The sequence below is a fragment of the Vulcanisaeta sp. genome (assembly GCF_049966235.1).
GTDB classification, from domain to species: domain Archaea; phylum Thermoproteota; class Thermoprotei; order Thermoproteales; family Thermocladiaceae; genus Vulcanisaeta; species Vulcanisaeta moutnovskia.
In genome coordinates this window covers 1-44,199 of the sequence record NZ_JBMFVA010000017.1, presented here as the reverse complement: position 1 = coordinate 44,199, position 44,199 = coordinate 1, and the positions used below count along the sequence as shown (strand labels likewise).

At 43.9% G+C, this 44,199-nt stretch carries 50 protein-coding genes and 2 pseudogenes; 15 read left to right on the top strand and 37 right to left on the bottom strand.

Features of this window, described 5'->3' with window-relative positions:
• The 16 genes from ACP5L5_RS09225 to ACP5L5_RS09150 form a co-directional block, all read right to left on the bottom strand.
• Positions 1-448 (bottom strand): hypothetical protein (locus ACP5L5_RS09225; RefSeq protein WP_428763265.1); only part of this gene is annotated, 448 nt, incomplete at its 3' end.
• Between the two features lie 115 nt (positions 449-563).
• Positions 564-836 (bottom strand): hypothetical protein, encoded by a 273-nt coding sequence (locus tag ACP5L5_RS09220; protein ID WP_428763263.1) that lies wholly within the window; start codon positions 834-836, stop codon positions 564-566.
• 65 nt (positions 837-901) lie between these two features.
• Positions 902-1,126 (bottom strand): ArsR/SmtB family transcription factor, encoded by a 225-nt coding sequence (locus ACP5L5_RS09215; protein ID WP_428763270.1) that lies wholly within the window; start codon positions 1,124-1,126, stop codon positions 902-904.
• Between the two features lie 86 nt (positions 1,127-1,212).
• Entirely contained in the window at positions 1,213-1,953 is a 741-nt protein-coding gene (locus tag ACP5L5_RS09210; protein ID WP_428763262.1) for an ABC transporter permease, read from the bottom strand.
• Complete coding sequence (locus ACP5L5_RS09205) at positions 1,940-2,797, bottom strand: ATP-binding cassette domain-containing protein (protein WP_428763260.1); 858 nt, start codon at positions 2,795-2,797, stop codon at positions 1,940-1,942. The genes ACP5L5_RS09210 and ACP5L5_RS09205 overlap by 14 nt, the downstream gene beginning before the upstream one ends.
• A 170-nt stretch (positions 2,798-2,967) precedes the next feature.
• Complete coding sequence (locus tag ACP5L5_RS09200) at positions 2,968-4,140, bottom strand: argininosuccinate synthase (protein ID WP_428763269.1); 1,173 nt, start codon at positions 4,138-4,140, stop codon at positions 2,968-2,970.
• Between the two features lie 99 nt (positions 4,141-4,239).
• Positions 4,240-5,355, bottom strand: a complete 1,116-nt coding sequence (locus tag ACP5L5_RS09195; RefSeq protein WP_428763258.1) for a M16 family metallopeptidase — start codon at positions 5,353-5,355, stop codon at positions 4,240-4,242.
• Positions 5,355-6,599 (bottom strand): M16 family metallopeptidase, encoded by a 1,245-nt coding sequence (locus ACP5L5_RS09190; RefSeq protein WP_428763256.1) that lies wholly within the window; start codon positions 6,597-6,599, stop codon positions 5,355-5,357. The genes ACP5L5_RS09195 and ACP5L5_RS09190 overlap by 1 nt, the downstream gene beginning before the upstream one ends.
• Positions 6,600-6,901: 302 nt before the next feature.
• Positions 6,902-7,213 (bottom strand): 30S ribosomal protein S10, encoded by a 312-nt coding sequence (gene rpsJ / locus ACP5L5_RS09185; protein WP_013604916.1) that lies wholly within the window; start codon positions 7,211-7,213, stop codon positions 6,902-6,904.
• A 6-nt stretch (positions 7,214-7,219) separates the two neighbouring features.
• Positions 7,220-8,554 carry a translation elongation factor EF-1 subunit alpha gene (gene tuf / locus ACP5L5_RS09180; protein WP_013604917.1) on the bottom strand — a complete coding sequence of 445 codons (1,335 nt, stop codon included), beginning with the start codon at positions 8,552-8,554 and terminating at the stop codon, positions 7,220-7,222.
• 73 nt (positions 8,555-8,627) lie between these two features.
• Entirely contained in the window at positions 8,628-9,074 is a 447-nt protein-coding gene (locus tag ACP5L5_RS09175) for a CoxG family protein (RefSeq protein ID WP_013604918.1), read from the bottom strand.
• A gap of 46 nt (positions 9,075-9,120) precedes the next feature.
• The gene (locus tag ACP5L5_RS09170; RefSeq protein ID WP_428763253.1) at positions 9,121-9,249 is read right to left on the bottom strand and encodes a hypothetical protein; all 129 of its coding nucleotides are present in this window, start codon (positions 9,247-9,249) and stop codon (positions 9,121-9,123) included.
• A gap of 53 nt (positions 9,250-9,302) precedes the next feature.
• Positions 9,303-9,749, bottom strand: coding sequence for a hypothetical protein (locus tag ACP5L5_RS09165; protein ID WP_428763251.1), 447 nt, complete (start codon positions 9,747-9,749; stop codon positions 9,303-9,305).
• The gene (locus ACP5L5_RS09160; RefSeq protein WP_428763249.1) at positions 9,719-10,051 is read right to left on the bottom strand and encodes an MFS transporter; all 333 of its coding nucleotides are present in this window, start codon (positions 10,049-10,051) and stop codon (positions 9,719-9,721) included. The genes ACP5L5_RS09165 and ACP5L5_RS09160 overlap by 31 nt, the downstream gene beginning before the upstream one ends.
• A gap of 52 nt (positions 10,052-10,103) precedes the next feature.
• Positions 10,104-10,469 carry a hypothetical protein gene (locus tag ACP5L5_RS09155; protein ID WP_428763247.1) on the bottom strand — a complete coding sequence of 122 codons (366 nt, stop codon included), beginning with the start codon at positions 10,467-10,469 and terminating at the stop codon, positions 10,104-10,106.
• Between the two features lie 90 nt (positions 10,470-10,559).
• Positions 10,560-11,087 carry a MogA/MoaB family molybdenum cofactor biosynthesis protein gene (locus ACP5L5_RS09150; protein WP_428763245.1) on the bottom strand — a complete coding sequence of 176 codons (528 nt, stop codon included), beginning with the start codon at positions 11,085-11,087 and terminating at the stop codon, positions 10,560-10,562.
• A 108-nt stretch (positions 11,088-11,195) separates the two neighbouring features.
• Here ACP5L5_RS09150 and ACP5L5_RS09145 point away from each other — a divergent pair, with 108 nt between their 5' ends.
• Entirely contained in the window at positions 11,196-12,002 is an 807-nt protein-coding gene (locus tag ACP5L5_RS09145; protein WP_428763244.1) for an XdhC family protein, read from the top strand.
• Positions 12,003-12,010: 8 nt separating this feature from the next.
• Here ACP5L5_RS09145 and cutC read toward each other — a convergent pair whose 3' ends face one another.
• The gene (gene cutC / locus ACP5L5_RS09140; RefSeq protein WP_428763243.1) at positions 12,011-12,529 is read right to left on the bottom strand and encodes a glyceraldehyde dehydrogenase subunit gamma; all 519 of its coding nucleotides are present in this window, start codon (positions 12,527-12,529) and stop codon (positions 12,011-12,013) included.
• Positions 12,529-13,386 (bottom strand): glyceraldehyde dehydrogenase subunit beta, encoded by an 858-nt coding sequence (cutB, locus tag ACP5L5_RS09135; protein WP_428763242.1) that lies wholly within the window; start codon positions 13,384-13,386, stop codon positions 12,529-12,531. The genes cutC and cutB overlap by 1 nt, the downstream gene beginning before the upstream one ends.
• Before the next feature lie 99 nt (positions 13,387-13,485).
• Between cutB and cutA the strand changes: the two genes are divergently transcribed.
• Positions 13,486-15,681, top strand: a complete 2,196-nt coding sequence (cutA, locus tag ACP5L5_RS09130; RefSeq protein WP_428763241.1) for a glyceraldehyde dehydrogenase subunit alpha — start codon at positions 13,486-13,488, stop codon at positions 15,679-15,681.
• Positions 15,682-15,784: 103 nt separating this feature from the next.
• Here cutA and leuS read toward each other — a convergent pair whose 3' ends face one another.
• Together leuS and ACP5L5_RS09120 are read right to left on the bottom strand one after the other, a co-directional pair.
• Positions 15,785-18,826 carry a leucine--tRNA ligase gene (gene leuS, locus ACP5L5_RS09125; protein WP_428763239.1) on the bottom strand — a complete coding sequence of 1,014 codons (3,042 nt, stop codon included), beginning with the start codon at positions 18,824-18,826 and terminating at the stop codon, positions 15,785-15,787.
• Between the two features lie 56 nt (positions 18,827-18,882).
• A complete protein-coding gene (locus ACP5L5_RS09120; protein ID WP_428763238.1) occupies positions 18,883-19,323 on the bottom strand; it encodes a CBS domain-containing protein in 441 nt (146 codons plus the stop codon).
• Positions 19,324-19,448: 125 nt separating this feature from the next.
• Here ACP5L5_RS09120 and ACP5L5_RS09115 point away from each other — a divergent pair, with 125 nt between their 5' ends.
• Positions 19,449-20,339: a hypothetical protein gene (locus ACP5L5_RS09115; RefSeq protein ID WP_428763237.1), complete on the top strand. Its 891-nt coding sequence runs from the start codon at positions 19,449-19,451 to the stop codon at positions 20,337-20,339.
• On the opposite strand, the gene ACP5L5_RS09110 is transcribed toward ACP5L5_RS09115, so the two are convergent.
• Positions 20,332-21,195: a hypothetical protein gene (locus ACP5L5_RS09110; RefSeq protein ID WP_428763235.1), complete on the bottom strand. Its 864-nt coding sequence runs from the start codon at positions 21,193-21,195 to the stop codon at positions 20,332-20,334. The genes ACP5L5_RS09115 and ACP5L5_RS09110 overlap by 8 nt on opposite strands.
• 139 nt (positions 21,196-21,334) lie before the next feature.
• On the opposite strand from ACP5L5_RS09110, the gene pyk reads away from it, so the two are divergent.
• Positions 21,335-22,696, top strand: a complete 1,362-nt coding sequence (gene pyk, locus ACP5L5_RS09105) for a pyruvate kinase (RefSeq protein ID WP_428763233.1) — start codon at positions 21,335-21,337, stop codon at positions 22,694-22,696.
• Between the two features lies 1 nt (position 22,697).
• On the opposite strand, the gene ACP5L5_RS09100 is transcribed toward pyk, so the two are convergent.
• Both ACP5L5_RS09100 and ACP5L5_RS09095 read right to left on the bottom strand, forming a co-directional pair.
• Positions 22,698-23,090 (bottom strand): hypothetical protein, encoded by a 393-nt coding sequence (locus tag ACP5L5_RS09100; RefSeq protein ID WP_428763232.1) that lies wholly within the window; start codon positions 23,088-23,090, stop codon positions 22,698-22,700.
• A complete protein-coding gene (locus ACP5L5_RS09095) occupies positions 23,078-23,608 on the bottom strand; it encodes a hypothetical protein (protein ID WP_013604933.1) in 531 nt (176 codons plus the stop codon). Before ACP5L5_RS09095 ends, ACP5L5_RS09100 begins: the two co-directional genes overlap by 13 nt.
• Before the next feature lie 793 nt (positions 23,609-24,401).
• Here ACP5L5_RS09095 and ACP5L5_RS09090 point away from each other — a divergent pair.
• Together ACP5L5_RS09090 and ACP5L5_RS09085 are read left to right on the top strand one after the other, a co-directional pair.
• Positions 24,402-25,646: a translation initiation factor IF-2 subunit gamma gene (locus tag ACP5L5_RS09090; protein WP_428763229.1), complete on the top strand. Its 1,245-nt coding sequence runs from the start codon at positions 24,402-24,404 to the stop codon at positions 25,644-25,646.
• 6 nt (positions 25,647-25,652) lie between these two features.
• Positions 25,653-26,048 (top strand): PIN domain-containing protein, encoded by a 396-nt coding sequence (locus tag ACP5L5_RS09085; protein ID WP_428763226.1) that lies wholly within the window; start codon positions 25,653-25,655, stop codon positions 26,046-26,048.
• Between the two features lie 5 nt (positions 26,049-26,053).
• Here ACP5L5_RS09085 and ACP5L5_RS09080 read toward each other — a convergent pair whose 3' ends face one another.
• A complete protein-coding gene (locus ACP5L5_RS09080) occupies positions 26,054-27,382 on the bottom strand; it encodes a glutamine synthetase family protein (protein WP_428763224.1) in 1,329 nt (442 codons plus the stop codon).
• A 205-nt stretch (positions 27,383-27,587) separates the two neighbouring features.
• On the opposite strand from ACP5L5_RS09080, the gene ACP5L5_RS09075 reads away from it, so the two are divergent.
• Positions 27,588-28,112 (top strand): hypothetical protein, encoded by a 525-nt coding sequence (locus ACP5L5_RS09075; protein WP_013604937.1) that lies wholly within the window; start codon positions 27,588-27,590, stop codon positions 28,110-28,112.
• Here ACP5L5_RS09075 and ACP5L5_RS09070 read toward each other — a convergent pair.
• Positions 28,109-28,537, bottom strand: a complete 429-nt coding sequence (locus tag ACP5L5_RS09070; protein ID WP_273303027.1) for a thioredoxin domain-containing protein — start codon at positions 28,535-28,537, stop codon at positions 28,109-28,111. The two genes, ACP5L5_RS09075 and ACP5L5_RS09070, sit on opposite strands and share 4 nt — an antisense overlap.
• Before the next feature lie 64 nt (positions 28,538-28,601).
• Complete coding sequence (locus ACP5L5_RS09065; protein ID WP_428763267.1) at positions 28,602-29,468, bottom strand: TatD family hydrolase; 867 nt, start codon at positions 29,466-29,468, stop codon at positions 28,602-28,604.
• A gap of 51 nt (positions 29,469-29,519) precedes the next feature.
• Between ACP5L5_RS09065 and trm10 the strand changes: the two genes are divergently transcribed.
• From trm10 to cmk, 3 genes are read left to right on the top strand one after another with little or no spacing between them, the layout of a single operon-like run.
• Positions 29,520-30,587 (top strand): tRNA (adenine(9)-N1)-methyltransferase Trm10, encoded by a 1,068-nt coding sequence (trm10, locus tag ACP5L5_RS09060; protein ID WP_428763222.1) that lies wholly within the window; start codon positions 29,520-29,522, stop codon positions 30,585-30,587.
• Positions 30,588-30,615: 28 nt separating this feature from the next.
• Positions 30,616-30,882: a 50S ribosomal protein L34e gene (locus ACP5L5_RS09055; protein WP_428763220.1), complete on the top strand. Its 267-nt coding sequence runs from the start codon at positions 30,616-30,618 to the stop codon at positions 30,880-30,882.
• Positions 30,883-30,887: 5 nt separating this feature from the next.
• Positions 30,888-31,433, top strand: coding sequence for a (d)CMP kinase (cmk, locus tag ACP5L5_RS09050; protein ID WP_428763218.1), 546 nt, complete (start codon positions 30,888-30,890; stop codon positions 31,431-31,433).
• Positions 31,434-31,455: 22 nt separating this feature from the next.
• On the opposite strand, the gene ACP5L5_RS09045 is transcribed toward cmk, so the two are convergent.
• The 7 genes from ACP5L5_RS09045 to ACP5L5_RS09015 form a co-directional block, all read right to left on the bottom strand.
• Positions 31,456-31,818 carry a hypothetical protein gene (locus ACP5L5_RS09045; protein WP_428763216.1) on the bottom strand — a complete coding sequence of 121 codons (363 nt, stop codon included), beginning with the start codon at positions 31,816-31,818 and terminating at the stop codon, positions 31,456-31,458.
• A 75-nt stretch (positions 31,819-31,893) separates the two neighbouring features.
• Positions 31,894-32,175 carry a hypothetical protein gene (locus ACP5L5_RS09040; protein ID WP_428763214.1) on the bottom strand — a complete coding sequence of 94 codons (282 nt, stop codon included), beginning with the start codon at positions 32,173-32,175 and terminating at the stop codon, positions 31,894-31,896.
• A gap of 68 nt (positions 32,176-32,243) precedes the next feature.
• Entirely contained in the window at positions 32,244-33,104 is an 861-nt protein-coding gene (amrB, locus tag ACP5L5_RS09035) for an AmmeMemoRadiSam system protein B (RefSeq protein ID WP_048056967.1), read from the bottom strand.
• A gap of 68 nt (positions 33,105-33,172) precedes the next feature.
• Complete coding sequence (gene rpsB / locus ACP5L5_RS09030) at positions 33,173-33,850, bottom strand: 30S ribosomal protein S2 (protein WP_428763212.1); 678 nt, start codon at positions 33,848-33,850, stop codon at positions 33,173-33,175.
• Between the two features lie 70 nt (positions 33,851-33,920).
• Positions 33,921-35,186 (bottom strand): phosphopyruvate hydratase, encoded by a 1,266-nt coding sequence (eno, locus tag ACP5L5_RS09025; protein WP_428763210.1) that lies wholly within the window; start codon positions 35,184-35,186, stop codon positions 33,921-33,923.
• An 80-nt stretch (positions 35,187-35,266) separates the two neighbouring features.
• Entirely contained in the window at positions 35,267-35,884 is a 618-nt protein-coding gene (locus ACP5L5_RS09020) for an HAD family hydrolase (protein ID WP_428763208.1), read from the bottom strand.
• Positions 35,884-36,207 (bottom strand): Hsp20/alpha crystallin family protein, encoded by a 324-nt coding sequence (locus ACP5L5_RS09015; protein WP_013604949.1) that lies wholly within the window; start codon positions 36,205-36,207, stop codon positions 35,884-35,886. Before ACP5L5_RS09015 ends, ACP5L5_RS09020 begins: the two co-directional genes overlap by 1 nt.
• 60 nt (positions 36,208-36,267) lie before the next feature.
• Here ACP5L5_RS09015 and ACP5L5_RS09010 point away from each other — a divergent pair, with 60 nt between their 5' ends.
• The gene (locus tag ACP5L5_RS09010; RefSeq protein ID WP_428763206.1) at positions 36,268-37,878 is read left to right on the top strand and encodes an NAD(P)H-hydrate dehydratase; all 1,611 of its coding nucleotides are present in this window, start codon (positions 36,268-36,270) and stop codon (positions 37,876-37,878) included.
• Between the two features lie 97 nt (positions 37,879-37,975).
• Here ACP5L5_RS09010 and ACP5L5_RS09005 read toward each other — a convergent pair whose 3' ends face one another.
• Entirely contained in the window at positions 37,976-38,251 is a 276-nt protein-coding gene (locus ACP5L5_RS09005) for a hypothetical protein (RefSeq protein ID WP_013604951.1), read from the bottom strand.
• A 163-nt stretch (positions 38,252-38,414) separates the two neighbouring features.
• On the opposite strand from ACP5L5_RS09005, the gene ACP5L5_RS09000 reads away from it, so the two are divergent.
• On the top strand, positions 38,415-39,188 hold the full coding sequence (locus tag ACP5L5_RS09000; protein WP_013604952.1) for a hypothetical protein: 774 nt from the start codon (positions 38,415-38,417) through the stop codon (positions 39,186-39,188).
• Here ACP5L5_RS09000 and ACP5L5_RS08995 read toward each other — a convergent pair whose 3' ends face one another.
• Entirely contained in the window at positions 39,189-40,004 is an 816-nt protein-coding gene (locus ACP5L5_RS08995; RefSeq protein WP_428763204.1) for a hypothetical protein, read from the bottom strand.
• A gap of 123 nt (positions 40,005-40,127) precedes the next feature.
• On the opposite strand from ACP5L5_RS08995, the gene ACP5L5_RS08990 reads away from it, so the two are divergent.
• Positions 40,128-42,008, top strand: coding sequence for a phosphoenolpyruvate carboxykinase (GTP) (locus tag ACP5L5_RS08990; RefSeq protein ID WP_428763202.1), 1,881 nt, complete (start codon positions 40,128-40,130; stop codon positions 42,006-42,008).
• Positions 42,009-42,023: 15 nt separating this feature from the next.
• On the opposite strand, the gene ACP5L5_RS08985 is transcribed toward ACP5L5_RS08990, so the two are convergent.
• Positions 42,024-43,118 carry a DEAD/DEAH box helicase gene (locus ACP5L5_RS08985; protein WP_428763200.1) on the bottom strand — a complete coding sequence of 365 codons (1,095 nt, stop codon included), beginning with the start codon at positions 43,116-43,118 and terminating at the stop codon, positions 42,024-42,026.
• A 180-nt stretch (positions 43,119-43,298) separates the two neighbouring features.
• Between ACP5L5_RS08985 and ACP5L5_RS08980 the strand changes: the two are divergent.
• Positions 43,299-43,433: pseudogene (locus tag ACP5L5_RS08980) on the top strand (HEPN domain-containing protein); the annotation flags it as partial.
• An 82-nt stretch (positions 43,434-43,515) separates the two neighbouring features.
• Here ACP5L5_RS08980 and ACP5L5_RS08975 read toward each other — a convergent pair.
• The gene (locus ACP5L5_RS08975) at positions 43,516-43,662 is read right to left on the bottom strand and encodes a hypothetical protein (protein ID WP_428763198.1); all 147 of its coding nucleotides are present in this window, start codon (positions 43,660-43,662) and stop codon (positions 43,516-43,518) included.
• 77 nt (positions 43,663-43,739) lie between these two features.
• On the opposite strand from ACP5L5_RS08975, the pseudogene ACP5L5_RS08970 reads away from it, so the two are divergent.
• Positions 43,740-44,199 (top strand): annotated as a pseudogene (locus tag ACP5L5_RS08970) (RNA-guided endonuclease TnpB family protein); the annotation flags it as partial.

The window sequence follows — 44,199 nt, the reverse complement described above, 5'->3', positions numbered from 1 at the left end:
GGGTATCTATGTTGGAGTTTACGAACTCACCCCTCGTCACCGTAACCTTAACGGCGTCAGTATTTACGAACTTAGCCTCCTCAGCCTCGACCGACTCCACGTCGCTATTCACTATAGTCACACGTCTACCAACTACCTTCTTAACATTGACATTGGTTAATGTTACTTCATCACCCTCAACCACATCAAGACTACTATTCCTAATACTGACGTGCTTACCCTTAACAACCCTAACACCACTGGGTAAGCCCTCAGCACTTATATTCTCACCCTCCATAATCCCTGAGGTCAGTGACGCCCTGCCCCTACCTCTAATGCTCAATTCTATGGATGAACCACCACCAAGGTTTATCTTTATTATGCCCAGATTAATCGATCTAGCCTTCATTGCAGTCCTCCCTGAGGATTTACTGAAGTATTCATAGTATTTATCGAACTTCTCAGCCATCACCTCACCTTCAGCATATCCCTTATCTCACTCAGTAACTGCTTCGTCTCCTTAATCCTCTCCCTAATCTTCTCCATAACCTCCTCATCACTGGCGCTAGCATACTTCAACTCACTCATCCCTCACTCACCTTCTTTAACTCATCCCTAATCTCCCTAAGTATTCCGTTGACCTCGTCAAGCTCCTCAAGTAGGCTCCTAATAAACGCCCTATACGTGTTTAATTGATCAGCCATAGCCCTGGCCTGCTCATCCACACTGTCAAGCACAGGTACGAAGGCCACTATGGCCATGACTGCACCCCAGAATATGGCTAAGGCACCCAATATCGCCGCAACCACCAGGAACGGCCAGGAACCGGCCTTGAAGGCCATGTAGAAGATTGCCACTGGGACTCCAGCGCCTATTATTAACCCGGATATAAGCATGATCGCTATTGATGAGTAGGGAATCCTTATTTGGAGCGCCTCGCTATTTCCTCCAGTAACTCCCTGTCTATGACTAGTCTGAAATCCCTCACCCTGTAAACCTTCCTTAGGTGTGGCTTCGGCTTCTCCTCCACCACGTACGTACCCTCCACCAACCCAGCCTCCTCCAAAACCTTCAGGTGCATGTGGGCTAGGGCGTAGGGTATATGTAGGCTTTGGGCTATGTCCTGGATAAAGGTGGGTCTCTCCACCAATAGCAGGAGTATTCGCACCCTCAATGGGTTGGCTAAGGCCCTCCCAATCTTCACCAGGTCCTCCAGGGAACTCACTTTTAAAATCAACCATTCACCTCACCCCTAACTATAGCATACCTAACTATTAAGACTGACGCTAAGGAATAAAGCAATATCCCTAGTAAACCCTTGACTAGATAGGTAATGCTGAGATTAAGGGCACCATTCATGGCAAAAGCCATGTAGGTTGTTGGTAGGGCTAGGCTCACATACTTAAGTAATCCAGGTAATACTGCAATTGGGTAATATACAGGCGCCAACAGTAGGAGCGGCCATGGAATTATCTGGGAAACTTGATTAACCACTCTATAGTTTTTAATGCCGATGCCGAGGGCATAACCAAGTAATGCCGATGATAGGGCTATTATTAAGGCCGTCATTGTTGCTACCAACAACTGGGCTAAACCATAATGCATACTCATAATTACCACTGACAGTACGAGTAAAGATACGACTGACGGTATATCATATAAGACTAACTGAATGAAGTAGCCCAACGCAATATCCCAGTGATCAGCACCATTAGAGAATAGGAGCGAGTATATGGTTGAGCCACGCCTGAGGTAGGCAATGTCCTGGGAGGTTCCTATGAATGGTATTAGGAAGCTCGTATTAACCACAGTACCAACAATGAAGTAACTAAAGTACTGGGGATTACCAACAATTTTCAGGAGCGTTAGCCAGAGTATGGGAAATATTAAGGTGAATCCTATGGATACGTATATCCAATTACGGCTACTAAGCACTAAGTACTTAGCCATTGTGATGGTATTACTCAGTCTCATTGTTATCACCGTCAAAGACCTGGATAAAGACATCCTCAAGGGACGGCTCCTTAACCTCAAACCTAACTCTCCTCCTAACTAAGTCATTAATAACCTCAACGGCCTCATCCCAACCAACTTTTATTGAAATTCCTAAATCATCACTTCTTACCTCAACCCAGGGCAGCTTCTTCCTGAGCTCACTGGGCGAGCCCTCCATTAGTATCCTCCTTCTCATTAAGTAAACTCTATTGCTCAACTCCTCAGCTTCATGGATATAGTGCGTGGTTAAGATTATTGATGAACCATCATCCCTAGCCTTCCTAATGGCATCCCATATGTTCCTCCTATTCTGGGCATCAATACCCACTGTAGGCTCATCAAGAATTATTAACTTAGGTTTACACGCTATGGCTGAGGCCACTAGGACTAACCTCTTCATACCACCTGATAAATCATCAATAAGCTTCCCTTCATAACCCCTTAGACCAACCACATCGATAGCATCCTCAGCGCACTCCCCAGCCTTAGCCTTTGGAATACCCCTCAGCCTAATGAGCATCTCCACATGCTCCCTAACCTTAAGTAGGTTGAATGGTAAAGCCTCCTGGGGAACCACGCTCATTAATCCACTCCTCTTAGCCTTGCCGGAGTCCATACCCATTATGGATACCTTACCTCTATCTGGCCTTAACTCACCATAGATTTGCCTTAATAACGTTGTTTTACCTACCCCATTTGGGCCTAGGATCGATACTAACTCACCCTCATTAACGTTAATGTTTATGTCCTCATTAACCAGCAGGTTGCCGAAACTCTTCCATAATCCCTCAACTTTCACTATCGCATTTCCTGGATTCACCATCAGTTAAAATTGATACTGATTTATTTTTAAATTTTACTATCCAAGATGAGCATGATTCATCGATTGATGAGAAATATAGACTAAGTTAATATTATAATATTAAAAGCTTGAAAAATAAAAATATAAACATTGATTTAATTATTTAAGCATATCATAATATAATTAATTCATTACCTATGTCTTACCCTATACGCAGTTAATGAATGTAATACATGCATCTTTATGAAGCCCCTCGCCTCTTCCTCACTTGGGTACCAACCGCCCACGTAGTCGACTAAGTCCTTACTATAACTTGTGTATGGACTTTCCCTGCCAAGTATTGTTAGGCCTCCGAAAATCTTAACCTTAACAATACCACTAACCCACCTGTTCATGGTCCTAATAAGACCATCAAGCTCCTCACGCAGTGGTTCATGCCATAAGCCGCTATAGACCAGGTCAGTCCAGGTCTGATCAATCATCTTCTTAAACCTATACTCAAGTGGTGTATAGACAAGTTTCTCCAAGTCCCTATGAGCCTCAATAAGTGTTAATGCAGCCGGAGCCTCATAGACCTCCCTAGACTTAAAACCAACAACTCTATTCTCAATATGGTCAATTCTGCCAAAACCATGTGCGCCAACCACCTTATTAAGCAGCGATATTAAGCTTACCAGGTCAATTTTCTCGCCATTAACCGCCACGGGCAATCCCTCTCTAAACTCAATCTCAAGTATGAGAGAACCATTGACCTTCTCAGATGGTACTGTCCATTTAAAGGCATCTTCAGGAACTTCGATGTTAGGATCATCTATTTCATGACCCTCTATACTCCTCGACCACAGATTATCATCAATACTAAACCTACTATGTATGTTTGGTATTGGGATACCATGCCTCCTTGCATACTCAATCTCCTCGGCCCTATTCATACTCCAAATCTTCGCTGGCTCAATAATCATGAGATCGGGCGCTAAGGCCATTAATGCCTCGTTAAACCTGACCTGGTCATTGCCTTTAGACGTGGATCCATGCGCAATGGCATCACAGCCCTCCTTCCTGGCCACCTCAACGACCTTCTCAGCAATTAATGGCCTAGCCAATGCCGTACCTAATGGGTACTTATCCTCATAGAGAGCATTAGTCATTATCGCCATTGCCACAGGACCCTCGGCAAATTCCCTCTTAGCATCAATGGTGTAATGCTTAAGGGCACCTGCCTTATATGCTCTCTCCTCAATGTCCCTGAGATCATCATCCTGCCCAACATCCACCGTGACTGTTATAATCTCTGCATCAAACCTCTCCTTAAGCCAGTGAATTGCTACTGTTGTGTCGAGACCTCCTGAGTAGGCGAGTGCGATTTTACTGGGTTTCCTAAGTACCGGTTTAGGGAATTCACGACCACTCTAAACCCTATGTATTAATAAGCCTTACCCTCAATAACCTATATAATTATATAATTAACCAACCACCGCGATGGCGGGTTTCGAGAGATTCCTTAACTCCCTTGACACATCCTCAGGCCTTAACCCACTTATGTAGCTAATGAACTTCTCATAGTAATCAGCTGGTAAGCCATAGGTTGGTATTACCGAATAAAGCATTGCCACACCCTCTGGTGACTCGGCGGTGACCTTAATTCTACCAATCCTATTCTTAATGGCCATATTCAATTCCTCCTCAGAAATCACTTGATTACCTATTGTGCCAAGCATGACATCGATAGTCTCCTTAATGACCTCCCTACGCACACCAGCCATTGCAATAAGTACGCCCGAACTACCCAATGGCCAATACATGGAGTACGCGTAGTAAGCAAGGCCCCTCTTCACCCTAACTTCCCTGTAAAGTCTCGATATTAAGCCCATACCTCCGAGTATGGTATTCATCACTGTAACCCTAAAGGAGCCCTCTAGATTCGAAATGCCGTAGCTTGGGTAGGCAATGGTTATTGTCGCCTGAACCTTACCCTCAAGCCTTACATCGACATTACCACTTCCAAACCTACTTATGGGCACCTTGGCATAGCCTGCATATGGCAGGTTAATATCTACCATATCCTCAGGGGCAACAACAGTCAATGACAAGATCTTCAAAGCGTCAACAGCCCTCTTAATATCATCCTTTGTTATACCATCAAAGCTATAATCATAGGCAATGGGATGCCTAGAGTATGGGTGGTCATTAAATAGCACCTTCAGAGCCTCGGCCACTGACCTGACCGAGGTGTCCTCCCTATTAATGCTTATACTTGTCCTCGCCTCCCTAATGGCATCACTTAACCTATCAATGACCGGGTTTAGGAACATGTCCTCTATCAGCTTCACCGCCTTATTAACGACGGAGAACCTAGCCTTAACCCTAAGCGTGAGCGCGTCAAACCCCTTCTCGAAGGAGAATGAAACACCAATTCTCTCCAACTCCCTGGCATAATTACTCATTCTCCATAGTGGTATTAAAACATTCGCAATGCCAGGATAAGCCTCCTGCAGTGAGCCTAGGTTCAACTTAATGTCAAGTACGGCCACGTCCTTTACAGGCGATCTAATGAATAATTTATTAGCCACCATAGACATCACCTGTAAAGGATTGAAATCGATCTATTTAATAAATTATTCACGAAATCTATATACTCGCTGGTGCCCAATTTCGTCGCGTCCTCAATCACGGATATTAACCTACCTGGATCACCCATGAATAATTGTGATAAGCCGTAAATCTGGGCTAACTTACTTGGCGAGTCCGTGGAGAAGACAAGCCTAGCCATTATCCTCTCCCTGGCAAAGCCCAGCTCATCCTCACTAGGTCTCTCCGCTATTAACTCCTCAACCCTCATAATTGCCCTATCCGGATCCTTGACGTTATATATTATTATTGAGTATAGGTTGTTCATGTAAGTAACCTCGTAATAGCTATAGACTGCATCGCCAAGGCCCTCCTCAACAAGCCTATAAAGCCTTGAGGATCTCGGAACCGCCATGGGTTCCCTACTCGTTAAGCCATAGGTGAATGCCCTATCGCCGGAAATTATGAAGTCCGCTAAAATTGTCTTCCTTAAGCCATCAATGTCGTGCGCTCCAGGGACTTTAAACGCGATTAATAACCTGGGCGTCTCGCCACTCAATGCCTTTAACTCAACCCTAACCCTACCCTGTAATCCATCATCCCAGGGCTTAATAACTCCCGATTCACCACCAGGTTCTATACTGCCGAAGTACTTATTGGCTAACTCAACGGCCTTATCCTCACCTAATCCACCAACCACGACCAGCACGGCATTACCAGGGTTGTAATAACGCCTATAATACCTAAACAACTCATCCCTAGACACCCTGTTTAGGTCACTTCTCAATCCAGCGACTGCGTACCTATATGGGTGTACGTCCCAGGCAATCATCGATGCCCTATACACAAGCCTAAAGTCTGGGTCGTTCTCATTCATGTCAAATTCACTGAGTACAATCTTCCTCTCCAACTCGAATTCGCTTGGGTCAAACACCGCATTGGTCATCCTCTTACTCTCGATCTCAAAGCCCAACTCGGCATATTCCGCGGATAGTACTTCGACGTAGACCGTATAGTCGTAGTTCGTAAATCCATTAAAGTAGCCGCCAACCCCCTCAACGAGTTCGTCCACGCTACCCCTTAACCCTTCGATCTTCCTGAAGAGCATGTGCTCCACTAGGTGTGAGCCTCCGAATATGCCGGGGTACTCGTTCTTGGCGCCTACGTTGTAGAAGACATAGATCGCGGCAACGTCAATAGGCATGTGGTGTACAATTACTGTTAATCCATTGCTCAGCCTTGATAGGCTCACCATCAAAGGGCAATAAGGTAAGTATCAATAAAAGTATTGCGAGTAATGAATATCGAGCCAACAAAACAATGAAGCGTTAATAGGTTTACTTATTCACCCTTGATTCTTTATGAACCAGGGAAAGGCTTTTTACCATATAATAAATGGATGAGTTAGTGACGAGTTTAGAGCCCACTGAATATGTTTCCCTGCGTTAAATGATGAGAGGCTGAGAGCTGAGTTATGAATGGTCTTGCAATAATTGAATGAATATGGTTTGGTCGGGTTTGAATTTGGAGAAGTTAGGTGTTCCTGAGGAGAAAATGCTAATCAACTAGTTCTATCTCTATTTTTATGTTTTCGGGAACCCTCATCCTCATTAATTGCCTAATGGCCCTCTCGTCAGCATCCATATCTATTAATCGCTTGTAAATCCTCATTTCCCAATGATCAAACGTGTGGTATCCCTGACCACTCGGTGCTCTTCTCACAGTTACCAGGAGTCTCTTCCTGGGTAGTGGTATTGGTCCTGAAACCTTAACACCGAGCTTCTTGGCTATGCCGACTATTTCACTGGCTAGGTCATCAACCTGCTTACTGTCTGTTCCCCATATGCGTATTCGCGCCTTTCTCGGCATTAATCATCACACCTTAATTTCAATCTTCTTAGGCTTAATCTCGATTATCTGCCCAGCGGCTATTGTCCTACCCATATCCCTTAGGGCGAACCTACCAAGCCCTGGGAAGTCGCTGAACTTCTCAACAACCACATCCTTAAGTGGTTTTAGCCTAACGATAGCAACATCACCCTGCTTAATGAACTGCGGCTTCTGCTCCACGGTCTGACCAGTCCTTGGATCTAACTTAGCAATTAACTCAATTATTTGTGTCGGCACTGTTGCTGTGTGTACGTGAAGTACCGGTGTGTAGCCAGGGCCTATTGCCGTTGGGTGCCATAGAACAGCTAGTCTCGCCACAATCTCCTCAGCAACCGTTGGTGGGTTAGCTAGGTGACCCATTACGTCGCCCCTCTTCACATCATCCTTCTCAATGCCCCTAACGTTAATACCAACGTTGTCTCCCGGCTGAGCTTGCTCAAGCTTCATGTGGTGCGTCTCAATACTCCTAACATCGCCAACCTTGGCAGGTGGCATTACAACAATCCTATCACCAACCTTCAGCACGCCAGTCTCAATCCTACCAACAACTACCGTACCAGCTCCAGTTATTGTGTATACGTCCTGTATTGGTAACCTGAATGGCTTATCAGTAGGCCTTGGCGGCGGTTGTAACGCATCCAGTGCCTCTATTAGGGTTGGTCCGTTGTACCAAGGCATGTTACTACTCTTCTCCTTTATATTATCACCCCTCAATGCACTGACTGGTATGAAGGGAACCTTTGAGGGATCGTAGCCTAGCAACTTCATGAACTTACCAATCTCGGCCTTGATCTGCTCATACCTCTTCTGGTCATAATTAACAACATCCATCTTGTTAACAGCCACAATTACCTGCCTAATACCCAACGTAGCGGCTAGGAATAGGTGCTCCCTGGTCTGGCCCTGTGGGCCAATGCCTGTCTCGAACTCACCAGGTCTTGCTGATACAACGAGCATGGCAGCATCTGCCTGGCTTGCACCAACTATCATGTTCTTGACGAAGTCCCTGTGGCCTGGCAGGTCTATGATTGTTATGAAGTACTTGGGCGTCTCGAAACCTACGTGCATCGCCTCAATCGTGACACCCCTCTCCCTCTCCTCCCTAAGTCTATCGGTTACCCAGGCATAGACGAAGTCCTCCTTACCCATCTTCTTTGCCTGCTCCTCAAGCTCCTTGAATCCCTTCTCATCAACATAGCCAGTGGCTACCAGCAGGTGGCCTACCAGTGTTGATTTGCCATGGTCCACATGCCCTATAACCGCTAGGTTAAGGTGTGGCTTCTGTAAAGCCGACTCCTTAGGCTTCAGTATTAGGCTCATACCTATCAAGACGGAGCTGTGAAATAAAAATTAATAAGTTTTTGGGTTTCGATCACCGACATGGACAAGGTCATCACGAGAGTCTCTGCCTTAGTTTTTCCACACTGTCTTGGACTATCCTCTGGGCCACTGGGTCTAATACCCTGGCCCCCATTGACCCTATTAAACCGCCTATGCTCCCGTCGAAGTACCAATTAACCTTTGTCTTACCTGGACTTGGCTCCTCAAGCCTAAAGCCTATCTCGAAGTCCATAGTACTCTGCATGCCAGTTCCCCTACCAATGACTTTGGCGCTCTCCGGCGGCCTCTTCTCGGCGAATTTGGCGGTTATATTTATCGTGCCCTTAATGGCCCCAACACCCATGCTAGCCTTGACCTTGAAATTGTCCGGGTCAATAACGTCAACGGACTCGACACCAGGTATTATCGAGGCTATGTTCCTCGGGTCAATGAGAAAGTTATAGACCACATCCCTAGGCTTATCAACCTCGAAGGAACCATCATAGTGAACCCTCGCCATACGAATTAATTCAGTGCAGACTCATTTATAAGTAATTCCAATGTCTCTATATCAACAAGGCCATCATCGAGGCTATGCAGGACATGAAGAGCAGGGCCGGTGTTGCTATAAGCCCTGCCTTAAGGCCATACATTGATATTAAGTAAGTCATTAAACCACCCAATGAACTGGCCACGTGGTACGAGACGCCAGCACCAACATGCTTAATATCGCCTCTAAATAGTGATACTAGGTAAGTGATTGCGGTGTGTATGCTATTGCGTCGGCCATACCGAAGAGTGCGAAGAGTAGTAATGGGTTTATCCTGAACATGAACGCATTTATTAGCGAGAAAATCACATAACTAAGCATCAACACCTTGGTAGGCTTCACCCTGGTCATGACGGCTGACACTATTAATGTGAAGATTAGTAGGGATATCGTGGACGTAATTATTAGGTCGGGAACCTCATGCGCATTGAAGTATATGAGAATTACGGAGGTGTATGCATAGAAGCCTGAACTCTCACCGAACTTAACCCCAATGGCCCTAATGACCTTCTTAACATCCTCAATACGGAAAGCGAACCTCCAATTAATGGGCCTGGCACCCTGAGCAAGCGTTAAGATTACGACCGCCGATAAAAGACTTAATAACGACCCCGTCAATAATGCCAATCGCCATTGAATAACCATAAGGCCCACTCACCGCCAAGAGCTAATCCCTGAGCTATCCTGAGCATTAATAATTCATACGTTGCATACCACGTCTTCTCGATCGTCGATATTAACATTGTTGAGATGCCCATGACGATTAGGGTTAGCGCCAATGATGACTTGCTTGAGTGCTTATCACCGATTAAGCCAAAGACGTAGGCTCCGATGGGTCTTGCAATGAATGCCACGAATATTGATGTAATAACATTATAGGCTAGGAAGTTGAACCAAATTGATACCGTACCCACCACACTAAACAACGCCACCACTAGATTTCTCATGCATCTAATTCCACCTATGCATTTGGATTCTTGAATATTTATGGTTAAGCAATCACGGATTTATTATTAATAATAGGGCGGTCAATAATAAAATAACGTCTGTGGTTAGGCAATACATGCAATAGGCATTGTGGCTTACCTGTAGGTATATGCCGTAAACGCCAATTATTAGCCCAATGATTGATAGGGCCAGTGCAATCATTAATGCGTTCATTATTATTAAGAGTCCTGTTAGGAATAGGGCGATGACGGCCCCGATGGATAGCAATAACCTAGTCCTCCTCGGCACTATGAAATTAAACCTATCGCAATGAAATATGCCAGGTAAGCACGCATTCACGTATTTGACATTCTCATACGTATAATATATCATCAATCCTGAACCCGCCAGTGGCACTATGGCTAGTAACGGTACCATTAATGAGCTAATGCATTAAGGCGTTAAAATTAATGAGAATTGGTGCAAAATATGCATTTTAATTTAATTATAATATAGTGAATGCTCTAATCATGACCGAATTATGTAAAGTATGTGGGGTAGTTCCTGAAGTATTATTTCAAGTCCAGTCCTAACGCCGTCTGGTGAGCCGGGTAGTGCCACTATTAACTTGCCCCTGGTGACCCCAGCCGTAGCCCTCGTCATTATGACCCCGGTACCAATCTTCTGATAACTGACCTGCCTAAATAACTCACCGAATCCCTCAAGCTCCTTCTCAAAGAGTGGCCTAACGGCCTCTATTGTAACGTCACTCCTGGCGAGACCAGTACCACCGGTGAGCACTATCACGTCAACATCATCACGAAGGAGGAGGGAGTCAACGAGTGAACGTATCATGACAAGGTCATCCTTAATCAACTCACTACCAACAACCCTATGCCCAGCCTGCCTAAGCATGGACTCGGCGAGGTTCCCTGACTCATCCGTGTATGGCTGACCACTCACCTTAGCGTTGTATCGTGACGTAGACACAGTTATCACGAAGAAATTAGCCGTCTTAGGACCAGCCTCCCTATGCATTGTCCTTGGCACACTCATTAAGAAGAGTATTTTTGTATTGATATTTAAGGACTTCATTTAGTTTACGTATAATTATTTATTAACCGTGTAAAAACACTTATTTAACCTGGTTAGTTGATAGGCCCAATGTCTTCATGTGAATTCTTTAGGGCTTTAACTAGGATTAGTTCAGAGGGTGGTAAGATCGTCACTGTTAAAATTATTGTTAATGATAATGTACTATCTGATATAATCGTTAATGGAAAGCCCCTACTCGGTATTGCAACTAGTGGGGAAGTTTTGGAGTTAGCCAATAGGGCATTAACTGAGGATAGGGTGATTGAGACAACAATAGGTAATGCCAGGATTGTTCTAGAGCCTATAGAACCAAGACCAACCATCATTGTCGTGGGTTCAGGACTCATAGCCAAGGCCTTGGTTGATGTTAGTAATTCCATCGGTTACTACGTGGCTGTGGTAGGTAATAATGACGTGAATAAGGACCTATTTAGTAATGCTTATTTCGTGAGTAATGACCTTAGGGACCTCGAGAAGCTCATTGACGAGGATTCCATAGTAATAATTGCGAATGAGGGTGGTAAGCCCTATGACTCAGAGGCACTTTACATAGCCCTTAAGCATAATGCCAAGTTTGTTGGTGTGCTCGCGAGTCAGAGGAGGGCTGCGGTGATTATTGCCGACATGGTTAGGAGGGGGTTGAACCTCGATTATGTGTTGGAGAAGCTTCATTCACCTGTTGGGCTTGACATTGGTGCTAAGACTGCTGGTGAGATAGCCCTTAGTATACTCGCTGAGGTAATGATGTTCATGAGAAGCGCAAGCGGTAAACCAATGCATGAAATTAAGGATCCGAGGAAGTTCATTAAGGATGCCCTAGAAGGTAGATTGCAGGAACAATCGTGTTCCTGGAGACCTACTGAATTTAAGATGTGAAAAATCCATTACATAGCCTTCAATTCCTTCAGTTTCTGAATAGCTAATTTAACGGCCTCAATAATATTCTGGTAGCCAGTGCACCTGCACAAATTCCCTGACAGACCCCTCCTAATCTCCTCCTCCGTTGGATTTGGATTCTCGCTTAATAACCAATAGGTCTCCATTACGAAGCCCGGTGTACAATAACCACACTGTAGTGCATGCTTCTCCCAAAAAGCCTCCTGTATTGGGTGTAACTTACCATCCTTAGTCAGGCCCTCAAGCGTCAGTATTTCAGCACCATCAGCCTGAACGGCAAGTACTTGGCAGGACTTAACACTAACGCCATTCATTATAACCGTGCATGCACCACAATGCCCAGTATCACAACCAACATGCACGCTCGTAAGCCCAAGGTCCTCCCTCAGGAAGTGGACAAGCAATTTTCTAGGCTCTACATCCCTCTCATACAAAACACCATTAACCTTAACCCTAATCCTAACCCTCTCCTCAGGCCCAACCTTAAGTGTTGTTGCCATGCCCATCACCTCAACAGGGCATTCTTAATCGCCCTCCTAGTAATTACCTTAACCATCGCCCTCTTATACTCGGCTGAACCCCTAATGTCACTTATTGGACTCGACTCCTTCATAGCCCTCTCAGCGGCTTCTTCAATAACATCATCCGTTAATTTACGCCCAATCAAGGCCTTCTCAGTCTCACGAGCCCTAAACGGCCTAGGGCCTGCAGCCGTAATGCCAATGCTTGCGTCCTCTACGTAATCCTCAGAACTAAGTCTGAGCGTTACTGCGACGCCTACCACTGCGAAATCACCTGCCTTACGCTCAAGCTTCACGTACGACGACTTAATATTACCACTAAACCTCGGTATCACTATTTCACTAATCACCTCGCCTTTACCCAATGCGGTGGTGAATGGACCTGTTATGAAGTCCTCAACAGGAACCTCCCTAGTCCCTGATGGGCCGAGTATCTTTACGGATGCCCTAAGCGCAATTAAAGTTGCTGGCCAATCAGCCGCTGGGTCTGCGTGGGCTAAGGAACCAGCCATTGTGCCGAGATTCCTGATCTGTGGGTCGCCAATCTGCACCGCCGTTTCAAGCAGTGCTGGGTATATCTTCCAAAGATCCCTATTAACCTCCACTTGGTGATGCCTAACCAATGCGCCAATCCGTATTTTATCGCTCTCAATGCTTATATACGATAGGTTAGATACCCTGTTAATATCCACTAAATACGAAGGCCTAACCAACCTGAACTTGAGCATGGGCATGAGACTCTGCCCTCCAGCAAGTATTTTCGCATTTTCGTCAGTCTCAAGGACCTTTACGGCCTCATCCAATGATGCAACCCTTATATAACCGAATTTTGGAGGATACACGAGAGCGTGATTACGGCAATACTAATTAAGCATTACTTTGGCATTCAGTTAAAGTATTAGGAGGATATTGCTTAAAGCAATGATTATTAAGCTGCATTAATGCCATACGTCGGTGCACGTATTAAGAGGATTGAGGATCCTAAGTTCATCACGGGTAGCGCTAGGTATGTTGATGATGTGGTGGTTCCAGGGACACTCTACATGGCGATATTGAGGAGCACCGTCCCCCATGCAAGGCTGTTGAGGATTGATTATGAAGATGCATCAAGAATCCCAGGCGTTGTTGGTGTTATAACGGGGTTGAATATTAAGGTTGAGAATAGGCCGAGGAACTTCCCGATGGCTAAGGATGAGATCCTATATGTTGGTCAACCAATAGCTGCGGTGATTGCTGAGGATAGGTATAAGGCCTATGATGCCCTCGATTACATCCAGGTTGATTATGAGCCATTACCCACCGTTATTGATCCTGAGAAGGCACTAACCGATGATGTTAAGGCTGTCGAGGGAGAAAACAATCTCGGTTATAGGAAGACCTACAGAGCCGGTAATCCCGAGATTGAGTTTTCAAGGAGCGATGTGGTGATAGAGACCAAGCTTGAAATTGGCAGGGTTTACCCAGCGGCGATGGAGCCCAGGGGATTATTGGCTGTGTATCAGGAGGGTAGGTTAACAGTCTATGCATCAACACAGGCGCCGCATTATATGCGTAAGTTCCTCCTTAATGCGTTCAGGGATCATGTTAGCGATATAAGGGTTATACAGGCAGACACAGGTGGTGCCTTTGGCTCAAAGATGTTCCCATACCCTGAGGACTACATAGTTGCCTACGCAAGCATTATTTATAGAAGGCCCGTTAAGTGGGTCGCCACTAGGCGTGAGGACTTACTAAGCACGTACCATAGCAGGGCCCAGATACATAGGATTAAGGCTGGGTTCACAAGGAGTGGTGAGTGGAGGGCATTAATTGATGAATTAATAATAGACCTGGGCGCCGCGACTCATGGTTATTACTTAGCTGATATAACATCCACGTTAATAAGTGGGCCTTACAAGGTTAGGGATATCCTGGTTGAGGTTTATGGCGTTAGGACGAATAAGACCCCACTCGATCAGTATAGGGGTGCAGGTAGGCCTGAGGCTGCCTTTGTGTATGAGCGGATAATGGATATAGCAGCTGATGAACTTAAAATGGACCCAATAGAGATTAGGAGGAGGAATTTAGTGACGGAGTTACCGTACACAAATCCCTTCGGTCATAAGTATGATAGTGGTAATTACCTACATCTACTTAGTATTGCTGAGGGTTATTACAGGGATTTTGAGAGGAGGGTTGAGGAGTTGAGGAAACAAGGTAGGAGGGTTGGTGTTGGCTTATCATTTTACATAGAACAGAACAACTTTGGGCCGTGGGAATCGGCCTCCATTAGAGTTAAGTCTGATGGCAAGATCCTCGTTATAATAGGCGCGGCACCTCATGGACAGGGCGATGCAACAGCAATAGCTCAGATAGTCGCTGATGAACTCGGCATTGACATGAACCAGGTGGAGGTTTCGTGGGGCGACACTGAGTTGATTGGTGAGGGCTTTGGCACGTTTGGTAGTAGGACGCTTACTTTGGCTGGTAATGCCGCGTTGCTTGCCGTGAGGAAGCTTAAGGATAGGTTAAGGAGGGTTGGTGCAGCATTAATGGGCATTAATTATGAGGATGTAATCTACGAAAGCGGCTATGTCAAGGATACCAAGACTGGGAAATCCCTTAGCATTAGAGATATAGCTAATGCGTTGACGGCGAGTGTTGGTGGTACGTGGCCTTACGGAGTTGAACCATCGTTAGAAGACTCGGCATACTTCGGTTTAAGTAATTATACGTATCCATACGGCTCGCACATAGCCCTTGTTGAAGTTACTGAGGAAGGTTTGGTTAAGGTTCTTGATTATGTGGCTATTGATGATATTGGTTTTGTGATTAATCCAATGCTTGCCGAGGGTCAGGTAATTGGTGGGGTTGTTCAGGGCTTTGGTGAGGTCGCTCTCGAGGAGGTTAAGTATGATAATGATGGTAACCCACTAACGCAAACCTTTAGTGAGTACTGGATACCAAGCATAATGGAGTCCTTCAATGCCAAGTGGCATTACCTTGAGGAGGGAAAATCCAATGCACCATTACCCACTAAGGGCATTGCTGAGGGACCGTTAATCGGAGTATTACCAGCATTAACGAGGGCTGTGGAGAATGCCGTGGGCAGGAGAATCACGAAAATACCCATTGATCCATCATTATTGATTAAGTAATCCACAGTCTAGTTTTTAAGTAGTTAACAATGTATTTAATTCAGGGGGCGGATGATGGCGAGCCACCAAGGCGGCTACTCGCCTGACACCCCCTGGTTCTATTTTATCGACCTTCTTCTGCAGTCTCCACATAAATGGCGGGTCTACCTGGCAATGAATTTCTAGCCCTATTGCCAGGGTCGTAGGTTGGGCTTATGGCGTCTTGCATAATGACCTCTGCGCCAATCCTGGACTTAATGTAGTTGCTCAATTCCTTAAAGACCCTTAGTTCCATTTCTCTACTAACTATTTTCCTAGGTATTGTTCCATCAACGACCTTAGAAACAAGGTTAGCTACCCTATCAGCCATACGTCTATACTCAGGCTTATTGACGATTGCCCTTATCGTCTCGCCCATCGTCTTACCCTCATTAATGAGCTTAATAGCCTCATCAACAATTTTGTAATACTCACTTGATGGCCCTACGTAAAGATGCACAGCTTTAGGCGTTATTTTAGTAACCCTGAGTATCTCCTGGATATCCTCTATAGTCCTCTCAACCAGGTCTAAGGCTATGTCCAGTTCATCATTTATCAATTCCTCATTATACTCAGGCCAGGGTTCCAGGGATACGAATGTTTCATTACCCATTCTATGCCAAAGCTCCTCAGCAATATGAGGCATCACTGGCTGTAACAACTTAACCCAGCGCTCAAGGACGTACCACAAGGCCCATCTAACCTCGTCCTTACTGACATTAATAACGCCCGTAATTTCCAGGTACTTCTCAACGGATGAGAGTAGGTCAAAGAATGCCTTAAGAGTGTAACCCCTAATGTTCTCATTATCCATGTCAATCGTTGAATCACGAATCGCCTTATTCACCTTAGAAATTAGCCACTGCGTGATCAATGATGAATTCTTAACATTGACATTACTTAACGATCTTCCCTCCTTAATAATATCATTCGTGAGATCCCAGAACCTAGAGAACCTACTCGCGACGCTGGTCACGTCATCCTCCCTCCAATCAAGTGTTGAATCAAGGTCTGTGGCTGAGGCTAGGTAAAGCCTCGCAAGGTCACTGCTGTACTTCCTTGGTATATAGGGTAACGGAAGTACGTTACCTAATGACCTACTCATCTTCATGCCTTCCCTAATCACGTACTCATTAAAGGTTATTGACCTTGGCCAATACTTCTCTGGGAATATGGCAACATGATGAAACACGAAGAAGCTCAGGTGACTACTTATTAAATCAGGACCACTATGTCTCTCATCCACTGGGTACCAGTAATCAAACTCATTTCTCATGTCCTCAATTAACTCCTTACTAACATCAAACACCTCAGCAACACGACTTGGATCGCCCTCACCTAGGAATATGTAATTAAAGAAGGCCATTATTGCGTTTAGGGCCTCCTTATCATTACCCTTACTGCTTATGACCCTTTTAGCAAATTCCCCAAGCTTTTTGTCAAGACCACTTGACCTTATTTTATGGGCAATTGTGTAGTAAGCCATGTATATTGTTGAGTCACTTAGGGACTCTATTATCCAGTCGGGATCCCAGGGCAGTCTCGTACCGAGCCCCCTCTTCCTCGCGCACGGTCTCATGGATAACCAATTAAATACGTCCTCAAAGTTCTTCCTGTACTTCTCGGGTATTATCCTCATGGAGTTAAGGCACTTAAACGCTTTCGCCTTCCACTCTGGGTTTCCATAATTAAGGAACCACTGATCCTTAATCACGGCCGCAATGACCGGGTTACCACTCCTCGTATATACGTTCCTAGGCTCTAACTCATACATCCTACCCCACGCCCCCTGCTCGCTCAGTGCCTTTATCGTCCTCTCCCTAGCCTCATTAACACTAAGCCCAGGGAATAATGTGTTCTCCTTCATAACACCATTGTAAAACTCCTCCCTATACACAATCCTCGTTGCCTCATCAAGTCTCTCCCTATCGCTCTGACCCTTAACACCGAGCTTCTCAACCACGTCCTTGGCGGGGTACTTACCATAATTGGGCAGTTTAATGATGCTTATGGGCTCTATTGACTCTACGATTTCCTTAATGCCGTACTCACTCAATGTCTTCTCATCCTTCTTAAGGTCCATTAGGGCTACATAGTCGTAGGGCGCGTGGGCGGGTACACTATAGACAACCCCCGTGCCTGTGTTCTCATCAACAAAGTTTGCAGGTAATACTGGAACCTTTCTATTAATGAGCGGCGTAATTACGTATTTACCTATCAACTCCTCACCACGTATTGAACCGACCAACTTAACATCATAACCCTGATAACTTAATTTCCATGCCGCTGGCTTTGAAATTATCCACCTCTCACCATTAACCTCAGCAATCACATACCCAACACTTGGATGAATCCACACGTTTGTGATCCCATAAATTGTTTCAGGCCTTAACGTAGCCGCGACTAGGTACTCATTGGAATTCTCCAGTCTAAACTTCACGAGGTTGAACTCGAGTATGTCTATGGTCATTTCATCCCCACCCTTAATGTCATGCTCACCCACCGCCTGATTCTCATCAGGTGAGTAGAGCACTATATGGCTGCCCTGTGTTATGTAACCAGTCTCCCTCAACCTGTAGTACTGCCAAATAATGAACGCATTATAGTCTGGATCACCAGTCGTGAACTGCCTCCTGAAATCCATTGAGTATCCCATTGACATGAAGTCCCTAATGTAGACCGAGGCAAAGAACTGGGCTATGTTCCAGGGATTAGTAAATGTGCCTAGTACCTCCTTAACTTTACTTGGATCATCTACGTATAGGCTCACGTACCAGGAATACAGCCTTATATCATCCGGGTCACCCTTCATTATTCTGTCAGCCACTGACTGTATTGGTGTACCCGTTATGTGCCATGCTATTGGGAATAATACATTGAAGCCCCTGGCTCTCTTATACCTGGCTATTATGTCGCCTATCGTGTATGTTCTACTGTGACCAATGTGCGGTGAACCTGATACGTATGGGTATGGCACCGTTATGAAGTACTTGGGTTTACCTGGCTTTGGATCAGCATTGAACATTCCTTTATCATACCACTCCCTCTGCCATTTTCGCTCAATTTCCCTAATCTCCCTCAAAAAATCGCTATACAGCTCTTCAACCTTTGATTTAAACGATTCCATTTCACTTCCTGAGAAAATCCATCGTTTTTAATAATTACTACCCATATTTAAGCTTTTTAATCAGCACCGCTAACTTCGGCTTCAGAGGACCTGGCTTCGGCGAGTTCGGCTAGTCTCGAAACAACCCTCTCCTCACTAATTATGTCCCTAATTGAGATGACACCGCGTAATTTATCGCCATCCATAACCACTAGGTGCCTTATCTTATGGTCATTCATTAGCAGGGCAGCCTTGTAAATGCTGTCCTTGGGACCCACTGTTATTAAATTCCCTATAGTACCGATCTCAGTTACCTTAGCATTAAGGTCCTTACCATGAGCCAACGCCTTCATTATGTCTCTCTCGGAAATAACACCAATTGGCTTACCTGCATTATTAACAATTACTAATATACCCACATTCTCCCTACTCATTATGTTAACTGCATCCTTAACCCTAGCATTCTCATTTATTACGAGAGGTTCTCTCTTTATTATTTTGTCAACGGTAAAGCTCATCGACAAATGCCGCATATGATCATTTATAAACTTTACGCGTTATTTAAAATGATAAACCATTATAAATAAGAGCTAAAGGAATATGATAAAATAATTTAAAAAGAGAATGCGATCATTATTAAGTAATGGCATATTTAATAAACCAATTCACAATTGGAATCATGATCTTCATAATATTACTCATTATTTCAATAATAGGATTGAGAATTAAGACTGTGATTATTCATGAACTAACAAGGCACTCCCGCACTGGCGATACCTGCCCACTCTCTATGGATTTAATCATAGTGAATACCCTGAGACGGGCAACAATTGTACTAAGGGGTTTTTATGCGTATATTACCATGTACTTCATTAGGGATGATGGTTCCGTAATACAATTCTTTAGGGGTTACGTACCCTCATTGAGCAATACTTGGAGAATAATGGATTTCTCACCAAGCATTAGGCTGTTTAACTTTGCCGTGAGCAGTGATGGAATAGGCATTACCGATATATTGATACCATATCCATCATCCCTAGAATTACCTGGCAGTTTAATATCACCATTTGACATAAGGACTGGGGAGCCGACGGGTGTGGTTAATTTCCTCAGCATTAGGAGGGCTTTGTCATCAGAACTTGGTGAAAGGCTTGTTCAGTCAATGAGCCTCGCTGAGATTGTTAGGAGGATTAAGTTAGATATATCATTTTATAACGGTGTTAATCTCACGAAATACTCCACGTCATTACTAAGGCTTCTGGCTAATGCCGGCATTCAGGTTGATGGTGAGGTTAGGGTCATTGAGGGTTCTGTGGATACGAACCTGAGAAAAGTAATTAATTGCCCATATCTCTTTAGTCATGCGGCGTGCCTAGGTAAGGCGTTTAGGACTACGTGGGTTTGGTTAACGATCATTGAGGCAATCCTCGGTCTTGCCTATGCATTCATTCCCTCCCTATTTGTATTATTGATAGGTGCACCAATAATATACGTGTTAGTGATATTACTGCTATCATTACCAAGAATTACCTAACAACACTGTATGGGCAATACCTCCTATGCTCACAGCCTGAGCATAATCCCCTACTGGGTGATGGCCTTGGATTTCTAAGCCCAAGCCAATAATCGAGGGAATAATCCACATCCTTAAGGAAATCATTGAAGCCTCTAACGTTGATCCTATGGATAACAACGTACTTCGTCAATCTCACAAAATCCTCACCACCATCCAAGGATCTAATGATTAGGTCTATATTATCAATTATTCGAAATTCTGATCCCCTAACAATCTTTATGATGGCTGCACCCCGTGGGTTAAGCCCCAGGTAATTCATCATATGGAAGTACGACTCTGCCTGTAGCGCCTCCCTACCCCTCATGAATTTCAGATTTGTCAAATTATTAGTGGTCTTTAATTCTATTATGTACGTGGGCTTATTATCCAGGTTTATTATTAAGTCGGGAAGACCGAGGATTGGTACGTTTCTTCTAACCATTACTAGCGAAGCCTCCTGAATAAAAGGCTTACTAAAGTCTGCATAGCCAATCCAGTTCTTCATTTTAGAATTGAAGAAGTAGACGCCCTCCTCACCGCGATTAACTATGATGGGATTCCAACCAAGCTCAAGCCCAAGCCCATCCTCATTAACACCAAGCTGCCTTGAATGTTCCTGGAGCCCATTAATTACGCCTTCATTAACAATCCTACCCCTCAAGTAGTCTAGGTGTATCCTGTATTCACAACCATGTATTTGTGAACCAACGTAACCTGACATTAAAAAGAGCACTCCATGCTTAAGCCTGGGTATGGTAAATTCCTCATTACCCCAATGAAGCACGGCATATTCACCAACTAATTCCATGCATGGCACAGTGTCGAGCCTGGGCAAATGAATCACCTAAGTAACTTATACTATGAAATACACATAGCGCTAACTATAAAGTATTACCCTGGTAATGCAATTATGAAGAATGAATCAGTAGACCCGCGTTCTCTAAGGTTTATAATCCCAGTAATATGGCGTGGTTGTGGGTAAAGTAAAGATTGTGGCAACCATAGGACCGACCTCGGAAAAAACAGAGGTGTTAAAGGAGCTCATTAAGTATGTTGATGGAATAAGGATAAACTTCTCCCACGGTAATACCGAGGAGTGGAAGTCCAGGATATTAAACGCCAGGGAACTTAGGAGTGATATCGCCGTACTTGGTGATTTAAGAGGCCCTGGAGTTAGAACAGGAAGCATGAAACCCCTAACACTCAATACTGGCGACTCTGTGGAATTCAGACTCGCTGAGGAGGCGGTTGGGAATTTCGTGCCAATACCTAATCCATCATTCTTTAGGGTTATAACGATTGATGATATTATCGTGATGAATGATGGCAGATTAAGACTGCGTGTTGATAGGGTTTCGGGAAATAATGCGGTTCTCACGGCATTAACTGCTGGAATTATTGCCCAGGAGAAGGCCGTGGTTATTAAGGGTAAGGATTACCCATTACCAATACTTGATGATTATGATAGAGAGGTCCTTAAGTTCGCTGTGGAGGTTGGGATGGATTACTTGGGTGTGAGCCACGTTAGGAGTTCTGACGATATTGAGGAAGTTAGGACCGAGTTGAGGAGGCTTGGTGGTGATTGGATAAAGCTTGTGGCTAAGATTGAGGGTCCCGACGCTGTTAGGAACATGAAGGATGTTGTTTGCTCGAGTGATTATGTGATGGTGGCCAGGGGTGACCTAGGTATGCACTTTGACCTTGAGGAAATACCCAGGATACAGACGGCAATAATTAAGGAGGCCCAAAAATGCGGTAGACCTGTGATGGTAGCAACACAGTTATTGGAGTCAATGATTGAGCAACCAGTGCCGACTAGGGCTGAGGTTGTGGATATAACGAATGCGGTCACGGAGGGCGTTGATTCATTATTATTAACTGGCGAGACCGCCGTTGGTAAATACCCTGTTGAGGCTGTGCAATGGTTGAGGAGGGTTGCCAGTGAGTATGAGGATGAGGTCCATGTCGAGAGGGATGTGATGGCGAATATAACCGATAGGCTTGCCCTGGGCATCGTTCAGTTGGCTGAGGATATTGGTGCAAAGATAGTCATTTACTCGAGGGGTGGTAGGTTCGTCGAGGCCATTTCTAGGTATAGGCCTAGGGTGCCTACCTACGTTGGTGTCAGTGATGAGAGAATAATGAGGAGGTTAAGGCTTTATTGGGGTGTGGAGCCTATACTAATTGGGAATATTAGGGAATACGATGAGGGCGAGAGGGAGACACTGAATCAGTTAATAAGGAGTGGCTTGATTGCTAAGGGTGACCTTGTCCTTCTGACACATGGAGTTATAGACACATACAATGACTATAGCATAAGGATACTCAGGGTCTAGACTAATCTAGGCAGTGCCTTCTACGCGTGATTAAGTAAATGACATAGGCGAGACCCACGCTAATGGCTAGGAAGAATACACCGACTAATGCGTAACCCATGATCAATGACCTTATTGACAGGTATAGGAACAATAATGGTATTAGCGATGCCAGTACTAGGCATAGGTAATTCATGTAATTGGGCTTGCCATGGGAAGTACTTGTTAAGCCGGTTATCCTCAATGCATCGCCGATCCTCTTACCATTTGGCTCAAGGTAAAGCTTAACATAACCAAGCCTTACTAATTCATCAACAACCCTTCTCTCATCCTCGCTCAATGAATCGTAGGCAATCCTACCCCTACTCAAAACCTTCCTAAGCAACTCCTTACCCTTCTCACTTAATTCATCCATCTCAGTATCACCTCATTAATTATATCAGATGATGATAGCTGCCTAAATAGGACATTACGGGATTTAAGTAGCTCAATTGCCGTATTGAGTTTAACGGAAACATCATCAACGCTTTCACCGTAAATTACCAGGTAATGATTATTATTATCACTAATTACGGCTCCGAGACCAATAATATCACGAAGCAATGAGTAGTCCAAGGTACTAATTAATAATGCCGAGATCCACCTATCACCAATGCGTACTACCCCTTCGCCAACACCAACACTGAGACAGACTCTGCTCAACCTTAAATCATTAACTCCCTGAGAGGAAACACTCCTTAATACCCTAACCCTAGTCGTGACAACCCCCTCCGCATTCACACCACCCCTCCTACGCCTAATAACAAGGAAGTAAATTGCTAAAATAACGGCAAACACGATAATGAATAGTACGGGACTTATTATGAATAGCAGGAAAGACGCTAAAGCACCTAGGATCCAATACCAATTTTTCCTTAAAAAATCACTAAACATTATTGCCTTCAGAAATTAGCGGTCGAAGAATCTAATTAATTAATTGGATAAAAAGAGAGAGAAACATTGGGAGAAAAACATCATTAGACGCGAGTTAATGACTCTAAACTCATACAAATCCACGTGAGGCATGACGAAGCAAGCAGATAAATGCTTTATTAGGCATGTATTGAATCAACGTAGCTAAACACCTGCCACAATCTAACTTTTACACTATAAATTAAAATTACAACCTTTATAAGAAACCGCAATATAAATCAAGAACAGTATGTCCAAGAAGGAGAAGAAGGAAGAGGGAAAGAAGGAAGAGAAGAAGGAAAAGAAGAAATAAGCCGATACGTTAGTTACGAAATCGATACTCATTAAAAATAAATCTATATTTTCTTCCCTTTAATCTTCAATAATTTCCTAAGTCACTATGAATAAATAAAAATAATACCTAAAATAATTGCCTTGGCCAGCCATACACCCAGCCACGGCATAACTCCCCTTCTGTACCATTCGTCTAAGGCCCTACCCGGACCTCACCCGTGGAGATCACAGGTCCCTATTTGGGCCATTATCCCCTGACGACCTCTCGATCGGCGGGTTGCCCCGCGGGGATCCACGGTATTGTGGGGAAGTTTCCTCAGACGAGCCGTTGCCGGGCTCGCCCGGTTATTGGCCGTGGCTGAGTGTATGGCCGCAGACTAATTATTGCCTTGCCCGATATAAAACTTATTCCATTCGATAATGGTTTTGTACCTTTCATATGCTGAAATCTTATTAAACCCTTAATGCCAGTTCGATTTGAATGAGTAAATACATCTACCCGGATGCCATTATTGCGACTGCTGGTCATGTGGATCACGGTAAGACCACCCTAGTTCACGCGCTTAGTGGCGTTTGGGTTGCTAGGTATAGTGAGGAGATTAAGAGGGCCATGACTGTTAAGCTTGGCTACATAACAATTGGCCTTTATGAGTGCCCATCAATGGAGGGTGAGTTTAGGATAATTAGTGATGGTTTGCTTAAGGATGGTAAGTGCCCTAATGGTGATGAACCTGCACTTAAGAGGAAGGTGTCAATACTTGATGTGCCTGGCCACGAAGTCCTAATAAGCACCATGATATCCGGTATTTCCTACATAGATGCCGCTCTCCTAGTGATTGATGCATCAATGCCAGTACCTCAGCCACAGACTGAGGAGCACTTCACGGCATTGACGATAATGGGCCTTAACAAATTAATTGTCGTTCAGAACAAGCTCGACCTAGTGAACAAAGAGCAGGCGCTTGAGAATTATAAGCAAATTAAGCAGTTTCTTGGTAATACGTGGGCCAAGAACTCGCCGGTAATACCCATATCCTCACTACATAAGGTCAATATAGAGGTCATATCCACATTAATCGATAAGCTAGTACCACCTAGGGAGGCCTCTGGTGGTGATTTCAGGATGTTTGTCCTTAGGAGCTTCAACGTTAATAAGCCAGGCACTTCACCAGATAAGTTGGTTGGTGGTGTGCTTGGTGGTACGGTTATTAAGGGCTCAGCAAAGGTAAATGATGAAATCGAGATAAGACCAGGCCTTAAATTGGGTAATAAGTATGAACCGATAATCACAAGGATCGTTAGCATAGCAATCGGTAATGAACGTATTGAGGAGGCTAGACCAGGTGGCTTAGTGGGTATTGGTACGGAGCTTGATCCGGCGTTAACGAAGGCTGACTCTCTCGTTGGTAGTGTTGTTGGTAAGCCTGGCACATTACCACCTGTATGGAGTGAGTTAACCCTTGAGTTTCATAGGATTGAGAAACCTGGTGATCAAGCGTTAAGGGATGTGACGTTTAAGCCCAGGGATATTGTAATGGTGCATGTGGGTTCAGCAGCAGTGATGGGTATTGTGAAGGGATTCCATGGTGGTAAGCTCGATATAACGTTGAGGAAGGCGGTCTCTACAGAGCAGAATTCCAAGGTGGTCATTACTAAGCAGGTTAATAATAGATGGAGGATTGTTGGTTATGGAATACTTAAGGATGGTAATGCGGTCCTTGAGTGAGTTTTAATGGATTTTAAAATAGAGTGTGCAGTCTTTGACACTAGTGCGTTATTACTTATGTTTACTGAGGGTGTGCGAGTAATTGACCAGGTCCTTAAAATTATCAATACACTAGTAATACCGGTAATACCATACCCAGTATTTAATGAGTTGGTAAAGTTGAGTAGGGGTAGGCCTAGGACAGCTAGGGCGTCAAGTAACGCCCTTAATTACGTTATTAATAACTTCTCAATTGCTAAGACTGATGGCTCACCAGATGATTCTGTAATCGAGGTGTCTAGGGCGTATGGTTGTGTTGCCGTGACATGCGACATGAAGTTACTAAGGAGGCTGAGAAATGCGGGTGTTAGAACGATTTATTTAAGGGCGAGTTCAGGTAGATTAGAGGCTGATTTTGAGTAAGGTGATTATGCCGTAACTAGGTATTTGCTGTACTCCCAATCAGTTATTACATTCCAAGTCCTTTCCCAGGGGCCAACCCTAGTTAGGTAATCCTCCCACTCATTCTGTTTAGCCCTCAGGTACGCATTCATCAAATCACTTGGAAACTCACTAAATAGGAAGCTTTTAGAAAGCTCCTTAAGCGCATCCTCCAATGTAGTCGGTGTTTCCAAGGTATTGACTAATTCATACGCCACATCCTCTGTCGGTGATGGTGGCTCCCTCCTCTCCTCAAAACCCCTCAGTATCGTCTTTATCATAGCTGCGAAGGCTAGGTATGGGTTCATGCTTGGGTCCGGGTGCCTATACTCAATCCTGTTTATCCTCATTTTATACTGCGGTATCCTAACCATGGCACTCCTATTTGCATAACCCCAAACAATCCTAGTCGGTGCCTCATAATGAGGCACTAACCTCTTGTATGAATTAACGAGTGGGGCAACAAAACTGCTTAATGCCCTTGCATTGTCCAGTATTGAACTTATTGCGTAGCCGCACTCCTCAGTTATCTTCCCCGTATTACTTAGGAATAGGTTCTCGCCATTCCTCCAAACACTAATGTGCGTGTGGGCACCACTACCGTTAACACCCCAGAAGGGCTTTGGCATGAATGTGGCTATTAAGCCGTATTTCTTCGCCATGTCCTTAGCCATAATCTTAAAGTATATCATTTGATCTGCAAGTCTTAATGGATCAATAGCACCTATGTTTATTTCATACTGGCTTGGGGCAACCTCATGGTGAATCTTGGTGTAGTTAATTCCTGCCTTAGCTATTGCCGTTATTAGTTCCTTCATGAATCGAGATTGCGCCGTAGTATTCCAACCATCAAAGTAAATACCAGAATCTGCAAAGACTGGTTTACCACCATCTTCCTTAACCACGAAGAACTCAACCTCAACACCCATTAGGAAATTATAACCCTTAGACTTGGCTTGCTCAAGCGTGTCGTTAAGAATCCTCCTTGGGTCAAGTAGTGATGGTTTATTGGCTATGTCGGAAACCATTGTGAATACGTCAGCCACCTTACCATCCTGCCAATACTCCACGTACACAGCCCTTGGATCCACATATGCAATGAAGTCGCTTTTATTCACTGTTGAGTATGATGGTATTGATGAAGCATCAAAGGGCATTCCATCAATGAATAGGTCCTTGGCCATGTCTATCGGGACTATTTCTGACCTTGGCGCACCATTGATGTCAACTATTATGAACTTGACATACTTTATGCCCGAGGCCTTTAGGATTCTCCATAAATCGCTTGGTTCGATTTCTAGGTTATTAGTGGGCACGAATAATGTGCAAAAGGAGTTTTTTAAGCTTTATTCTTATTATACTTAGTCTTACCATGATTATATATAGAATAAGGGCATTAATAAGTATATTAAATAACCCTAAGCCACTGAACAATGCGGTAATTATTTCGGTCTTGAAACCATGACCCATTTAAAGGAAAGCAAAAGGTTTTATTAATGGGTTTCCTTAGTTGGCGTTGATATGATGCAAATAAAACTTGGATTTGAGGAGTGGCGTAAATTGGGTAAGGAGATTGAGAGGATTGCTCAGAATGAGGAGCTTGAGTTAATCATTAGTATGACCTTTGGTTTTAGTGGTGTTGAAGGCAATGAGGGGGAGAACGAGGAGGAAGAGGGAGTTGAGGAGGGGCATGAGCATCATCACCATCACATAACGGAATTACCTAAGGAAGTTATTGAGGAGCTTGGTTATTTCATGGACACATTAAGGACTAAGTATAATGCGAAGATGGACCATCATGTACATGGTGATCATGCGGGTGTTGTGGCTTCAATAATGATTAATGGTAAGGATGCCATTAGCATATTTAGGAATATAATTGATGATGCCAGGAACTGCGAGAACTGTATCCTGGCCGGCATTGATGGGGAGCTTCACCTTGGTAATGATGTTAGTGTAATATTCTTTGGCGATAGTTATAAGTTGACATTCATATTACCGGCGCAGGATGGCAGGCGATTAATAATTAGTGAGGTAAATACCTAGGGTTTAACACCGAGGTAAATCTCAATATACCTCCTCATTGTGTTATAATCAACGGCACCAATTACCCTATAAACCTCCTCACCATTCCTAAGCAATATCGTGGTTGGTATGGACATGACACCATACCCAGCAGCCACCTCTGGGTACTCATCAACATCAACTCTACCAAAGAATACCTTACCAGCAAATACCTGGGCTAACTTATTAAGTATGGGCTCCATTATTCGGCATGGTACGCACCAATCAGCGTAGAAATCAATCACGGACACAAGGCATTTCTTAATCATTGAGTTTAGATTATTATTATCAAGAGATATGATGCCGGTAGGACACATTACTGACTTAGCGCCTATTGACTGCTCCTTGGTACTCATTAACATCCTCCTATACATACGTTCAATTAATTCCCGCTCCTCGTCACTCATTCAATCAATAGAATATTATGCCTTTAAAAACCACTAGCGCCTATTCATTAATTACTGACTATGGCTATGAATACGTAATGCCATACACCTTACCAATATTATCTACACAAATCCTATATAGGAAATCATCATTAATAATACCATTAACCACGTAACCCCTCAACTTCTTAACCAAGGTCCACGGCGGTATCACGGCGCCTGGCCTCTTTGGATCATCAATGAAGTCACTCTCCACAACAAAACTCGGCCCATGCTTAACGGCATCCTCAAACTCTCCTCTCCTACCCATGGGTATTGATGGCATTACGTTACTATTATATGCTGTGTCAATGGTTACGGGCTCTGCATGATGCATAACAACGCTATAGGGCCTATTACCCACCCTCCTCATCATATCCGTGATTGACAACGCTGTCCTAACACCATTCCTCTCCAGGTGTAGGTGCAAAACTGCGTTAACGTCCTTAGCAACCCTAAACGCATATTCTATTAGCTCGTTGAAGAAATTAACAACGTCATTAGGCGCCTCCCAATGAGGTCTACCAATCTCACCAATCCCCACGGCCTTACCCTCCCTAACATACTCAGCTGCCAAGTCGATGCCCTTCTCCATGAATTTACGTACATCCTCCCTGGACCAACCCCTCCTAAGTAATTCATAACCCTCAGCTGGGTGTAAGCCGACAATGGCTACGGACTTAACACCCTCCTCATTAATTATCCTGGTGGATTCCACGGTTATATCGTACATCCTCCTAACACTATCAAGATCCCCAGGTGTTAACCCCAGGCTCCAGGTTAATAGGGCTACTATTACGATGAACTTACCACCCTCCCTCCTAAACCTCCTGGCCAACTCCCTAGGGCCCATACCGATTACTGGGTTTGTATGTGCATGGTTATCGCAGAGTGGTAAGTCCTTATTCCGCATAGTCATTATGAGTTCATGTTTTTATTAGCCTAAATTAATAATCCTTCCGTAGTGTTACTCGGTAATCAATTATTGAATGCCCTAAGGGATCTCGGCATTCACAGACTGTGCATACCCCGTAAACTCAAATGCAATTATTACTTACCGCAGTGCATTGCCGTGAATTTATTGTTAGGTAAGTACGTACTTTGCCTAGGTGGTTTTGGTGGTAATGTTATTTCGAGAATTAATGACCTAGAGATACTATCGTTATTATCAATGGGGGCATTACCATGCGATGCCTACCTAGCCAAGCCAAGTGATTGTACGGCATCACTGGACCTACTCATGGATATTCCCCAGAAGCCTCGCTTCATAGTTGATCTATCCCTTTGGAATGAACATACGGATTCCGAGAAGAACGAACTCATAGAGCAGGTATTAACCTCAATAAATACAATAAGGAGATACCTCTGGGACTCTAACCTGGAATTAACGAGTACGCCTAGTGAGTTTCTCGAGAGAATCGGCAAATTTGCTAGGGGATTTAGGCACGGTGTAGTTATTAGACGGGATAAACCGATTATTCATGATAACGCCGTAATGCTTGACCCGGAGGGTGATTGCGTACTTAGTGAGCAATTAATTACGAGGATCTCCACCTTCGTGATAGGCGGTATTGTTGATAAGGAGAGGAGGATTAAGGATGGGACAAGTAGGTTGTATGGATTGTTGGGATTAAGTGTACCTAGGTGTAGGATTGAGCTTAGGGGCTCGGTGATTGGCGTCCCTGATAGGATAAATAAGATAATTGAAATAATATTAATAGCACTCCTTGAGACGGGCAGTATTGAGAAGGCAATAATTAGGATGATGTCAAAAAGAGATAGGGTGAATAGGCTGTTCTATGAATTCCAGAGGGCGGCCTATAGATTACGTGGGGAGGGTAGCACCGTGTTCGTGATACCAAGGTCCATGATTAACAGGATTAATTGGGTCAATGCTTCCGATAAGGAAGTGGAACTTGTGTTGAGGAAATCCCATATTTACGTGATTGATGATGAGGAATTAAGTAAGTACTTATTACTTGGTATGGCTAGGCCTGGCCCTCTAACGGGTAAGTACGTAAGTAAAGCATAAAAACTAATAGGTGTTTTGACGATCAATTATGCCAAGACCAGCATTAAGGTCAAGGAAATTAAGGAGGACGCAAACCAGGACGCCAGGCGGTAGACACGTGGTTCATTATAAAAAGAAATTCGCATCTAAGCCTAGATGCGCCATCTGTGGTAGGCCACTGCAGGGCATTGATGAGACCAGGATTAAGACAAGGCATGTTGCTGGTTTAACCGTGTCAAGGCCATACGGTGGTTACATTTGCCATAGGTGTTTGGCATTGGCTCTTAGGATGGCTGTACGTTTATCAGCGACGTGATTAAGATGGGCGTTATAGCCATTAGTGGACAAGCAGCTAGTGGAAAGACCACAGTGGCTAGGGAATTAGCTAATAGGCTGAATTATAGGTTTGTGTCCATTGGTGAGTTGTTTAGGAAAATCGCTATTCAGAGGGGTGTTTCATTGCTTGAGCTTCATAGGATTGCGGAGACCGATTTTAGTATTGATAGGGCCGTTGATGAGGAGACAATCAGGGAGGCTAGGAAGGACAATGTAGTTATTGAGGGCCATCTAGTTGCTTGGATACTTAGGGATGTGGCTGATGTACGTATTTACTTAAAGGCCGACATTAAGGCTAGATCCCAGAGACTGTCGACTAGGGATGGTAAATCAATTGAGGAGGCGCTGAATGAGATTAGAGCACGTGAGGAATCAAATAGAAAGAGGTACCTGGTCATTTATGGAATTGACATAAATGATTTATCGCTTTTTGACCTTATTATGGATACTACGTATGTAGATGCCCGTAAGGTCGTTGATATAATCTATGACTATGCATATAACGTATTGCATAATAAGGGTAGGTTTTAGTTATTAACTTAATTAGTGATTACTAACCAATTACCTTCCTATACATGCGCAGCCAGGTATAAATTGACTCGCCGCCAGCCACGTACTTGTCCTTCATGAGTCTGTAGGCTGATACGTAGCCCTTATAGACGAGGTATGCATAGTAACTGTTGAGTTTTGCCTTAATTACGTTTGGTTTATCTGACTTAGCCATTAGGAGCGCCATGTGATACGCATAGTATTCCCTGGTCTTTACATCACCATTCCACCACTTGTCGTATAAGGTGTCGAGAAAGCCCAGGTACTCATCAATCTTGTCCTTGAATGGATCCCTTGCATACTTCGTCAGCACGTCCTTCAATTCATCCTTCCATGTCCTTACCTCCTTAGGTTGTATAACGCTCATCAAAGTAATTAATTGTTTTTCTTTCTATTTAAATCTTTCTCTTTTTCATCCAAAGAGAAAGTGATTGCGGCACTCTCAATTACTTAATAATAGGCTTGTTTTAACCCCTGAATTGCTTAATAAATATTGTACTGCTTGGTATGAGTACTTAGCTATAATTTTTAGTAATGTATATGATAAGTAACCTAATTTATAAACAACGTAGCCCCCTATATACAGTAACTCGCTTACTTGCTTATTACCAATACTGAGTATATACGCCTTTAACTCAGTCTTAAAGGGTGCGACTATTGAGTATATTAGGGCTAGGGCGACTATTATCAGTAATATCTCGAAGAATATCCTAACCGCACTCATACTAATTACCCATGTTTATTCCTAGAAATAAATTAATTAAATATTTTGATTGAATATAGGATGTCGCATCATAGGTAGAATGCTATTGATGCATAGCCCACGGTTTCTAACGTATATCCACTAGTATCACCAGACGTAGCGTGCCTGAGGAGGATAACGTTCCTAACACCAAGTTTCTTAGCTGCAATTATTGCCGTTGCGATGGCGCCATAACCGCAGGCTGATACGTCATAACGCTCAATAGCATCGAAGAACGAATCCTCATCAAGCCTAAGGACTGGGTCGATAGCCCTCATGTCCTTTTCCGTTGTTATTTCATGAGGTTCATAGTGATTCCAATCACTTGAGGCTACATAAACTATGGAGCCAAGTTCATGACCCGAGATTACATCAGCTATTGCATTACCAAGATCCCTAGCAACCTCCTTCGTCTGTCTCCAAATGATTATTGGCACGATCTTCACGTCATTACCGAATATATATTGAATAAAGGGTAATTGAACCTCAATAGAATGCTCCTGAGTGAAGGCGTACACGTCAGGTTCCAGGTACTTAACCCTGCTCATTAATTCCTTAGTCACATCCGAATCAACCTCAACCACTCCAAGTGGCGTCTCCCAAGTACCTTCTGGATATATAGCCACTGGCGCACCAACGCCATAGTGATTAGGTCCAATTAATATGAAGGTCTTTGGTTTGTGAAACCTATAGATCTCGACGAAGGACATGGCGGCTACAGGGCCTGAGTATATATAACCAGCATGTGGAACTATTACAATTGGTACGGCCTTATACCCCTCACGGGGCTGCCTAATCAGTTGACCTGGCCCTAGTGAGTGACTTATCGACCACTCAATCTGCTTAATTAATTTATCCTTATCAGCCTCATAGAATGCACCTGCAACCGCTGGTTTACGCACCCGAACCATACAGTGATTTAGACTAGACCGGAAAATAAACGCTTTACTTTATAATGATTAGGCAAATAATCAGTGTTTTATTGGGTAATTCCCTCAAGCGATACCTTGACCTCGAATTCTTCAGGTGATACGGGCAGGTCCTCATTCTCCTTCAGCTCGCCTCTAATCCTAAGTACCTGCCTAGCCAGTAACCAGTAAACTAGGGCTAGACTTCTTCTTCCCTTGTTATTGCATGGTATTATTAGGTCTACATAGGATATTGGCGTGTCAGTATCCACAAGAGCAATGACTGGTATACCCATTGTGGCCGCTTCTTCAATTGCCTGCGCATCTGCCTTCGGGTCTGTGGATATGAGTAAGTCAGCCTCTATGTAGTGGTTAAGGTTTGGGTTTGTGAATGTTCCTGGTATGAACCTACCCGTTATTGCCTTGCACTTAACGAACTTGCAGAACATCTCCACAGGCTTGAAGCCGTATGGCTTAGCCGAGTATGCAACTACCTTCTCGGGGTCATACATGGCGATCATCTTAGCTGCAATCCTAATTCTCTCATCAATCTTCCTCAAGTTAAGTATCCTAAGCCCATCAGGTCTTACTGAGAATACAAAACCTCTCCTCTGCAGATATGCATTTGACACCCTAGTACCAAGCCTAACACCAGCCGCTAGGTAACGCTCAATGGCAATCAATAATTCCTCCTGTGGTGGAACCGGAGCTAATCCCTCCTCACGTGTCTCCTTACGTTCCTCACCCATTGAGAACTACGGTGAAGAATCTGATTAATAAGTATTTCACCACTGAGCACTCACGGTATATCATAGAGAACTAATGCCTAAGTCTCTGGGTCAGTGTTTGATTCATCCTGGCAGCCTTACCAATGTAATCCTGAATCCTAATCAACTCATTGAGCTTAGTAATCCTCTCACCACCAAGTACTCCGCTCTTAATTATTGGTGCTCCAAACCCAACAGCTATGTGAGCCAGCGTCTCATACTCAGTGTCCCCAGACCTATGGGATACCACTGGTACGTAGCCGTTGGATACGGCTAACCTAACGGCTTCCCAAGCCCTCGATAATGTCCCTATTTGGTCGGGCTTTATTATTATGGCATTTGCAGCACCCTCCTTAATACCCCTCGATAACCTGGATGGATTAGTTGTGAATAAGTCATCACCAACGATTAGGCACTTGTCGTTAACGGAGTCCGTTAATTCCGCGAAGGATTGGAAGTCCTCCTCATGGAATGGATCCTCAACATAAATAAGTCCGTACTTATCAATCAATCCCTTAACAAACTCAAGCTGTTCCTTAGGTGTTCTCGAGACTCCCTCATTTGTATATACGTACTTCTCACCATTCCAGAGTGTCGATGCGGCCATATCAACGCCAATACCTATTTCAAAACCCACCCTACTACTGACCTCCTTAACGGCCCTACTCAGGATATCCAATGCGGTATTCGTTGAAATCCTTGCTGACCAGGCTCCTTCGTCATTACGACCGCCCGTGAACGTTGGATCAGCCTTAACCAACTCCTTAAAGACAGTCCTATGGACCTCAATGTTTGCCTTAAGTGCCATGTAAATGTCTGGAGCTCCGTATGATAATACGAGGAATTCCTGAATATCAGGGCCAAGGCCACGGCTATGCTTACCACCACCAATAACATTACCCAGTGGGTATGGTAAATCCCTCGCATTAGCGCCACCGAGGTGTTGATAAAGCGGTATTTCCAACGCGTTAGCAGCCGCCCTTGCCACGGCCATTGAAGTGGCTATGGCCACCGCACCACCAATTCTAGAGAAGTTCTCTGTACCATCAATTTCCTCAAGCCTAGCATCTACCTCACCCTGTATTGACGCGTCCAGACCCATTAGGTCAGGCGCAACGTTTTTCTCAAACGTACTTATTGCAAGATCAACATTGTCATTGGGGAAGTAAACAACTTCATGAGAACCCCTTGAGGCACCGGCAGGTGCTGCTGCTCTACCATAACCATCCGTTAAGTAAACCTCAACCTCAACAGTCTCCTCACCCCTTGAATTAAAAATCTTCCTGATACCCAAGTCCTCCATTGTAGTGTCCGGCATAAATCTCAAGTAATTAATGCGATCCAGTATTAATGCATTATTGTATGCAAGTATACGTTTACTTTACGTATACATCTCATTTACTTAAGAATAGCCTTAACAAAATCAATAAGTGGATATAACGTATCGGAATTAATTACGATCCTCGCCGCATTGGCAACCTCCTCATTAACAGGATTATAGGCTATGGAATACCTAGCCCTCCTGAGCATTGGTAAGTCCATATCACTATCACCAACGGCCATCACATAATCCCAATCAAGCCCCAGCCTATTAATTAGATCATTAACTATGTTCTTATTCTCTACATTAACCTTAACAGATATTAATGAGTCATCATTATCAAGCACTAACTCATTACTAATGAAGTAATTAATATACTCCCTAATGGGGATTCCCGTGTAATTCAAGCCACCGCTTACGGCTATTACCAATACGTCATTATCCCTAAGGAATTTTAGTAATTCCAGTGTACCTCTCCTTAGGGTTACAGGGACCTCGACCCAGCTCCTCGGTACACCCATCCAGAGAAGCGCATCGACAAGTGCCCAATCCCTATAATTAATAAGCCCTGATATGTAGGCCTCCCTGTTCAATGAAGCCCATTCCTCGGTGCCGAGTACTCTATGTAGGTGCTGCCATGCTGACCTGAAGTACGTTAGAACTCCATCAACATCAAGTATCGCAGCCCTAATCATCACTCAACACCAATACTCACGCCCTTAATTAGTAATTTAATTATGAGAAGTCCATTCCTATACTCCGCGTGGGAGCCTTCCACGGTGACTGACACAGGCAACTCCCTAATGAGTAGGTACTTCCTATTGTTACCCTCAGCCTTAATGAAGAGTTTATCATCATCGAGAAGTTTTACGATTATACTCTCCTTACTAACGCCTGGAACTTCCACCTCAGCAATTACGTGATCACCCTCAATCCTAATCACGTGCTTAGGCTCCCTATATTCACCATGCTCAGGTATTTCCCAATTACCCAAGTCAATCCTAATTGCTATATTCATGTTTCTTCATTAAGTCTTGCATAAAAGCGTTTTTAAAGGCATAATACGTCATTCTCGAGTATGCCCATTGACTTCAGGGATTGGTCCTCAGGTGCGATAACGACACTTGAGATGCGTGTTATAGATAGGAATGCTGCCTACATGGGTGTTGATAGGCACGTACTCATGGAAAATGCGGGCAGGTCTGTGGCCACTACGGTTATTGAGAGGTACCCGAAGGTCCGGAGGATACTTGTTGTTGCTGGATTGGGCGATAATGGTGGTGATGGTATTGTGGCTGCCAAGTACCTGCATTCATGGGGCAGGGAAGTTAAGGTGGTTCTCCTGGGTCGCATTAGTGATGCTAGGGAGGAGCTTGTTGTGGATAATTTAGGAATTCTTAGGGGACTAAACATAGAGATAATGGAGGCCCCAACGCCCTATGACTTACTTGCCTACCAAGACATTTTTCATCCATGGGCTGAGGTAATAATCGACGCAATAATAGGGACTGGGATAAAGGGTGTTCTTAGGGAGCCGCAGGCCACGGCTATTGAGTTAATTAATAAGTCATCGGCGTATAAGGTGGCTGTTGACATACCCAGTGGGTTGGACCCTGACACTGGTGAGGTTAGGGATATTGCGGTTAAGGCGCACGTCACCGTAACAATGCACAGACCGAAGGTTGGCCTGATTAAGGAGGGCGTTTCCCAGTATGTTGGCGATTTAGTGATTGCTGATATAGGTATTCCCGAGGAGATAGAGCATATAATTGGCCCTGGAGACTTATACTACCTGGGTTATGCCAGAAAACCTGATTCTAAGAAGGGTGATAATGGCCGTGTACTATTCATTGGCGGTTCCAGGGAGTTCACCGGCGCCATTTACCTAGCGGCTAGGGCGTCGCTTAGGACTGGTGTTGACTTGTCGATAGTCATGGCCCCAAGGGATGTGGCTAGGGATATCAGGGCTCATGATCCAAGCATAATAGCGATACCTCTTGATGGTGACTACCTAATGCTTAATCATGTGGATCAAATAATGGAGCAGGTCGGTAAGTCCCATGTGATAGCCATCGGCCCTGGGCTTGGGCTTAGGGAGGAGACTATGAAGGCTGTTGTTGAGTTGGTTTCTAGGGCTGTTGATGTTGGTAAGAAGGTAGTAATTGATGCTGATGCCATTAAGGCGATTGGTGAGTTGAAGAGGCAGGACTTAATCACAAAAAATGTTATTGTAACTCCACACGCTGGTGAGTTTAAGTGGTTGACTGGAATAGACGTGACTAAGGAGGGGAATACATGGTCGAAGGCTTTGATGGTGCGTGATGTGGTTAAGTCTTCATTGAGGGGTGGCATCGTCCTGCTTAAGGGTAATGTTGATGTAATAACTGATGGGCAGAGGTATAAGGTTAATTTCACTGGTAATCCTGGGATGACCGTTGGAGGTACTGGGGATGTACTCACTGGCGTTGTTTCAGCATTAATGATTAAGGTTCAGGATCCACTTGAGGCAGCTGCAATTGGCGCCTTCATAACGGGACTTGCAGGTGACTTGGCGGCTAAGGACCTTGGTTATCACATAACACCCACTGATGTTATAGAGAACATACCCAAGGTATTTAGGAGGTTAGTGAGTGTTGATGAGATCGTTAACTCATCAATTCATCCACAAGCCCTAAGACTGATTGGTTAGGCATTACTTATCAGAAGCCTGGAAGCTCATCAATTACTGGTCAGGGTCCACCATGATCATCACTTGGATTTATACTATAATCGTTAAATTATTAAACTTACGCTAATGGTGCATTTACTACCCTTTTACTCCGTGGTGAATGTTCACGCTTACCTCTCTCACGGGTTTTCTTAATGTCCAGGGCAATGTCCAATGGGTTGTAGGTTATTGTTACGTTTACAGCATCACCATCGGTGCAAGCGACAATGTGTATCTTTGGATCATTAATTAGTAGCACTTCACAGTCAAAGTCTAGGTTTCCATAATCACCAGTTAATTGCTTCCTTAGGGCTAACCACAGCGTTTTTCTTATCACTATTGTTTCCCTTATCATTCTATTTCAATAATTCAACTCCAGATAAATAAAAGTTTCCCCTCAATTCTTCAAAAACATACTAAGTAAAGATTAATTTTGTTCTTGATGCAGATTGCGATTAATCCTACGAGACCTGTAATGAGTGAAATGTTTATTCCTAAGGTAACTAGATTTATGTTCAATGAATAGTAAATTGATTGGTAGGAGGATCCATACAGACACTGGCGCATTATCGCTATTAATAACTAATTACCTATTTTCCTTAATAACCCTATTAATTATCGAGAAATACCAAGTTAACATCACTAGGTTAACTCTAACGGCAGGCCTTGCCTTATTGAATATCATGAGCCTCGTGAGAGCTCATCTAGGCTTGGCTTCCAGGAGAGGTTTACGTGATTACTTACTATTCCTAATAAACACAGCCCCATACCTAGTGCTTATTCCGTACCTGGGAATTTGGTTATTGATACCCCTAACACCACTTGCATTATTCATGACTGAGGTAGTGCGTAGGAAGGGTAGGTCTGTGGTAACCAATGTTTCTGGAACTGCGCTAATAGCATCGACATACTTGGCGTGGTACATCCTCATGGGCGGTGATTTGGTGGCTAAGGTAATAGTGGCGTCGTTAGCATGGATTATTTACCACGCGTTCTCTGCGCTGTACGTGGAGGGTAAGTTACCGTTTAGGCAGGGTGTTAAGCCATACCACTCATCACTTCTTTGGTTCATAAGCCTGCCAGCCCTGGCCTACGGACTTTACACCGCTGATGGATTATTGTCTTTAATTGTGCTTATTGAGCCGACGATTAGGGCGTTTATTGCCGTTAGGGAAGGTAAATTACCGATGAATGATTTGAGGCGTAGTATTAGGAGGATTGGTATTTGTTTATTAATTGAATCACTGGTCTTAGCTGGTTTAATACTGGTCCTTGTCTATGGATTACCATGATCATCCCTGATAGAGAATCACGCCGGAGTACCAATTAAGGGTTGAGCCTGGTGCCTGAATTACTAATTTCCAACATGGGTAATTACTAATACTTGCAGTTATTGTCTCTGAGGTTGTTGATATTGCTGAGTATACTGGAGTACTTATTTGTGTACCGGGTACTGTGTAGCAGTAAATAGTTACATTACCGCCGGCTGGAATACTTAGGTTTATAAGCAGGGTCTCCACAAGCGTTAAATTACTGAACATAAATAATGTGTAGGTCTGTTGTATTACCATGTAAGGCGCGCCATACAGTTGATAATACATAACCGTCCTACCTGTTATTTCATTAAGTAAATTAATGATCTTAGTATTATTACTGGCCACATAATTACTAACATTAGTTATAGCATTATATATCGAATTCCCCACATTATTTATTGTTGATGTGACGTTTACTTCAATATTACTTTGAGTCGTTTTAATCGAGTTAATGATTGTTGAGTTTACCCTAGATAATGCGTTAATTACCTTAGTATTACTACGGTTTACCGCATTTATTATATTTGTCGTATTAACACGTTGATAATAATAAATATTCTCTAGATTCATGATTACCAAACCTAAGTGGTCATATATGCTCCTTGTGTAATTTAATACCGATCCTATTGTTAGGTTAATCGGTACAAGGTACTGTTGTTGCATTGTGTTTTCCTGAGTCAGTATGTTGCCTGTATTCGTCATTATGGGATTAAGATAAATAATTATTGATATTGCTAACAACACAATTACTATCGCTAGTAACACCAGGGTATACTTGGTGTCCCATGCCATACATTAGATAATTAATACCTCGAATTTATATGAGTTGCTGAGGGTTAAATGGGTTTACCCAATTGTTATGGTATTGTGACTTATAGAGAAATAGTTATAAGGACATAAGTAGTAATAGGTCTAATGGGACCGAGCGCATTAGATGAGGTTGATCAAATCCTCCGAAGTAAAATGAGTGATGAAATGTATCGAAGATTAATGAACATAAGGAATCCCGAACTCCACAAGTTTATAGCCTGGGCAATAGACCTCTGTAAACCCGACTCCGTGTTTATAAACACGGGTAGTTCCGAGGATTTCGACTACATTAGGAAGAAGGCCATAGAAATTGGTGAGGAAATGCCACTGAAGATTCCTGGGCATACTGTGCATTTCGATAGTCCCTACGACCAGGCTAGAGCCCGTGAAGACACGGCCATATTGCTACCTGGTGGTCAGAAATTGCCCTTCATAAGGACTAAGGATCGTGATGAGGGATTGAAAGAAATGTACTCACTACTCAACGGTATAATGAAGGGTAGGGAAATGCTCGTTGGCTTCTACTCACTTGGACCCAAGGGCTCGCCATTTAGTATATTGGCTGTTCAAATAACGGATTCATACTACGTAATGCATAATGAGAACATACTCTATAGGGCTGCCTATGATGAGTTCGTTAGACAGGGTGAGAGGGCTAGGTTCCTTAGGTTTCTTCATTCTCAGGGAGAATTGAATGAAATGAAACAAAGCAAAAACATTAAGCAGAGGAGGATTTACATAGATCTTCCCGGCGAGACCGTATACTCGGTGAATACGCAATACGGCGGTAACAGCATTGGTCTCAAGAAACTGGCCCTTAGGCTCACGATTAAGAGGGCTATGGAGGAGGGCTGGCTCAGTGAGCACATGTTCCTGATCGGTGTTGAAGGGCCTAATGGCAGGGTCACATACTTCACTGGGGCGTTTCCCTCGTACTCAGGCAAGACATCAACTGCGATGATCGGCAGGTTACTTGGGGATGACCTGGCATTCCTAAGGAATGTCAATGGTGAGGTTAAGGCAGTAAATCCTGAAGTGGGTGTTTTTGGCATTATTGAGGGTATAAATCCCATTGATGATCCATTAATATATGAGGTACTAACCAGGCCTAATGAGATAATATTTTCCAATATATTGATTACAGAGAATGGTGAGGTTTACTGGAATGGAATGGGCAAACCAGAGCCTGAGAGGGGTATTAATTACACGGGTAAGTGGTGGAAGGGTAAGACGGATGAGAAGGGTAATCCAGTACCACCATCACATCCGAATGCCAGGTTCACGGTATCATTAAAGGCATTTAAGAACCTGGATCCAGCCTATGATGATCCTAATGGTGTTGTCGTTGGTGGAATAATCTTCGGTGGCAGAGACCCCGACACACTGGTGCCTGTCTTTGAATCCTTTAATTGGGAGCATGGTGTAGTAACGATAGCCGCATCACTTGAGTCGGAGAGGACGGCAGCCGTGATAGGCAAACCCGGCGAGAGAGAGTTTAACCCAATGGCTAACCTGGACTTTCTGTCTGTGGATCTTGGTGTTTACATATCGAATTACCTAAAGTTTGGTGAGGTGCTTACAAGGCCTCCGAAGATATTCGGCGTTAATTACTTCCTTAGGGATGAACAAGGAAGATTCCTAAATAGTAAGGAGGATAAGAGGGTCTGGCTTCAGTGGATGGAGAGGAGGATCCATAACGAGCTTAATGCCATAACGACACCCATAGGCTATATACCGAGGTATGAGGACTTGAGGATATTGTTCAGGGAGGTACTCAATAGGGATTATGGGCTTGAAGACTACACGAAACAATTCGCAATAAGGACCACTAAGCTCCTTGAGAAGATAGATAGGATTTGGAAGATATACTCGGAAATACCAACAATACCGAAGAGGTTCTTTGAGGTGCTTGAGGAACAGAAACAAAGATTACTGGACGCCAGGAGTAAGTATGGTGATGTAATACCACCACAAAAGTTTGAGTGATTATAGGACATTAATTCATTCATTCAAAACCATTAATTTATATCGAGAACCACTAAGATTAGCCGCAGCATTTATTACCTGCAACTCGCTCTTTGTGGCCAGTGTTACTGCACGCCCCTTTCTATCAAGCCTTGCGGTCCTACCTATCCTGTGAATGTAAGTTTCTGGGTTGTTCGGTACATCGAAATTAATTATTAACCCCACATCAATTATGTCTAAACCCCTAGAGGCTAAATCCGTAGTTACTAATACGATATTTCCATCCTCATCCCTAAACCTTCTTAATACTCTCTCCCTCATGTACTGTTTCATGCCGCCATGAAGTAACAACGCATAGTACTCCCGGGACAACTGTCTATGAAGTTTATACGCCCTCTCCCTAGTGTTTGTAAAGACTATGGACTTACCCGCTAACTCCTTCGTCATAACGCTATATTTCTCACCCCAAAATCCATTAATTAAGTACACAATCTGCTCCACATGTGGTAATTCATACTCGTGACTACCCGTCCTTAAGAAGACGGGATTTCTCATAATACTACGCAATAACTCATACACCTCCCTGGGCAGTGTCGCAGTGGCAGCATAGGCTTGTTTCCTATTGTGAGCTAGGCTCGATATTACACGAACATCATCTATAAAACCCATATCCAGCATCCTATCCACCTCATCAATAACGAAGTAATTAACACGACCTAAATCAATGTAAGACTTCCTCACCAAATCTAGTAATCGACCAGGCGTCGCCACAACAAGAGATGCATCCCTTACAGAGCTTATTTGCTCATCATAAGGCACACCACCATAAACAACAGCATGCCTAAACCCAAGGTACTTATTGAAGTAGGTAAATTGCGAAGCAACCTGAAGCGCCAACTCACGGGTTGGCACGATGACCAAGGATTCCGTCACCTTACCAACCATGGAATTCATGATAGGCAGTAGGTAGGCTGCAGTCTTACCACTACCTGTTCGAGCCTGCATGGCAATATCAACACCCTTTAAAGCCCTGGGAATAACCAAACACTGAATCTCTGTAGGTCTCTCAAATCCAAAATCAAAAAGGGCCCTTCTAAGCTCTTCCCTCAGTTCGTTAAATACCCCATTCATTCAGCACCGATAAACTGGGTATTAATAAAACGGAGCATAGAAGAATCCACGTATCCTGGAGTAATGCAATGATTATGGCGCAAATATAAATATCTGGGTGTGAATTAATACTGGCGTAAATGGCATCGCGATGGTACGCTAGGGCTGAGCGGTATAAGGCATTAAGTCAGGACATGCTTAATAGGGGCGGGCTTCTATCCAGAGACTTGTTTCTTTGCCCAGCAGGCCGTTGAATTCTATCTTAAGGGAAAACTCATAGAACTAACAGGATCAAGACTATACACACATTCAATAATCGCATTGCTAAATCAGGTAGTTTCCATACTCAATAAGCCCCTAAGCAACGACATCATTAAGTGCGCCAAGCTCCTTACCGCCACTTTAAAGTCTTGCTTTTTTAGGTTTCGCATTCTTCGAATATTATCATGCATATCTTTTTTCCTCTTAGTTTCTTTAGTGTCTCCACGTTGCCCACGTATATGTATACGTATTCTCCGCCTGGTATCTTCTTTACAGTTATTGTCCCAGTGGCCAGTATTGGCATGATTCTCCTAACTAAACTTTTTATATAAATCTAACTCTAGAGAAAGGCTTATTAGGGTTAGGTTAGGAAGCCCCTTAATGACCGCTGGTGGTGATGGGGTTCTGACCTTGGCTGTGGCATGGAAGGTCAGCCCGGAGCCAGCGGTCATTGACTTGCTCAGGAGGTACAGAACAGCCCTGAACCTCTCAATCCAAGTCCTAATAGCTAATAGGGTTACGAGCATGGGTAAAGCCCACGCCTTGCTCTATGATTGGTTGAAATCAACCTTCAACCTACCGTCTAGGGTAGCCATGGATTGTTACCGTGAAGCATTGAGCATCGTTAAGGCGTGGCTTAGGAACCCTAACCGCGGTAAAATACCGAGGGTCAAGACCCTTAGGATGTGGCTTACTCCCAATGTAGGCTATAGGGTCAAGGGTGATTACGTGGAAATAATTGGTGGTTACAAGCTCAAGGTAATTGGTAGGGACCCTAGGTATGGCGAGTACCCCAACCGTGAGGCGAGATTGGTCTATAGGAATGGTGAGTTGTATCTCA

Bases quoted from the DNA above. Each gene is read 5' to 3' on its own strand.
- ACP5L5_RS08990 (WP_428763202.1), top strand. From the start codon at position 40,128: ATGGGACCGAGCGCATTAGATGAGGTTGATCAAATCCTCCGAAGTAAA.
- ACP5L5_RS09045 (WP_428763216.1), bottom strand. From the start codon at position 31,818: ATGAGCGTTATACAACCTAAGGAGGTAAGGACATGGAAGGATGAATTG.
- ACP5L5_RS09145 (WP_428763244.1), top strand. From the start codon at position 11,196: ATGTCTTCATGTGAATTCTTTAGGGCTTTAACTAGGATTAGTTCAGAG.
- ACP5L5_RS09175 (WP_013604918.1), bottom strand. From the start codon at position 9,074: ATGGCGAGGGTTCACTATGATGGTTCCTTCGAGGTTGATAAGCCTAGG.
- ACP5L5_RS08985 (WP_428763200.1), bottom strand. From the start codon at position 43,118: ATGAATGGGGTATTTAACGAACTGAGGGAAGAGCTTAGAAGGGCCCTT.
- ACP5L5_RS09190 (WP_428763256.1), bottom strand. From the start codon at position 6,599: ATGGTGAGCCTATCAAGGCTGAGCAATGGATTAACAGTAATTGTACAC.
- ACP5L5_RS09070 (WP_273303027.1), bottom strand. From the start codon at position 28,537: ATGAGTGACGAGGAGCGGGAATTAATTGAACGTATGTATAGGAGGATG.
- ACP5L5_RS09065 (WP_428763267.1), bottom strand. From the start codon at position 29,468: ATGCGGAATAAGGACTTACCACTCTGCGATAACCATGCACATACAAAC.
- ACP5L5_RS09150 (WP_428763245.1), bottom strand. From the start codon at position 11,087: ATGAGTGTGCCAAGGACAATGCATAGGGAGGCTGGTCCTAAGACGGCT.
- ACP5L5_RS09160 (WP_428763249.1), bottom strand. From the start codon at position 10,051: ATGAGAAATCTAGTGGTGGCGTTGTTTAGTGTGGTGGGTACGGTATCA.
- leuS (WP_428763239.1), bottom strand. From the start codon at position 18,826: ATGGAATCGTTTAAATCAAAGGTTGAAGAGCTGTATAGCGATTTTTTG.
- ACP5L5_RS09020 (WP_428763208.1), bottom strand. From the start codon at position 35,884: ATGATTAGGGCTGCGATACTTGATGTTGATGGAGTTCTAACGTACTTC.
- tuf (WP_013604917.1), bottom strand. From the start codon at position 8,554: ATGAGCCTAATACTGAAGCCTAAGGAGTCGGCTTTACAGAAGCCACAC.
- ACP5L5_RS09195 (WP_428763258.1), bottom strand. From the start codon at position 5,355: ATGTCTATGGTGGCTAATAAATTATTCATTAGATCGCCTGTAAAGGAC.
- ACP5L5_RS09155 (WP_428763247.1), bottom strand. From the start codon at position 10,469: ATGGTACCGTTACTAGCCATAGTGCCACTGGCGGGTTCAGGATTGATG.
- ACP5L5_RS09210 (WP_428763262.1), bottom strand. From the start codon at position 1,953: ATGAGACTGAGTAATACCATCACAATGGCTAAGTACTTAGTGCTTAGT.
- ACP5L5_RS09000 (WP_013604952.1), top strand. From the start codon at position 38,415: ATGAATAGTAAATTGATTGGTAGGAGGATCCATACAGACACTGGCGCA.
- ACP5L5_RS09205 (WP_428763260.1), bottom strand. From the start codon at position 2,797: ATGGTGAATCCAGGAAATGCGATAGTGAAAGTTGAGGGATTATGGAAG.
- ACP5L5_RS09040 (WP_428763214.1), bottom strand. From the start codon at position 32,175: ATGAGTGCGGTTAGGATATTCTTCGAGATATTACTGATAATAGTCGCC.
- ACP5L5_RS09005 (WP_013604951.1), bottom strand. From the start codon at position 38,251: ATGATAAGGGAAACAATAGTGATAAGAAAAACGCTGTGGTTAGCCCTA.
- cutA (WP_428763241.1), top strand. From the start codon at position 13,486: ATGCCATACGTCGGTGCACGTATTAAGAGGATTGAGGATCCTAAGTTC.
- ACP5L5_RS09085 (WP_428763226.1), top strand. From the start codon at position 25,653: ATGGATTTTAAAATAGAGTGTGCAGTCTTTGACACTAGTGCGTTATTA.
- ACP5L5_RS09095 (WP_013604933.1), bottom strand. From the start codon at position 23,608: ATGTTTAGTGATTTTTTAAGGAAAAATTGGTATTGGATCCTAGGTGCT.
- ACP5L5_RS08995 (WP_428763204.1), bottom strand. From the start codon at position 40,004: ATGGCATGGGACACCAAGTATACCCTGGTGTTACTAGCGATAGTAATT.
- cutC (WP_428763243.1), bottom strand. From the start codon at position 12,529: ATGGGCATGGCAACAACACTTAAGGTTGGGCCTGAGGAGAGGGTTAGG.
- amrB (WP_048056967.1), bottom strand. From the start codon at position 33,104: ATGGTTCGGGTGCGTAAACCAGCGGTTGCAGGTGCATTCTATGAGGCT.
- rpsJ (WP_013604916.1), bottom strand. From the start codon at position 7,213: ATGCCGAGAAAGGCGCGAATACGCATATGGGGAACAGACAGTAAGCAG.
- ACP5L5_RS09120 (WP_428763238.1), bottom strand. From the start codon at position 19,323: ATGAGCTTTACCGTTGACAAAATAATAAAGAGAGAACCTCTCGTAATA.
- ACP5L5_RS08975 (WP_428763198.1), bottom strand. From the start codon at position 43,662: ATGCCAATACTGGCCACTGGGACAATAACTGTAAAGAAGATACCAGGC.
- eno (WP_428763210.1), bottom strand. From the start codon at position 35,186: ATGCCGGACACTACAATGGAGGACTTGGGTATCAGGAAGATTTTTAAT.
- cmk (WP_428763218.1), top strand. From the start codon at position 30,888: ATGGGCGTTATAGCCATTAGTGGACAAGCAGCTAGTGGAAAGACCACA.
- ACP5L5_RS09015 (WP_013604949.1), bottom strand. From the start codon at position 36,207: ATGAATATAGCAATTAGGATTGACTTGGGTAATTGGGAAATACCTGAG.
- ACP5L5_RS09100 (WP_428763232.1), bottom strand. From the start codon at position 23,090: ATGGATGAATTAAGTGAGAAGGGTAAGGAGTTGCTTAGGAAGGTTTTG.
- ACP5L5_RS09055 (WP_428763220.1), top strand. From the start codon at position 30,616: ATGCCAAGACCAGCATTAAGGTCAAGGAAATTAAGGAGGACGCAAACC.
- rpsB (WP_428763212.1), bottom strand. From the start codon at position 33,850: ATGGGTGAGGAACGTAAGGAGACACGTGAGGAGGGATTAGCTCCGGTT.
- ACP5L5_RS09090 (WP_428763229.1), top strand. From the start codon at position 24,402: ATGAGTAAATACATCTACCCGGATGCCATTATTGCGACTGCTGGTCAT.
- ACP5L5_RS09075 (WP_013604937.1), top strand. From the start codon at position 27,588: ATGATGCAAATAAAACTTGGATTTGAGGAGTGGCGTAAATTGGGTAAG.
- ACP5L5_RS09165 (WP_428763251.1), bottom strand. From the start codon at position 9,749: ATGGTTATTCAATGGCGATTGGCATTATTGACGGGGTCGTTATTAAGT.
- ACP5L5_RS09010 (WP_428763206.1), top strand. From the start codon at position 36,268: ATGCCCATTGACTTCAGGGATTGGTCCTCAGGTGCGATAACGACACTT.
- ACP5L5_RS09115 (WP_428763237.1), top strand. From the start codon at position 19,449: ATGGCATATTTAATAAACCAATTCACAATTGGAATCATGATCTTCATA.